Raw genomic sequence first — 56980 nt, 5'->3', positions numbered from 1 at the left:
GGTCACCGCGGCGGTGGCGACCGCGGCCTGCCTGCGTTCGGTATCCGAACCCTGGCGGTGAGCAGCCCCCGTCACCGCGTAGGGTAAGGACCACCATGTCCAAGAAGACGTTCGAGGAGCTCTTCACCGAGCTCCAGCACAAGGCAGCCCACGGCGATCCCGCCACCTCCCGCACCGCCGAGCTGGTCGACAAGGGCGTCCATGCCATCGGCAAGAAGGTCGTCGAGGAGGCCGCCGAAGTCTGGATGGCCGCCGAGTACGAGGGCAAGGAGGCGGCCGCCGAGGAGATCTCGCAGCTGCTGTACCACGTTCAGGTGATGATGGTCGCCCGCGGCATCTCCCTCGACGACGTCTACGCCCACCTGTGAACCCTCACGTTCGCGACACACCCCTCCACACGAAGGAAGCCGACCTCATGCTGCGCATCGCCGTCCCCAACAAGGGTTCCCTGTCCGGCCCTGCGGCGGAGATGCTGCATGAGGCCGGCTACCGGCAGCGCCGCGAGTCCAAGGAACTGCGGACCGTCGACCCGACGAACGAGGTCGAGTTCTTCTACCTCCGCCCCCGCGACATCGCCATCTACGTCGCCTCCGGGCAGCTCGACATCGGCATCACCGGCCGCGACCTGCTGATCGACTCCGGCGCCGACGCCGAGGAGATCCTCCCCCTCGGCTTCGCCCGCTCCACCTTCCACTACGCCGCCAAGCCGGGCACCGTCGGCGGCCTGGCGGACCTGAAGGGCAAGACGATCGCCACCTCCTACGAGGGCATCGTCGCGGGGCACCTCGCCGGCCACGGCATCGACGCCTCCGTCGTCCACCTCGACGGCGCCGTCGAGACCGCCATCCAGCTCGGTGTCGCCCAGGTCATCGCGGACGTCGTCGAGACGGGCACCTCACTGCGCAACGCCGGACTGGACGTCGTCGGCGAGCCGATCATGAACTCCGAGGCCGTCGTCATCCTCCCCCGGGCTCGAACGCACTCGCCCGGGGGGACCCCCACCACCGGCGCGGACGGCGAGGAGCCCAAGGTGCGGCAGTTCCTGCGTCGCCTCCAGGGCGTCCTGGTCGCCCGGACGTACGTGATGATGGACTACGATTGCCGCGTCGAACAGCTCGAGAAGGCCGTCGCCCTCACCCCGGGACTGGAGTCCCCCACCGTGTCCCCGCTGCACAACGAGGGCTGGGTCGCCGTCCGTGCGATGGTCCCGTCCAAGGAGGCACAGCGGATCATGGACGACCTGTACGACATCGGCGCCCGCGCCATCCTCACCACGGCCATCCACGCCTGCCGCCTCTGACCGGGGCCCGGAGCACCACCATGTCGGACGCAACCGCGGACCAGCTGCCCGAACTGCCCGTCACCTTCCGCCCGGGCCGCACCCGTGTGGTGCTGCTCACAGCCGGCGTCGCGCTCTTCGCGGTCATCACCCTGATCGCGCTGTTGCTGGACCAGCTCGGTCCGGGGGAGCGGCTCAGCTTCGTGTTCACCGCCGCGCTGCTGGCCGGCGTGCTGTTCCTGCTGGCCCGGCCGAAGGTCGTCGCCGACGAGGCGGGCGTCACCGTCGTCAACATCATGAGCCGGCGCCGCCTGGAATGGGCGGAGATCCTTCAGGTGAACCTCCGTCCCGGTGATCCCTGGGTCTTCCTCGGCCTCAGCGACGGCACCAGCCTGCCCGCGCTCGGCATCCAGCCGGGCATCGCCAGACAGCGGGCCGTCGCCGACGCACGGGCCCTTCGGGCGCTCACCGAGGCCCGTTCCACCGCCGGACCCGAGGCGCCCCGGAGCTGACCCGGGGCCGTCCCTCCGGAGGGGGCGGTTCGGGGCCCGGCTCCGGGAAGCGCCGGGGACGTCCACCTGCCGCAGCCGCCCGTGTCTTGATTAATCTGGGTGGCGGAGGCGCGGCGACCGCGCCTCCGCCCCTGCCGCCCCGCCCGGTGCACAGGGGCTCCAGCTACCCGAGGAGTGACCCTCTCCGGCGATGGACGGATCGTCCTGCAGTACCTGCGCCGCCCCCTGCCGACACAGCGCGGACCCGCTCCACGGAGCCCGCGCGCATGCGGAGGCGGCGGCATCATGACCACCTCCTTGCTGCTTCTCGCAGCCGCTTTCCTGCTGATCCTGGCCAACGGATTCTTCGTGGCCGCCGAGTTCGGGCTGGTCACCGTCGAGCGACCGGACGCCGAACGGGCCGCCGCGGGCGGCGACCGGCGCGCCCGCCGGGTCGTCGAGTCGCTCGGGGAGCTCTCCTTCCAGCTGTCCGGGACCCAGCTCGGCATCACCATCACCTCCCTCGTCGTCGGCATGCTGGCCGAACCGGCGCTCGCCGGGCTGCTGCGCGGCCCCCTCACCGGCATCGGCGTCCCCGAGGGCGCGGTCCCCGGTGTCTCCGTCGTCATCGGCATGCTGCTGGCCTCCGCGGTGCAGATGGTGATCGGCGAACTCGTCCCGAAGAACTGGGCGGTGTCCCGCCCCCTGCAGGTGGCACGCTTCGTGGCCGGCCCGCAGCACGCGTTCGCGCGGCTCCTCCGCCCGGTCATCGCCGGGCTGAACGCCGTGGCCAACCGCCTGGTGCGGGCCCTGGGCATCGAGCCCGCCGAGGAGCTGGCCTCCGCCCGTACCCCCGGCGAACTCGTCTTCCTGGCCCGGCACTCCGCCCGGGCGGGCACACTGGAACAGGACACGGCGGACCTCTTCGTCCGCACCCTGTCCCTGGGCGGACTGACCGCACAGCACGTCATGACGCCGCGCGTGAGGGTCAACGCCCTGCAGTCCTCGGCGACCGCCGAGGACGTGGTCAACCTGACCCGGGCCACCGGCCTGTCCCGCTTCCCCGTCTACCGGGAGCGGATCGACGAGATCGTCGGCATGGTGCACCTCAAGGACGCCCTCGCGGTGTCCGTGCACGACCGGCTGCGCGCCCCCGTGGGCCGCATCGCCCGCCCGGCGCTGCTCGTCCCCGAGACCCTGCCCGTACGGCCGCTGCTCACGCGGCTGCGCAGTGAGCAGCCCATCGCGGTCGTCGTCGACGAGTACGGCGGCACGGCCGGCGTCGTCACGCTGGAGGACATCGTCGAGGAGATCGTCGGCGAGGTGCGCGACGAGCACGACGGACAGGACGTCCCCGAACTCGCCCCCGCCCCGCCCCAGGACGGCAACCCCGCCTGGGACGTCGACGGCGGCGTCCGGATCGACATCCTGCTGCGCATAGGCCTGGAGGCGCCCGAGGGGCCGTACGAGACGGTGGCCGGCCTGATCGCCGATCTGCTCGGCCGGATCCCGGCCGTCGGCGACCACGCGGAACTGCCCGGCTGGCGGCTGTCGGTGCGCCGGGTCGGCCACTACCGCGCCGAACGCGTCCGCCTGGTCAGAACGGCCCCGCTGCCCCTGGTGGAGGTGGCCGGATGAGCGTGCTGCAACTCCTCTTCGCCGCGCTGCTCGTGCTCGCCAACGGCTTCTTCGTCGGCGCCGAGTTCGCCCTGGTCTCGGTCCGCCGCAGCCAGGTCGAACCGCTCGGCACGGCCCGCGCCCGCCAGGTGCTGTACGGCCTGGAGCATCTGCCGCAGATGATGGCGGCGGCCCAGTTCGGCATCACCGTCTGCTCGCTGACCCTGGGCGCGGTCGCCGAACCGACGGTCGCCCGTCTGCTGGAGCCGGTCTTCGAGTGGATGCACCTGCCGCACGGCGTGATCCACCCGCTCGGCTACGTCATCGCGCTCGCCGCGGTGGTCTTCTTCCACCTCGTCATCGGCGAGATGGTCCCGAAGAACCTGGCCATGGCGGCCCCCGAGAGGGCCGCACTGTGGCTGAGCCCCGGCCTGGTCTGGTTCGCCCGTCTGTGCAAGCCGGTCACGATCGCGCTCGGCGCCTGCGCCCGGGCCGTCCTGAGGCTGTTCCGCGTCGAACCGAAGGACGAGGTGGAGGCCGTCTTCACCAGCGAACAGCTCAACCGGCTGGTGGAGGACTCCGGCCAGGCGGGTCTTCTCGATCCCGAGGAGGCCGAGCGCCTGGAGGACGCGCTGGAACTGGGCTCCCGCCCGGTGACGGACGTCCTGCTGGACCGCGATTCGCTGGTGACGGTCGTGCCCGCGGTCACCCCGGGACAGATCGTGGAACTCACCGCCCGCACCGGGTACTCCCGGTTCCCGGTGGCCGTGGACGACGGTGCCTTCATGGGCTACCTGCACGTCAAGGACGTACTGGACCTGGAGGACTCCGACCGGACCGTCCCGCAGCACCTCTGGCGCCCGATGACGACCCTCCGTCCCGAACTCCCCCTGGACGACGCCCTCACGGTGATGCGCCGTGCCGCGACCCACCTGGCCCAGGTCTCCGACGCCTCCGGCAGGGTACTGGGTCTGGTCGCCCTGGAGGACGTACTGGAACTCCTGGTGGGCGAGGTCCGGGACCCGGCCCACCGAGAGGTGACGGTCACACCCCGGCGGGCGAGCGGAACCCCAAAGGAGGCACTGGCGACGTAGCCGCCGCAGCTGCGGGCGATCCGCCTCCCCCAGTGCCTTCAAGGGCGTGGGAGGTGCCCCAGGACGGCACGGGCGGGCGAGGGGGTCCCGATCGGGCGAAGCCGGAAGTGGGGGAGGCACCCCGCAAGCGCGGGCGATCCGACCGGCCCCCGAGCCGCCCCGTCGCCGGCGCTCACATCGGCGACGGGTCCGTCGGCCTCCGCCCCGACAGCACCTCCCCGTACGCCTGCATCAGATCCGGCAGCCGCAGAGTGGCCAGGTCGTCCCGGGTCAACGCCCCGGGATACACGGACAACCGCAGATCCCGATACGCACAGCTCTTCTCGTACAGCGTCCGCAGGAACCGCCCGTTCCCCAGCTCGTCGATCCACCCCTGGTCCACCACGTGCCCGGCGATCGACCGCAGCTCCTCCAACGCCTCCTCGTCCCACACGTCACCGTTCTCACCGGCCAGCACCTCACCGATCGCGGTCAGCTCCAGCGGCCGGTACGAGGGAAAGTCCACCCGCGTGGTGAACCGCGACGACAGTCCCGGATTCGCGGCCAGCAGCCGGTCCATCCCCTCCGGATACCCGGCGAGGATCACCACCAGGTGATCCCGATTGTCCTCCGCCCGCTTCAGCAGCACCTGAAGCGCCTCGTCCCCGTACGCGTCCCCCTTGCCGTACCCGGAGTTGGACAGCGCGTACGCCTCGTCCACGAACAGCACCCCGCCCAGCGCGGAATCGATCAGCTCGTTGGCCTTCACCGCGGTCTGCCCCAGGTACTCACCGACCAGATCCGCCCGCTGGGCCTCCACCAGATGGTCGCCACCGAGCAGTCCGAGGGCGTAGAACACACGGCCGAGGATGCGGGCCACCGTGGTCTTGCCGGTTCCGGAGGGGCCGGAGAAGACGAAGTGGCGTTTCGGCGGCTGTACCGGAAGACCCTGCCCGGCCCGCAGCCGCGCCATGTTCAGCTGCGCCGACAACGCCTTGACCTGCCGTTTCACCGGCTCCAGGCCCACCATGCGCTCCAGTTCGGCCAGCGCCTCCTCCAGTAACGCGGGGTCCGTGGGCCCGGCGGGCGGCGCTGGCGTCCTGGCGCCCGCCCGCTCCCGCACACCCGGAGCGGTGACCGGAGGCATGGGCCCCGGTACGGGCTCGGGCGCGGACAGCCGCAGGTCGCGCCCCTCGGTGCCGAACAGGGGATCGAGTGTGTCGGGGCCGTCCACGCCGTCCTGCCCGGCCCCGGTGAGCGTGATCGCGGCGAGATCGGCGGAGTCCTCGTACCCGTCGCCCTCGGAGATCGCGGTGAGCCGGGCGGAGGTGTCCATGAAGGCCGGATCGACCCGGTGCACGGCCCGGTACAGGGGGAGCGCTGCGGCGCTGCGGCCGGTCCCCTCGTGGGCGCGGGCCAGCCAGTAGCGCAGCTCCTTGCGCTGCGGCTGTTCGCTGCGGCATCGCATCAGCGCCGTCGACAGCAGGGGTTCGGCCTGCCCGTACATCTCCAGACGCACCCGCGCCATGCCGCCGAACAGGCCGGCCTCGATGCCCAGGATCGGGTCCTCGACGAGGGAGTCGGTGTGCCGGACCAACTGCTCCCAGTCCTTGACCAGGTAGGCGCGGCAGGCGTGCAGGAAACGGACCTGCGGATCGGTGTCCACCGGGGGCAGTCCGGCGAGCGCCCGGTCCAGCTCGGGGACGTGACGCCCGTCCAGCCAGTGGGAGGCGTGCGCCAGCAGCAGGTCGCGGGGGCTCTCCAGCACCGGCTGTACCCACCAGCCCAACCAGTACCAGGAGTTCAGGGGGCGGTGGTGCCGGGCGCGCTGTTCGCCGAAACGCTCCCGGTGCCGGAACATCCTGAGCAGCGCGGTCGTCGTGTCGACGCGCAGTGCGTGCAGCCCCAGCCAGCCGTCGGCCATCCCCGGGTCGATCCGCACCGCGGCCCGGAACTCCTCCTCCGCCTGCGGATAGGCGCCCATCGTGTAGGCGTCCACGCCTCGCAGCCAGGCGAGGTCGGCCGGGGCCTGCGGGCCTTGCGGGCCCTGCGTGCCGAAGTCCATCACGTCCCCCACAGGCCGTGCCCCCGTCGGTGTGCCGGCCGGCCCTCGCCCGTCGGCTCCCGTTGGTCGAACCGCTGTGCCGCGGACCGGAGTTGCAAGGTGCGCGAAGCAGCTTCCGTAGGTCGCACCGAAAGCATCGTACCTGCGACGGCGTCACGTCCGCAGGGTGCCGTACGCGCCGAGGGGCGGGGCGGGAGGGGGAGCACGGACCGCCTGTGGTGACCCAGGGTGATCGTCATATGCCGCTGGGCGTCCGAAAGCGTGAAGAGGGCAGAACGAAGCCCCCGGTCACGGGGGAACAACCGGGGGCTTCGCGTCTGCCGACGGCTCCGAAGGGCCGCACATTGAGAACGTAAGACCTGTACGGGACCCCGGTCAAGCCGAGTTGGGGCACTCCGGCGACTTGTCCGGGACCACTCTTCACAGGTTCACCACGATGCAGGCGGATCGTCACCGTGCGTGAGCGGAGAGGGTGGTCCAGCCGTCGGGGAAGGCCCGGGAAGCAGTTCGTACCCCTTCGGGCGCTGGCGCACCAGAAGTCCGGCGAAGGGGCGTGAGGGGTCGTCGGCGAAGTGCTCGCGCTCCGCGCGCACCCAGCCGTCCCAGAACTCCCGCTGCTCCGCCCCGTCGCGGGCCCGTCCGCGCGACCAGGACTCCTCCCGGGGGAGGTCCATCCACAGCAGCAGCGCCAGGTACGGGCGCAGGGCGCGGCGTCCCGCGCCGACGCCCTCCACGACGATCACGGGGGCGGGTGGCAGTGGGCGGGGCGGCCCGAAGCGGCGGGACCGCCAGTCGTAGGGGGAGTAGTGCGCGGTCTCGCCGCGGCCGAGCGGCTCGATCACCTGGCTCAGCAGCCGTCCGGTCCAGTCGAACAGTTCGGTGTGGTCGGCGATGTCGTCAAGCCGCAGCACCGGAGCGCCGTCCAGCGCCGAGGCCAGCCGTGCGGCGAACGTCGACTTCCCCGAGCCGGCGTGCCCGTCGACGCCGACGAGTCGGACCGGGCCGCACGAGGGGGCGAGCCGGCGGATGCGGGAGGCGAGATCGTGAATGGCTGGTTCCCGGGGGAGGAGGGCTTACCGGAGCACTCTAGGCCCTTCGACGGGCGAGCCCCGGACGGAGGGGCCTCGACGGGCGGCGAGCCCCGGACGACTGATGAGCAAGCCCCCGGACCCCGGGTCGTACGGACCCGCCCGGGCCCCGCCGCTGGTCGGATGTCGGCCGGGCGCGGCACGGCCGGGGTGCTGGCGGGATCCGCCCGGCTGCGTTCATAGTTGGCGCACACCCGCTCCGTCCGGCGGACGCCCACCGCCCGGCCGACCGTGCTTTGGTCCTGTCCCGACTCCGACACCCGGGGGTCCTCCACCCATGAGCAGAGCCGAACTTCCCTCCCGCCGATCTCTCCTGGCCGCGGCGGTCGTCGCCGCCGTCGCCGGGAGCGCGGGCCCGGCGTCCGCCGGCGCCCCGACGGCCGGCATCCCGGCCGGGCGCGCCACCGACCCCCACCGGGCTGCCGTCCGCCCCGTCGACAACCGGGCCTGGGTCTCGTACACCGACTGGCTCGGCGGCGCCGGCGACGGGACCCGCCCCGTCGCCGGCGCCCGCCCCGGCATCGTGATCGCGGGGCCCGCCGGTGTCACGGAGTACACCGATCCGCACACCGGCCGCACGGCCGCCTGGGAGTACGCGACCTGGACCTCGCCCGTGCACCGTCCCAGGGTCCCGGCGACGGAGGCGATCGCCTCCTGGAACGCGCACACCCCCGAGGGCACCTGGCTCAGGATCGAGCTGAAGGGCACGTACTCCGACGGTACGGACACCCCCTGGTACGTCATGGGGTGCTGGGCCGCCGGGGACCAGGACATCCGGCGCACCTCGGTGGACGACCAGAGCGACGGGAGGAGCACCGTCTGGACGGACACCCTCTCCGTGGACGACGTGGCCTCGGGCCTGCGCGTCGCCTCGTACCGGCTGCGACTGACCCTCTGCCGGCGCCCCGGCACCCGGCTCACCCCGACCGTGTGGCGGCTCGGGGTGATGGGATCCGACGTCCCCGACCGGTTCACCGTTCCCGCCTCGAAGCCCCGCCTCGCCAAGGAGCTGATCGTCCCGCGTTACTCGCAGGAGATCCACAGGGGCCGGTACCCGGAGTACGACAACGGCGGCGAGGCCTGGTGCAGCCCCACCTCCTCGCAGATGATCATCGAGTACTGGGGCGGACGGCTCACCGAGGAACAGCTGTCCTGGGTCGACCCGTCCTACGCCGACCCGCAGGTCTGCCACGCGGCCCGTCACACGTTCGACCACCAGTACGAGGGCTGCGGCAACTGGCCCTTCAACGCCGCCTACGCGGCCACCTTCGAGGGCCTCCAGGGCGTGGTCACCCGCCTCGGCTCCCTCGCCGACCTGGAGACGCTGGTCGCCGCGGGCATCCCGGCCGTCACCTCGCAGTCGTTCCTGGAGGAGGAGCTGACCGGGGCGGGGTACGGCACCTCCGGACATCTGATGGCGGTGACCGGCTTCACCGCCGACGGCGACGTGATCGCCAACGACCCCGCCTCGGACGACAACGACGCCGTGCGCCGTGTCTACCGGCGGCGCGAGTGGGAGAACATCTGGCTGCGGACCAAGCGGTACAACGCCTCCGGGAAGGTGGCGTCCGGCACCGGAGGGGTCTGCTACCTCTACTTCCCGGCCCGGCCGACCCCGCGGCAGCGCGAGGCGCTCGCGGCGGTGGGCGTGCGCTGAGCCGGCCCGGCCGGGGGCCCGGACGCCCGGGGCCCTCCGGCCGTGTGTGACCGACCTCTCGGCCGCGAGAACCGTTCACGGTGGCAAAGTGGACGTCAGTCGCAGAGGGATTCACCGCACCGCAGAGAAACCAGTGAGAAGCCATGACCGCGCACGCAGCCACCGTCATCCGCGCCCGCACCGGCGGACCCCGGGAGGACGGCCCGAAGATCGTCGAACACGCCATGGGGTGGTCCCTCGTCGTGGTCCTCGCGATGCTCGTGACCCAACTGGGACTGCTGTGACCCGAGGTCGCGAGGGCCTCGTTCCGAACCTTCCGGACGGCCTGACATGCGGCGGCGGGACCTCCCACCGCCCGCGGGAGGGCCTGGGCCGGAGAAGATCCGGGTCGAAATCGGGTATCGGCCGGCGGTCCGCCGTGCGCCCCGCGGTACCGAGCGTTCATCCGCGCGCCGCGCCGAACCCATCGCCGTCGGGCGGAGGTTCTTCGCGGACACGTCGTACGACGCGTTCTCGATGGACGCCCTCGCACGCCAGGCGCAGGTCGCCAGGGGGCTGATCTACCACTGCTTCCGCTCCGTGCGCGGCTGCTACCCGGCGACCACCGAGGACCCGGTGGCCGGCCCGGTCATCTTCGCCGCCGACGGGGCCGGACCGCCGCCCGTGGAGCGGGTGCACCGCGCCGTCGACAGCTACCTGCGGTACGCCGGGCACGGCCAGGCCGCCCACCGCGCGATCGTCAGCGGCGGTGACGGCTTCGACACCGAGGTGCACGCGATCCGGGACGGGGGCGCGAGGCCGTCGTCGCGACCGTCGCCGAGGGCGCCCACGGCCGTACGGGCATCGCGCCGGTGGCGCGGATGGGGCTGCCGGCCCGGGGTGCAACGTGGAGGGCGCCGTGCTCGCCTGGACCGACCGCGGTGAACTGTCCCGCGAGACCACGGGCGAGCTGCTGGTGAAGACGCTCGGCGGGGCCGTGCGCGCCGTCGAGGAGCTGGACCCCGCCTACCCGGCCCCGGCGCCCGTCCGCCGCGACGCCTGACGTCCACGTCCCGTCGCGCGCCTCCCCGCCCCGGGCGGCGGCATCCGGGGCGGGGCCGCACGGGCGGGCGCCGCCCATCACCCTGCGTTCGGATTCGCGTGCGGTGAGTGCGCGAGAACTTCCTTGGGTAAGCGATCGTTAACTAGTGACTTGCTGCGGCCGATCGGGCATACTCGCAGCGCACAGCCGCTGGTCAGCACCTTCCGAGACCCGGGAGTGCGAGCATCGGCCAGGCATCGATACGACCCGGCGGAGCCGCCCCCCACCCAAGGCGCGCGCCGATGTGCCCGAACAGGGAGGAGAGCGTCGCCATGCCCGACCGCGCCCCGCAGCCGGTGGACCGGCAACTGCCCACGGACGAGGCCCGTGACCTGATCTCGCTCGTCCGCGACATCGCGCAGCGCGAGGTCGCCCCGCGGGCGGCCGAGGAGGAGGATGCGGGACGCTTCCCGCGCGAACTGTTCACCCTGCTCTCCGAGTCCGGTTTGCTCGGCCTGCCCTACGACTCCGAGTACGGCGGCGGCGACCAGCCGTACGAGGTCTACCTCCAGGTCCTCGAAGAGCTCGCCGCGGCCCGCCTCACCGTCGGCCTCGGTGTCAGCGTGCACACTCTGGCCTCCTACGCGCTCGCGGCCTACGGCGCCAAGGAGCAGCAGGCCGAGCACCTGCCCGCGATGCTCGGCGGCGGCCTGCTCGGCGCCTACTGTCTCTCCGAACCCGCCTCGGGCTCCGACGCGGCCTCCCTGCGCGCCAAGGCGGTGCGCGACGGGGACGACTGGGTGATCGACGGCACCAAGGCGTGGATCACCCACGGCGGCATCGCCGACTTCTACACGGTCATGGCCCGTACCGGCGAGGAGGGCCCGCGCGGCGTCACCGCGTTCCTGGTGCCCGGCGACGCCGAGGGACTGAGCGCCGCGGTGCCGGAGAAGAAGATGGGGATGAAGGGCTCGCCGACCGCCCAGGTCCACCTCGACGGCGTCCGGGTCCCCGACGCGCGGCGGGTCGGCGAGGAGGGGCAGGGCTTCGCGATCGCCCTGTCGGCGCTGGACGGCGGACGGCTCGGCATCGCCGCCTGCGCGGTCGGCCTGGCCCAGGCGGCGCTGGACGAGGCGCTCGGCTACGCGGCCGAGCGGCGCCAGTTCGGCAAGCCGATCGCCGACTTCCAGGGACTGCGCTTCATGCTCGCCGACATGGCCACGCAGATCGAGGCGGGGCGCGCGCTGTACCTGGCGGCGGCCCGGCTGCGCGACGCGGGGCGGCCGTTCGCCAAGCAGGCCGCCATGGCCAAACTGCACTGCACCGACACGGCGATGCGGGTCACCACCGACGCCGTGCAGATCCTCGGCGGCTACGGCTACACCGCGGACTTCCCCGCCGAGCGCTACATGCGCGAGGCCAAGGTCCTGCAGATCGTCGAGGGCACCAATCAGATCCAGCGCATGGTCATCGCCCGCCACCTCGCGGGCCCGGAGACCCGCTGAGCCGGCCGGACCCTCGCCAGGGTGCGGCGAGCCGGGTCCACTCCGGGCCCTGCCACCGGGGCGGAGCGCGGCCCCGGTCGGCCCGGACCCGCATGGGATCGCGGTGGATCGGCGGATCCGGGGGCCGCGGCGGCGCGGGTACGACCGCCTCGGCGGGCGGCGGCGCGGAGACGCGGCGTTCCCCACGGTCGTCGAGTACGTGGGGGGCCGTCATGCCCGGGCGACGCGGGAGCGGCCGGACGGGGCGCCGGCCCCGGGAACAGGACGTGCGTCCACGGCCGTCCCCCGTGGGGAGGGCGGCGGGCCGCGCCGCCCCCGTACCGGCGTGCGCTCAGGCGGCGTGCCGCCGCATCGCCGGGACCCGGATCGGACGCGAGCCCGGTCCGCCGACGTGCGAGAAGGGCTGGGTGCGCCAGTCGAGTCCCTGCGGGAGCCTCAACAGCAGGGCGGTGTCCTGTTCCTGGGGAGTGACGGTTTCGTCGGCAGGCCGTGCCTCGGCGGCCCGGCGGCCGGTGCCGGCGCAGACCGTGAGCCCGAACGGGTTCCACGGCGAGGCGCACAGCGCGTGCTCCGGCAGGACGTCCTCCTCCGCGAGCAGGGCGATGGGCTGCGCGCAGTCCGGGCAGACGACCCGGTACATCTCGAAGGTGTCGTAGGCGTCGAGTTCCTCGTCCGGTGCGTCGGGTTCGACATACTCCGGGTCGAGCTCGACGACCGGCTGCTGCCGCTTGGACGTGGTACGACCAGGGCGCTTAAGACTCTGCATTGGGTTCTCCCCCTCGGGCTGGGCCGTGAAGGCACTGCGGCCTCGACCACAGCAAGCACTTCCCGTCCCCCCTCCGGGGTAATCACGGGAACATCACGGAGGCCGCTCGAAAGGTGTGGCGTTCGTCACACGTCGCGTGCGGATGCCCCGTGCGGGGCCTTTGTCCCCCCGGACCGCGCGCCGCGGCCCCCGGCGCGTCACGAACCGGGCATGACCCGGACGGCTCAGGTGTCCGAGGAGGTCAAGCGCACTGTAGGTTCTTGCGCCATGGAGGAGCTGGACCGACAGATCGTGCAGCTGCTCGTCGAGGACGGGCGGATGAGCTACACAGACCTGGGCAAGGCCACGGGTCTGTCCACGTCGGCCGTGCACCAGCGGGTGCGCCGGCTCGAACAGCGTGGCGTCATCCGCGGCTATACCGCGGTGGTCGACCCGGCGGCCGTCGGCCTGCCCATGACCGCCTTCATCTCGGTCAAACCCTTCGACCCCAGCGCCCCCGACGACATCGCGGACCGTCTCGCCGACGTCCCCGAGATCGAGGCCTGCCACAGTGTCGCGGGCGACGAGAACTACATCCTCAAGGTACGCGTGTCCACACCGCACGAACTGGAGGAACTGCTCGCCCGCGTACGCTCGCTGGCGGGCGTCTCCACCCGTACGACGGTGGTCCTCTCCACCCCGTACGAAGCCCGCCCGCCGCGCGTCTGAACGCCGCGCTCGTTCCGGCCCGTCCGGCGGAAGCAGGCCCGCCCGGCGTTCGAGGGGCGCAGTGCCGGGGCGGAGCCCCGGGAGCGGGAAGGGGCGACGGAACCGGGGACGGCCACGCGGGGACGCGTCGCCCCCGGAGGCGGACCGTCGGGGTGTCCCGGCCGCGGTGAGACGGCCCTGCGTGCGGAGCGGCCCGCGCGACGCGGGAGACTGTGGGACATGAGTGAACGCCCCGCCTCGCACCGCACCGTCCTGCTCCGCCGTGGAGAGGTCCACAGCCCCGCCGACCCCTTCGCGACCGCGATGGTCGTCGAGCGCGGCCAGGTCGCCTGGGTCGGCTCCGAGGGCGCCGCCGACGCCTTCGCGGACGGGGTCGACGAGGTGGTCGACCTCGACGGAGCGCTGGTCACCCCCGCGTTCACCGACGCGCACGTCCACACCACGGCCACCGGTCTCGCCCTCACCGGCCTCGACCTGTCCACCGCCCCCTCGCTCGAGGCCGCGCTGGCCCGCGTGCGGGAGTTCGCCGCCGCCCGCCCGGACGACCGGGTCCTCCTCGGGCACGGCTGGGACGCCGCCCGCTGGCGCGGCGGCCGTCCCCCGACCCGCGCCGAGCTCGACGAGGCCACCGGTGGCCGTCCCCTCTACCTCAGCAGAATCGACGTCCACTCCGCGGTCGTCACCACGGCGCTCCTTAACCTCGTCCCGGACGTGGTCACCCGTGAGGACCGTCCGCTCACCGGGGACGCCCATCACGCCGTCCGCGCCGCCGCCCTGGCCGCCGTCACCCCGGCCCAGCGCACCGAGGCCCAGCGCGCCGCCCTCGCCCACGCAGCCTCCCTCGGCATCGGCACGGTCCACGAGTGCGGGGGCCCGGAGATCTCCTCCGAGGCCGACTTCACCGGACTGCTGCGGCTCGCCGCCGAGAGGAGCGGACCGCGCGTCGTCGGCTACTGGGCCGAACAGGACGTCGCCAAGGCGAAGGAGCTGGGCGCGATCGGCGCCGCGGGCGACCTGTTCGTCGACGGTGCCCTCGGCTCGCACACCGCGTGCCTGCACGAGCCGTACGCCGACGCGGGCCACACCGGCACCGCGCACCTGGACGCGGTCGCCGTCGCGGCCCACGTCGTCGCCTGCACCGAGGCCGGCCTCCAGGCCGGCTTCCACGCCATCGGTGACGCCGCCGTGCGCACCGTCGTCGACGGCGTGCGGGCCGCCGCCGACAGACTCGGCCTCGCCCGCGTCCGCGCCGCCCGGCACCGCGTCGAGCACGCCGAGATGCTCACCCCCGAGACCGTCGCCGCCTTCGCCGAACTCGCTCTGACCGCCTCCGTCCAGCCGGCCTTCGACGCCCTGTGGGGCGGCGGGGACGGCATGTACGCGCGACGCCTGGGGCCGGAGCGGGCCCGCTCCCTGAACCCCTTCGCGGTGCTGCTGCGCGCCGGCGTCCCGCTCGCCTTCGGCTCCGACAGCCCGGTGACCCCCCTCGACCCCTGGGGAACGGTCCGGGCCGCCGCCTTCCACCGCACACCGGAGCACCGCATCTCCGTGCGCGCCGCGTTCACCGCGCACACGCGGGGCGGCTGGCGGGCGGTCGGACGCGACGACGCGGGCGTCCTGGTGCCCGGCGCGCCCGCCGACTACGCCCTCTGGCGCACCGGTGAACTCGTCGTCCAGGCTCCCGACGACCGGGTGGCACGCTGGTCCACCGATCCCCGTTCCGGCACCCCCGGCCTGCCCGACCTCGGTCCCGGCCGTGACCTGCCGGTCTGTCTGCGGACCGTGGTCGGCGGGCGCACGGTGTTCGTACGGCCGGGCGAGTGATCTACGAGGGCGGCAGGGTGACGATCATGCGTCGGGCCCTCGTCCCGCGACCTGCGCGTCCTCGCCGCTGACCTGGGATGCGAACCGCCCCGTGCAGGTCGAGCGACTGTTGACAGGCGGCCGCGGGGGGCCGGTAGGTTCGGCCGGGTCCACCACCGGACGCCCGACCGGGGAACGTCCGGCCACTCGGGTCGGTGTCGCTGGGTCAGGGACGGTGTGCCGCACCGGGGCACCGTCACTGGGAGCCAGGCTCAGCGGCGGCGCGGTACCGAGGGACGTTCCAGCCGGCCGGGGGTGCGACCCCCGGGTGGGGCCCGGGCGCTCAGTAGACAACGGCTTCAGGTCGATCCGCAGCCGGCGGGTCCCGGGCCGGCCCGAAGGGTGCCGGGCCCCATCCGCTGCCTCCTTTTCACACGTTCAAAACGTGTGTTCCTACCCGATCTTCGGTAAACGACACCACCGTATGAACGTCCTGCCACGTCGGTGCAGGCTGTGCCCACTATGGTGGGATCCTGCGCACAGGACATGAAGGGGCAGCAGTGAACGACGGCGACGGGACCCTCGCGGCAGGATCCCAGGGGAGGAACTTCGGCCCGCTCGGCACGGCTCTGGTGATCATTCCGACCTACAACGAGGCGGAGAACATCAAGGCGATCGTCGGCCGGGTGCGCGAGGCCGTTCCCGAGGCGCACGTTCTCGTGGCCGACGACAACAGTCCCGACGGCACGGGCAGGCTCGCCGACGAACTGGCCGCCGGGGACGACCACGTCCAGGTGCTGCACCGCAAGGGCAAGGAGGGCTTGGGCGCGGCCTATCTCGCGGGTTTCCGCTGGGGCATGGAGCACGGTTACGGCGTACTGGTCGAGATGGACGCGGACGGCTCCCACCAGCCCGAGGAACTGCCCCGTCTGCTGACCGCGCTCAAGGGCGCCGACCTGGTGCTCGGTTCGCGCTGGGTGCCCGGCGGCCGGGTGGTGAACTGGCCGAAGTCACGTGAGTTCATCTCGCGCGGAGGCAGCCTCTACTCGCGCATGGCGCTCGATCTGCCGCTGCGCGACATCACCGGCGGCTTCCGAGCCTTCCGCCGGGAGACGCTGGAGGGCCTCGGCCTCGAGGAAGTGGCCTCCCAGGGGTACTGCTTCCAGGTCGACCTGGCCCGCCGGGCGGTGCGGGCCGGCTACCACGTCGTCGAGGTTCCCATCACCTTCGTCGAGCGTGAACTCGGCGACTCCAAGATGAGCCGCGACATCCTCGTCGAGGCGCTGTGGCGGGTCACGGCGTGGGGCGTGGGGGAGCGGGTCGGCAAGGTCCTCGGGCGCGGCGACGACAAGCAGCAGGCCGAGCCGGACACCAAGCAGCTCGAGCCGGACGTCGAGCGGTCCGCGCCGTAGGCGTACGGTCACCCGATCACCACGGTGATCCCGCTTATCCCGTGCTGAGCCGGTCCCAGGCACACTAGGGGCATGACGACTGGCGCTCAGACCCCGTATCCCGCCCGACCCCGGCGCTCCCGGCTGCGCACCTTCCTGCCGCTGGGCGTCGTCGCATGGCTCGTGCTGGAGATCTGGCTGCTCGCCATGGTCGCCGGGGCGTCGAACGGGCTGGTGGTCCTCCTGGTCCTGGTGACCGGCGTCGTCCTCGGTTCGGTCGTCATCAAGCGGGCCGGCCGGCGGGCCTTCAAGAACCTGACCGAGACGCTGCAACAGCAGCAGGCCGGGGTGCTGTCCGAAACCCGGCCGAACAGCGAGGGCAACGGCCTGACGATGCTGGGTGGCCTGCTGCTGATCGTCCCCGGTGTGATCTCGGACGCGGTGGGACTGCTCCTGCTGGTGCCGCCGGTGCAGAAGGCCGTGAGCCGTTACGCCGAGCGCACCTTCGACCGCAAGCTCCGCGAAGCCACGGGGGGCTCCCTCGGGGACGCCTTCCAGCAGGCCCGTATCCACCGGCCCGACGGCAAGGTCGTCCAGGGAGAGGTCATCCGGGACGAGCCCGGGAGCGCTCCGGGGAACACCTCACAGGAGCCGCGCCCACCGCTGTCCCGCTGAGGGCGGCCGGGGCCGCCACCAGCAGACGGGACCGCGGGCGCCGTACATCATGTACGGCGCCCGCGGTCCCGTCTGCTGTGCGTGTGGCTTCGCCCAGGCCCCCGGAGGGATCAAGCCGACTTTCGGCTGTCCCTGGGGTGGACCGCGATATTCATCGCACCGGAACGCAGAACGGCGAGACGCTCCTCGAGGACCTCTTCGAGTTCCTCTCGGGTGCGCCGCTCCATCAGCATGTCCCAGTGCGTACGTGCGGGCTTGGCCTTCTTCTCCTCAGGGCCGTTGCCGTCCACCAGGAGTGCCTGGGCACCGCAGACCTTGCACTCCCACTCCGGCGGGATCTCCGCCTCGACCGAGAAGGGCATCTCGAAGCGGTGCCCCTTCTCGCATGCGTACTCCACGGCCTGGCGTGGGGCCAGGTCGATGCCGCGGTCCGTCTCGTAGCTGGTCACCACGAGGCGCGTGCCGCGAAGAGCTCGCTCACTCATGAATCGTGCCTCCCGGGCTTGTCGCCCACAGGACAGGTGTCGCTGTCGTCGTCATCCGGTCAACGTCCGGGCGGCGGTGAAGATTCCCGTCCGGAGCCCCGATCCGGGTCATACGTCGCCGTCGTAGCCGCAGCCTTGTCAACCAGTGCAGTACCCCCCGGCGTCCGGTTTGTCACACCCGCAAAGGGATATGACTCAGCGTTCGGCATCTTTGACGCGCAGTAACGGTACGCCTGGCAGGCCAAACGCGTACACTACAGCCCTTTCGCGGCCGCCGCTAAATCCGTTCGGGAACCGGGTTGCCCGCTTCGGCGATCGCCCGCCGCACCGGAACCCGAGCGAGCAGCGCGAAGCCCAGGACGAAGAAGCCCACCAGGGAGATGATCGCGTCCCGGTAGCTGCCCGTCAGCTGGTAGGTGAGGCCGAACAGCAGCGGCCCGAGCCAACTCGTCCCGCGGTCGCTCATCTCGTACGCCGAGAAGTACTCGGCCTCCTTGTTGGGCGGTACGAGATGGGAGAAGAGCGAGCGGGACAGCGCCTGACTGCCGCCGAGGACCAGGCCGATGCCGGCCGCCAGGACGAAGAACCACACGGGGGCGCCGGCGGGCAGGAAGTACCCGGCGGCCAGGGTCAGGGTCCAGGCGACCAGGGAGCCGAGGATCGCGCGCTTCGCGCCGTACCGCCGGGCCAGCCTGCCCAGCGCCAGTGCGCCCGCCACCGCCAGCACCTGGACCAGCAGCACGGCCACGATGAGCGTCGACTGCCCGAGCCCCAGTTCCTTCGAGCCGTACACCGAGGCCTGGGTGATCACCGTCTGGATGCCGTCGTTGTAGACGAGGTACGCCAGCAGGAACGCCAGCGTCAGCGGGTGCCGGCGCATGTCGCGGACGGTCGCCGCCAGCCGCCGGAAGCCCGGCGGGGCCGCCTCCCGCGCGGGAGCACGGCGGTCGCGCAGCCGGCGCAGCGGCACCAGCGCGAAGGCGCCCCACCACAGACCGGCCGACGCCAGGCAGATGCGCACCGCCATGCCCTCGGAGACGCCGAAACCGTCGTGGCCCGTATAGAGGACGAGGTTCGCGACGAGGACCAGGGAGCCGGCCGCGTATCCGAAGGCCCACCCGCGCGAGGAGACCGCGTCGCGTTCCTCGGGCGGGGCGATCTGGGGGAGGTAGGAGTTGTAGAGCATCATCGCGACCGACTGTGCCGCGTTCGCCACCACCAGCAGCGCGCCGCCGAGCAGGTAGCGCTCGCCGCCCAGGAAGAACATGCCCGCAGTGGCCGCGGCACCGGTGTAGGCGGCGGCCGCGAGCAGCGGCTTCTTGCGTCCGGTGCGGTCGGCGGCGGCGCCCACCAGTGGCATCACCAGCACGGCCAGGACCACCGACAGGGAGACCGAGTAGGCGAAGAAGGACCCCGCGCGCACCGGTACGCCCAGCGGGTGGACGAACCCGTCCGCGTCCGCCGCGGCCTCGGCGACCGACGTCAGATAGGGGCCGAGGAACACGGTGAGCACGCTCGTGGAGTACACGGAGCACGCCCAGTCGTAGAAGTACCAGCCGCGCTGTTCGCGCCGTCGGCCGGCCGCCTCGTCCGGCGCCGGTGACCGCACGGTGTCGGTGCCCACCCGTGCCCTCGCTTCCCCGTGAACGCGCGGAGGCGGCCGGGGGGCGGGGTCTCAGACCCAGAGGCCCCGGTCCTCCATGACCTTGCGCAGTGTGTCGATGCGATCGGTCATGATGCCATCCACTCCGAGGTCCAGGAGCCGGTGCATCCGCTCGGCCTCGTTGACCGTCCACACGTGCACCTGCAGGCCGTGCGCGTGGGCGGCCCGTACGAACCGGTGGTCGACCACCGGGATGCCCGACTGCTGCTCGGGGACCTGGGCGGCGACTGCCGACCGGCGCACCGCGGCCGGCAGTCCCCAGGAGCGCAGCCGCAGGTTCAGCACGCCCCGGGTGCCGTAGGAGGTGGCCAGTCGCGGGCCGGCCAGCCGCTGGGCGCGCACCACACGGGCCTCGGAGAACGAGCCGAGGCAGACCCGGTCCCAGGAGCCGGTGCGCCCGACCAGGTTCAGGAACGGCAGGAGGGCCGGTTCGGCCTTCACGTCGACGTTCCAGAGCACCTCGGGGAAGGTCTCCAGGAGTTCCTCGAACAGCGGGATCGGTTCCCCGCCCGCCACGCGCGCGTGCGCCACGTCCCGCCACAGCAGGTCGGCGATCCGGCCCGCGCCGTCCGTCACCCGGTCGAGCGTCGCGTCGTGGAAGGCGACGAGCCGGCCGTCGCGCGTGGCGTGGACGTCGGTCTCGATGTACCGGTAGCCCGCCTCGACGGCGCGCCGGAACTGCCGGACGGTGTTCTCCAGACCGTCCGCCGCCCCGCCCCGGTGGGCGAAGGCGATCGGGGCGGGATGGTCGAGGTAGGGGTGGCGTATCCGCGGGGTCACGGACGCAGTATCGCGTGCCGTGGTTGACCGGCGGCAACGACCGTGCTGCCGTCGGATGCCGGGGGGACGGCGAAGACGCGGAGGAACAGCTGGGCGAGCGGACCGATCGTCACCGCGTACAACAGGGTGCCCACGCCCACCGTGCCGCCGAGGGCGAAGCCGGTGACGACGACCGTGATCTCCATGGCCGTGCGGACCAGGCGGACCGACACCCCGGTGCGCCGGTGCAGACCCGTCATCAGCCCGTCGCGCGGGCCCGGGCCGAAGCGCGCCGCGATGTACAGCCCGGTCGCCGCGCCGTTGAGCACGATGCCCGCCGCCATCAGTGGTACGCGTGCGGCCACGGCGTGCGCGTCGGGCAGCACGGCCAGGGTCGCGTCCATCGCCACGCCGATCACCAGCACGTTGGAGACCGTGCCCGCTCCCGGCCGCTGGCGCAGCGGGATCCACAGCAGCAGCACCGCCGCGCCCACCAGGGTCAGCACCACGCCCATCGACAGCCCCGTCCGCTCGGACAGGCCCTGGTGCAGCACGTTCCACGGTTCGAGACCGAGCCCCGAGCGCACCAGCAGCGCCGAGCTCGCGCCGTACAGCGCCAGCCCCGCGTACAGCTGGACCAGTCGCCGTGCGAGATGCCCGTGCCGGGACGAGTACCTGGCCAAAACGTGCCCCCTGTGGTGGAAGTGGACCGACGCATGACACCCTGTGGCTCGGTGGGTGATGTCATCCATGGCCAATCCGGGAAAGGTGGACTGATTACTGTGGCACAGTGGACCTCGGCAGTGGGGGCGGCACAGCTCGCCCGGCTGCTCGGCTCCCAGCAGGACCGTCCGGCCGGTCCCGGGACCCGCCGCCCGCCCGCCTACCGTGCGCTCGCCGACGGCATCCGTCTGCTGGTGCTGGAGGGGCGCGTACCGGTGGCCGCGCGGCTGCCCGCCGAGCGGGAGCTGGCCCTCGCCCTCTCCGTCAGCCGCACCACCGTCGCCGCCGCCTATGAGGCGCTGCGCACCGAGGGGTTCCTGGAGTCACGGCGCGGCGCGGGCAGCTGGACCGCGGTCCCGGCGGGCAACCCGGTGCCCGCGCGGGGACTGGAACCGTTGCCGCCCGAGGCCCTCGGCTCGATGATCGACCTCGGCTGCGCCGCGCTGCCCGCACCCGAGCCCTGGCTCACCCGGGCCGTCCAGGGCGCGCTGGGGGAGCTTCCGCCGTACGCGCACACCCACGGCGACTATCCCGCCGGGCTGCCCGTGCTCCGCTCGACGATCGCGGACCGCTACACCGCGCGGGGCATCCCGACCATGCCCGAGCAGATCATGGTGACGACCGGTGCGATGGGCGCCATCGACGCCATCTGTCATCTCTTCGGGGGACGCGGCGAGCGTATCGCCGTCGAGTCGCCGTCCTACGCCAACATCCTCCAGCTGATGCGGGAGGCCGGCGCCCGGCTCGTCCCCGTCGCCATGGCCGAAGGGCTGGCCGGCTGGGACCTGGACCGCTGGCGCCAGGTGCTGCGCGAGGCGGCGCCCCGTATCGCGTACGTCGTCGCCGACTTCCACAACCCGACCGGCGCGCTCGCCGACGAGGACCAGCGACGCCGGCTGGTGGACGCGGCGCGTTCCGCGGGCACGGTGCTGGTCGCCGACGAGACGATGAGCGAGCTGTGGCTCGACGCCGACGTGGAGATGCCGCGCCCGGTGTGCGCCTTCGACCCGGCCGGGTCCACCGTGATCACGGTCGGCTCGGCGAGCAAGGCCTTCTGGGCCGGGATGCGCATCGGCTGGGTGCGCGCGGCACCCGACGTCGTCCGCAGCCTCGTCGCCGCACGCGCGTACGCCGATCTGGGCACACCCGTGCTGGAACAGCTGGCCGTGAACTGGCTGTTCGGCGCCGGCGGCTGGGAACAGGCGGTGGAGGTGCGGCGTGCCCAGGCCCGGCGGAACCGGGACGAACTGGTGGCCGCGGTGCGGCGGGAGCTGCCCGACTGGGAGTTCGAGGTGCCGCGCGGCGGGCTCACGCTGTGGGTGCGCACCGGTGGCCTCTCCGGCTCCCGGCTCGCCGAGGCGGGCGAACGGGTCGGCGTACGCGTGCCGTCCGGCCCCCGCTTCGGAGTCGACGGAGCGTTCGAGGGCTACGTACGGCTGCCTTTCACGGTGGGCGGCGCCGTCGCAGAGGAGGCGGCGGTACGCCTCTCGGCGGCGGCCCGCATCGTCGAAACGGGCGGCACGTCCGGCACGGAGACCCCCCGCACGTTCGTGGCCTAGTCAGGGGTACGAGTGCGACTGGGCAGGACCGATGCGGCCGGATGCGCGTCCAGGCCGCACCGGCCCGGCCGGGGCTGGCGCGCCTCCCCGGCGCGCCGGGGGTCCGGGAGGCGCCCCGGGGCGATGGCGGAGGGCGGGCGCGGCGGCACGTGCCACGGCGCACCGCTCCAGCGGCAGGGACTTTGGGCACCGGCGGTCGGCTACGCGGTGGGCTTCGCCACCGCCGCCTCGGCGGTGACGGCGTCGGAGGGTGCCTCCGCCGGCGCCTCGGGCCCGGCGTCGGCCACCGCCTTCCCCACCGTCACCTTGTCGAGGCGCGCGGCCTCCACCACGCCGGTCTCCAGCCGCTCCGGCTCCTCGTCCGCAGGCGTCGTCCGGGGCGGCAACAGGTCGAGGACCGCCTCCCGCTCCGCCTCGCTGGTCGCGTCGTCGTACGGGTCCGGCGTCGCCGGAACCTGGAGACGGTGGACCGGTCCCGAGCCCAGCCGGGCGTAGCCGCGCCCCGGCGGGACCTGGGCGAGCGGTGTGGTGTGCGGCGGCGCCCCCAGCACGGTCCTCAGCTGTTCCGTCGTCGCGGGCCCGAGGACCACACGCGCGCGCGTGTGCTGCCGTACCGGATCGCTGAGGCCCTCCAGGCTGTCGAGCTGCTCGGCGACCACCACGGTGACGTTCGCCGGGCGGCCGTGCCGCAGCGGAACCTGGAGCAGCGACTGAGGATCCTCGCGGCCGTCCGCGGCGGCCAGGTGCGTGAACGTGCTCGGCCGGTCCAGCAGCAGCCACAGGGGACGCCTGGCGTCCTCGGGCGGCGGGTCGCCCGCCTGGTGCGCGCGGTTGGCCGCGATCACCCGGCGTTCCGTCTCGTGCGCGGCCCACTCCAGGCTCGTCAGCGCCCCCGTCAGCCCGCACTCCACGGCGAGCACGCCGTCCCGGCCGGCCAGGCAGGCGTACTCGCCGGTGCCGCCCCCGTCGACGATCACCACGTCGCCGTGGTGGAGGGCCTGCAGGGCGATGGAGCGAAGCAGCGTCGAGGTGCCGCTGCCCGGCTGGCCGACCGCGAGCAGATGGGGCTCGGTGGAGCGGATGCCGGTGCGCCAGACGACGGGCGGGACGTCGCGCCGCTCCCCGCCGTGGACGCCACGGGTGAGCGGCAGTGTCCGCTGCACCCCGGTGGGGTCGGTGAAGCCGAGGACCGTCTCGCCGGGGGCCGTGACGAAGGGCTGGGCGGCGATGTCGGTGGGCAGGGGCGCGAGGACGCGGACCGTGAGCCGGTTGGCCTCCTCGTCCCACGCGAAGTGGTACTCGCGGCCGCGCCCCGACTTCGCGCCGAGCAGGTGCTCGATCCGCGCCCTCGACTCCGGCTCACCGTCGGTGAAGTAGGCGGGGTAGCCGATCTCCAGGTGCGTGATCCGGCCGGTGGGGTCGAACTCGTACTCGGAGAAGACCTTCTCCCAGTCGCCGCCGTGGGCGTAGAGCGGTTCGGGGTCCTCGGCGGCGGAGAAGTACGGCACCAGGGCCTCGTAGAGCGACTTCAGGCGCTGGACCTGCGAGGTGTCGGGCCCGGCGGGCGCCGACGGGGCGCGGTCCCGGCCCTGCCAGGCCGCCGCCGCCATCAGGGTGACGACGGCGAGCAGCGGGCCGTACGGCGCGAGCGCCACGGCCAGCAGGACCGAGGCCACCAGGAAGAGCAGCGCGCCGCGCCGGTCCTTGGGCGTGTCGGCCCATCTGCGCCGCCCGGCCGAAGCCAGCCGGCGCAGACCGCGCACGATGGTGATCAGCGGATGGAGGATGTCCGTGGCGCTGTCGGCCGCCGTTCTGGCCAGCTCCCGGCTTCGGGCGAGCTGTGCGCCGCCGTTGCTCAGGATGCGGGGGAGGGGGCGCCGGGCCACTGCTGTCTCCAGAGGGTGTGTACGGACGGGCGGTGCGTGGTGTCGGGCGGATCAGAATTTGAATCCGCCCAGAAGGCCGGCCAGGCTTTCGCCGCCCGCCTTGATGCTGGGTGCGATGGCGGTGCTGGCCAGATAGAAGCCGAAGAGCATCGCCACCAGGGCGTGCGACGCCTTCAGTCCGTCCTTGCGGAAGAAGACGAAGACGACGATGCCGAGCAGCACCACGCATGAGATCGAGATGATCATGTGAGTTCTCCTGGTTCGCGAGGGACAGTCACCATGAGTGCGTCCAGGTTCACAGAATGTGTCTATACGATAAAAGGTGCAACTGGGTCGTTTCTCGGCGTTTCGTCCGGACGGGTCTGCCGTGATCATTACCTCGGGCGCAACGGCTCATGTGCCCGGCGAGCCAGTACCCTGGCGATTCACCCGTACGGCTCTGCACCGCTCGCAGGCGTACGTCCTGTCCCCGATGCGTGAAGCGCATGAGATGAGAGGCGGTCCGGCGATGACCGAAGCCCCCGACCCCGAGGTCGTGGAGCTGGCGACCAAGATCTTCGATCTGGCCCGGCGCGGCCGGACGGAGGAGCTCGTGGCCTACGTCGACGCGGGCGTGCCGGCCGACCTCACCAACGACCGGGGCGACTCCCTCGTGATGCTCGCCGCGTACCACGGTCACGCCGAGGCGGTGCGCGCGCTGCTGGAGCGCGGCGCCGACGCCGACCGCGTCAACGACCGGGGCCAGACACCACTCGCGGGGGCGGTCTTCAAGGGGGAGGCCGAGGTGATCCGGGCCCTTCTCGAGGGAGGCGCGGACCCGTCCGCGGGCACCCCCTCGGCCGTCGACACGGCTCGGATGTTCGCCCGCACGGAACTGATCGAGCTGTTCGGCGAACACTGAGCGACACGCTCTGACCAGCGATGACACGGAAAACGGGGGAGGCGGTACAGGGTCGCCGAAATTTCGGTCGCGGTGGATGTGACCGCCGGGTCATCATGACGACGTGATTCACGGACGCGATGGCTGGGCAGGTGTTGCCGCACCGCGCGGGCCGTGATGCGGCCCGCACGGGCCACCGACGAGAGGCAGAGAGAAATGGTCTACAGCAAGCAGGAAACGGCGGGCGCCCCGACGTGTTGTCACGCGGCCAGGTAATGCAGGTCCCCGGTTGCGCCGACGCTTGATGTGAGGCTGTTTCCCATGTTCGATCCGGTCATAGCGCCCAGCGGTACGCTGCTCGGCCTGCTCCAGCGGGGTCGCGGCGACGGCACGCTGCACGCGCTCACCGCCCCGCGCTCCGAAGCGCTCGCGGCGCTGAACCACTGTGTGCTGCACGACCCGCGCCACGACTGGCAAGTGGAGAACCGCTCCCTCTACTACGCCCGCCTCTACCTCGATCTGCACGGCGAACTGGACGCGGTCGAGGCCCACCTCTTCGACCCCGAGGACGTCCTCGACACCGACGAGTCCCGTACCGGACTCGCCCTCGCGGTCCTCGGGCACCTCGCTTCCTACGGCAGGCGGGACGCCCTCGACCTGTTGCGCAGGTACGCCGCCCACGGCGCCAACTGGGCCTGGGCCCTGGACGAGCTGGCCCTCCGGGACGACGACGCGGGCCTGCGTGCCCTGGCGGCCCCGGTCCTCGCGCGGTTCGCCACCGACACCGAGGGCGAGGCGGAGCTCGCCGCCACCGTCCGCGACGCCTTCGAGCCACGGCCCTGGCGACTGTGGGCCGACGACCCCCGCGAGTCCGTCGCCGCGCGCGTGCGCGCCGCCCAGGAGGCCGGTTCCTTCGACCGCTGGCAGCGGCAGATGCGCCCCGCCGGGCCCCGTCCCGGCTGGAGCGTGCGGGCGGTGTTCGAGTGGGCGCAGCAAGGCGTCGAGCGCGGTGCCGCACTCCACGTCCCGGCCGCCCGCTGCCTCGCCGCCGTGGCGGGCCCCGAGGACCGGCCCGAGATCGTCCGGGCCGCCCGGGACGGCGCAGAGGGAGCCCGGTGCGCCGCCCTGCGCTACCTCGCCGACAGCGACGATCCCGACGCCCTCGTCCTGATCGAGGGCGCCGTGGCCACCGGCTCGACGGCCGTCGTGGAGGCCGCCGTCGACGCCTTCGAACGCATGCGCAGTTCCGCCGCCGTCGACCGGGCGCGCGGCTGGGCCCGCCGGCCCGACCCGCTCGGCGCCGCCGCCGCCCGTGTCCTCGCCTGCCGGGGCGGCGTCCGGGACCGTGAACCGGTCCTCACGGCGCTGCGGGAGGCGGTACGGGGCGAGGGCCCCGACGCGCCCACTCTGTGGACCCTCGTCGACGGCGCCGGACGCCTCGGCATCGCCTGCGCCGCCCCCGTGCTCCGCCACGTCTACCGTGAGACCGCCTCGTCCCACCTGCGGGGCCGCGCCGCCCGCGCCCTCGCCGCGACCGACCCCTCGTACGGCACCGGGTTCGCCGTCGAGTGCCTGTGGGACTGCGAGGAGTCCACCCGCGAGATCGCCGCCCGGCACGCCGAGACCGGGGACGCACGGGTCGTCGAGCGCCTGCGCCGGCTCGCCGCCGACCCGGCCGAGGAGGCCGAGGTGCAGACCGCCGTACGCAGTCGGATCGGTCCCGAGGAGTCCGCTGTGTGACCCCTCCCACGCGGGTGGTGTGAACGGCGGACGACCCGTGGGCCAGATGTGCGTGGACATCGTCCGACCCGCGCGGGTGAGGGAGGCAACGCTCACGGCGCGTTCCCCGCCAGGAAAGATCCACGTTGACGTGACCACGTCCGACGCGGCGACAACACCGGTATGCGTGTCGTCATCGTGACCGAGTCCTTCCCCCCCGATGTGAACGGCGTGGCCCACTGCGCGCTCCAGACCGCCCGATACCTCGTCGACCGCGGCCACGCCCCCCTCGTCGTCGCCCCCGTCGTCGCGGGCGACGATCCCGACGGCGGGGCGCCCTGCCCCGTCGTCCGCGTCCCCTCCCTTCCGCTGCCCGGCTACCCCCAGGTCCGCGTCGCCCTCCCCAGCAGGCGCCTGGCCGCCGCGATCGCCGAACACCGGGCCGACGTCGTCCATCTGGCCAGCCCCTTCGTCCTCGGCGTGCGCGGCATGGCGGCCGCCGCCCGTCTGGGCCTGCCCGCCGTCGCCGTCTACCAGACCGACCTCGCCGGATACGCCCGTACGTACATGGGCGCCGGTGAGGCGGTGGCCTGGCGGCGCATCCGCTCCGTGCACAAGGCCGCCGACCTCACCCTGGCCCCGTCCGGCGCCGCCCTGCGGGACCTGGAGGCGCACGGCGTGCCCCGGGTCCGGCTGTGGCCGCGCGGTGTGGACACCGTCCGCTTCCGGCCCGGCCTCCGCGACGAGGCACTGCGCCGCGCCCTCGCCCCGAACGGCGAGCTCGTCGTCGGCTACGTCGGGCGGCTCGCCCCGGAGAAGCGGGTCGAACTGCTGTCGGGGGTCTGCACGTTGCCCGGCGTGCGGGTCGTGGTCGCCGGTGACGGGCCCAGCCGGCCGGCGCTGGAGCAGGCGCTGCCCGGCGCGGCCTTCCTCGGCCGCCGCACGGGCGAGGACCTCGCGCGGATCTTCGCCTCGCTGGACGTCTTCGTGCACACCGGACCGTTCGAGACGTTCTGCCAGACCGTGCAGGAGGCGATGGCGAGCGGGGTGCCCGTGGTCGCGCCCGCGGTGGGAGGCCCGCTGGACCTGGTCGCGCACGGCCGCACCGGGCTGCTCGTCCCGCCGCGCGACGCCGCCGCCGTACGCGACGCGGTGTGCTCCATGGCCGCCGACCCCGCCCTGCGGGCCGCGTACGGCGCGGCCGGGCGCGCGGCGGTCGAGGGACGCACCTGGGCGGCCGTCGGCGACCGGCTCATCGGGTACTACGCCGATGTGCTCGCCGGACCCAGGACGGCGGTGGCGGCATGAACGGATCACTGCGGATCGTGCGGCTGGCGAACTTCGTGGCGCCCGCGTCCGGAGGACTGCGCACCGCGCTGCGGGAACTCGGCAGGGGCTACCTGAGGGCGGGGCACCGGCCCGTGCTCGTCGTCCCCGGTGAGCGGGAGAGCGACCACGAGACCGAGCAGGGGAGGGTGATCACCCTCCCCGGCCCGCTGCTGCCCGGTACCGGCGGCTACCGCGTCCTCGCCGACAGGCGCCGGATCGCCGACCTGCTCCAGGACCTGGCCCCCGACCGGCTCGAGGTGTCCGACCGCACGACCCTGCGCTGGACCGGCCGATGGGCCCGGCGGGCCCGCGTCCCGGCGGTCATGGTCTCCCACGAGACCGCAGACGGGGTGCTGCGTGCCTGGGGACTGCCGGAGCGGGCCGCCCGGCGCACCGCGGACGCCCTCAACATCCGTACCGCGCACACGTACGCGCGCGTGGTGTGCACCACCGAGTTCGCCGAGCGGGAGTTCGTGCGCATCGGGGCCCGCAACGTCGTACGGGCCCCGCTGGGCGTCGATCTGGCGGAACGACACCCCGCACTGCGCGACCCGGTACTGCGCGCCCGGTACGCGCGTCTGCCGGAGACGCTGCTGGTGATGTGCTCCAGGCTGTCCCCGGAGAAACGGCCGGGGACCGCGCTGGACGCGCTGGAGGCGATGCTGCGGCGCGGGCGGCGGACGGTGCTGGTCGTCGCCGGGGACGGCCCGCTGCGGGGACGGCTGGAACAGAGCGCGCGGCAGCGCGGGCTGCCGGTCGCCTTCCTGGGACACGTCCGCGACCGGAGGAGGCTGGGCGCGCTCCAGGCGTCCGCCGACGTGTGTCTGGCACCGGGGCCCGCCGAGACCTTCGGGCTCGCCGCGCTGGAGGCGTTGGCGTGCGGCACACCGGTGGTGGTGAGCGCGTCCTCGGCGCTTCCGGAGGTGATCGGCACGGCGGGCGCGGTCGCCGAGAACCGCGGGGACGCCTTCGCGGACGCCGTCGAGCTGCTGCTGGAGCGTGCGGAGCCTGACCGGCGCGAGGCGGCACGCGCACGTGCGGAGCGTTTCGGATGGGGGACGGCGGTGAGGGCGTTCCTCGCGGCGCACGACGCGCCGGTGACGGTGCCGGAGGCGGCGGGCGGGGCTGTTCCTCCGGTACGGTCGGCCGGGTCCCGGGGACTCTCGTGAGACCGCTGCGGTTCGTGGCCCTCGGGGACTCACTGACCGAGGGGGTCGGGGACCGGACCGGCGGCGGATGGCGCGGCTGGGCCGCACTGCTCGCGCCGTCGCTGGACGCCGGGCCCGTGCGGTTCACCAACCTCGCGGTGAGCGGGGCACAGACGCGCGACGTGCTCGAGCGGCAGTTGCCCGCCGCACTGGAGCTGCGGCCCGACCTCGTCTCCGTCCTCGTCGGCGTCAACGACACCCTGCGCCGCACCTTCGACATCCGTGACGTGGTGGCACGGCTGGACCGGGTCTACGCCGCCTGCACCGGCCAGGGCGCCGTGCTGCTGACCGCGTGCCTGCCCGACCCCGGCGGAATGCTGGGACTGCCGGGGGCGCTGGCCCGCCCGCTCGCCCGGCGGCAACGGGCGGTGAACACCGTGGTCCACGCCCTGTCCGACCGGTACGGCGCGGTGCACCTGCACGCCTGTGAGGGCGACTGGACCACCGACCGCGCGATGTGGAGCGCGGACCGGCTGCACCCCGGTGAGCCGGGGCACCGCCAGCTGGCCCTGCGCTTCCACGCGCTGCTGGCGGGACACGGTCTCGCGACCGGGCCCGCTCCGTCGTCCGAGCCGGACTCCCCGGCGCCCACCAGGTGGGCGAGCCTGTGGTGGCTGGCCACGGCCGGCACCGGCTGGGTGGCCCGCCGGTGCACCGACCTGCTGCCGCAACTGCTCTCCCTGGCCGTCGACGACATGCGCCACCACGCTCGGGGCACCGGCCTCCGTCTGGACCTGCGCACCTCCGCCGCCGTCTCGGCGGCCCTGGCCGCATGCTCGGCGGGGGAACAACGCCCCGACGCCGCCTAGGAGCGCCGACGGCGTACGGCGACGAAGCGGACCGGCGTGCCGGGGCGTGCCTGCGCGGCGGCCGGGAGGTCGACGGGGTGGACGACCGCGATCACCGGGTAGCCCCCGGTGGTCGGGTGGTCGGCCAGGAAGACCACCGGCGTGCCGTCGGGCGGCACCTGGACCGCGCCCAGCACCATGCCCTCGCTGGGGAGTTCGTCCCGTCGGACCCGCTCCAGGGCCGGCCCGGCCGTGCGCAGTCCGATGCGGTTGCTCGCCGGCGACACGTGGTACGCGCGGGACGTGAGGAGCCGTACGGCGCCCGGGACGAACCAGTCGTCGCGCGGGCCCGGCGTCACCCGCAGCACGAGCTCGTCCGGGGGCGCCGGCTGCGGGACGACGTCCACGCGTGCGTGGCCCTCCCGCGCAGGCCCGAGGGGGAGCACGGTGCGGTCCGTGAGGGGGGCCGGGCCGAGACCGGAGAGCAGGTCCGTGGAACGGCTGCCGAGCACCGGTTCGACGGCGATCCCCCCGGAGACGGCCACGTAGGAGCGTACGCCGCGGACCGCCGCGCCGACGTCCAGCACGGACCCGGCACGCACGCGTACCGGCGCCCCCCAGGCGGCCGGCCGGCCGTCCACGGCGACCGGGCAGGGCGCCCCGGTGACCGCCGCGGTGACCGTCGAACGGGGCCGCAGGGAGCAGCCGTCGAGAGTCGTCTCCAGGACGGCCGCCTCCGGCGGGTTGCCGGCCAGTCGGTTGGCGAGCGCCGCCGCGGGCCCGTCCAGCGCCCCGGAGCGGGGCACTCCGAGGTGGGCGTGCCCCGGGCGGCCCCGGTCCTGCACGGTGGTGAGGGCTCCCGCGCGTACGACGGTGAGCGTACGGTCCGTCATGCCGCCGGTCCCGTCACGGTCACCGGGACGAAGCGCACCCGCGTGCCGGGGGAGAGCAACGCCGCGGGCACGCGCGTGTGGTCCCACAGCACGAGGTCGGTCGTACCGATCAGCTGCCAGCCGCCCGGCGAGGACCGCGGGTACACGCCGGTGTAGGGCCCCGCCAGCGCCACCGAGCCGGCCGGGACGGCGGTGCGCGGAGTGGACCGGCGGGGCACGTCGTAGCGCGCGGGCAGACCGGTGAGGTAGCCGAAGCCGGGCGCGAATCCGCAGAAGGCGACGCGGAACTCGGTGCCCGCGTGGACACGGACCGCCTCCCGCGCGCAGACGCCCCAGTGCGCGGCGACGTCCGCGAGGTCCGGACCGTCGTAGCGCACCGGGATCTCGACCGTCTCCCGCGTGCGCGGGGGTACGGGCGGCAGCTCGAGGGAGGTCAGCTCGGCGGCCAGCCGGGACGGATCGGACAGGCCGTCGAGCAGCACCGTGCGCGCCGCCGGGACGATCTCGCCGACCGGCAGCGAGCCCTCCGCGCGGCGCCGCAGCAGCTCCGCGTGGAGGGCCTGGGCCTCGTCGCCCGAGGAGACCTCGACGAGCAGGGCGTCCACGCCGACGGGCAGCACTCTCATACGAAGGCCTCCACCCGGATCCCGGACGCCTCCAGCGCGTCACGCACCCGTCGCGCCAGGCCCACCGCGTCGGGCGTGTCACCGTGCAGGCACAGGGAACGCGCCCGTACCTCGATGCGCCGTCCCGAGTGGGCTTCGACCTCCCCGTGGCGGGCCAGGTCCACCGAGCGGGCCACCACCGACTCCGGGTCGGTGACCACGGCGCCCTCCTGACGGCGTGGCACCAGCGCGCCCCCGTCGGTGTACGCCCGGTCGGCGAACGCCTCCGTGACCACCGGCAGGCCCGCCCTTCCGGCCAGTTCCAGCAGCCGGGAGCCGGGCAGGCCCAGCACGGGCAGCGTGGCGTCCGCCAGGAGCACCCCGTCGACGACCGCGCCGGCCTGCTCCTCGTCGCGCACCACCCGGTTGTACAGCGCCCCGTGCGGTTTGACGTACGCCACGCGGGAGCCCGCCGCGCGGGCGAACACCTCCAGGGCGCCGATCTGGTAGGCGACCTCGGCCGCCAGTTCGGCGGGTGGCACGTCCATCGCGCGCCGCCCGAACCCGGCCAGGTCCCGGTAGGAGACCTGGGCGCCGATCCGCACCCCGCGCCCGGCCGCGAGCTCGCACACCCGGCGCATGGTGGACGCGTCCCCGGCGTGGAAACCGCACGCCACGTTGGCGCTGGTCACCACGGACAGCAGCCGCTCGTCGTCGGTGAGCTGCCAGCGGCCGAACCCCTCGCCGAGGTCGGCGTTCAGATCGATCGAGGTCATGGGTCCTTCGTCTCTCCTGTCTCGTGTCGCACAGGGCGGTCAGGCCACGCGGAACTGCTCGTCTCGGGCGTCGCCGAGGAACATCTGCCCCGGTGCGTGCGTGGGGGCGAACTGCGGACGGGAGGCCGTGACCGCGGCCTGCGGGGTCACCCCGCAGGCCCGGAACACCGGGATGTCGCCCGGCTCTAGGTCCACCGGGTCGTCGAAGTCCGGGCGGCCGAGGTCGTCGACGCCCAGCCCGGAGGGGGCGCCGCGGTGCACGGGTCCGCCGTGCACCGCCGGCAGCAGGCTGCTCTTCCGGATCGCCGCGGAGAGGTGCTTTGGCGGCACCGGCCGCATGGACACCACCATCGGCCCGCGCAGCCGCCCCGCCGGACGGCACTGCCGGCTCGTCACGTACATGGGAACGTTGCGGACCTGCTCGACGTGCCGGACCGGAACGTCCGCCGCCGTCAGCGCCCACTCGAACGTGAAGCTGCGGCCGATCAGGAACGACACCGGATCACCGCGCCGGTGCGCCCGCACGTCCGTCGGCTCGTCCACCGGCTCGCCGTGCTCCCGCACGCGGTAGCGCGGCAGATCGGTGCGCAGGTCCGCGTCCGCGGCGAGGACGGTGGTCGTGGATCCGGCGTCGGTGACGTCCAGGACCGGACAGGGCCTGGGGCCGCGTCGGCAGAACAGCAGCATGTCGTACGCCCAGTCGGCGGGCACCGAGATCAGATCGGCCTGTGTGTGCCCCGCGGCCACACCGGCCGTGGGACCCGTCAGGCCCTCCCGGAAGCGGGAGCGCGCCGCACGGGGGCTCCACGCACGCGCGTGCTCGTCGGCCGGTGCCACGGGGCGGTCGTCCGCGACGGTCGGCACAGGGCCGTCGGTGTGGGGCATCACTCCAGTTCCTTCCCGCGCGTCTTCGGCAGCCCCGGCAGAGCCGGCGCCGCGATGCCGTAGCCGATCGCGCCGAGGACCAGCGCCCCGCCCACGCCCCAGCCGTCGGCGAGGAAGCCGACCGCGGTGGGGAAGAAGGGCTGCTTCCCGCCCGGCACGCGGCTGTCGGAGGACAGTACCGGCGGCGCGCTCGGCGTCTTCCGCAACACGCTGCGCGGGGCGTTCCGACTGCTCGCGCACGAACGGCTGCTCGTCCACGAACTGAACCGGGGCGTGTTCGTCCGGGTGCTGACCGTCGAGGACGTCTACCGCATCCGCCGGCTCGTCGAGTGCGCCGTCGCGCGCGGGCCCGGTGACCCGCCCTACGTGCTCGACGCGCTCGCCGAGGCGGTGGAGCAGGGGCGCACGGCGGCGCGCGAAGGCGACTGGAAAGGCGTGGGTACGGCCAATACCCGCTTCCACCGGGAACTGGTGGCGCTCGCCGCCGGCGAGCGCACGGACGAGCTGATGCGCGGTGTCTTCGCCGAACTGCGGCCCGCCTTCCACGTCGTGGACGAGCCGCAGCGGCTGCACGAACCGTACATCGCCCGCAATCCCGGGATTCTCCAGGCCTTGCGGGACGGGAACCGGGACAAGGCCGAGGTGCTGCTGGCGGCCTGCCTCGAGGGCTCGCTGGAACGGGTCGCCGAGGTGTACCGGCGGCGCGTCGGCGAGGACGGCCAGGACGGTCGGCCGACGGTGTGACGACCGTCGCGCCGGGACACAACCCGGTCGTTTGGGCTGTTGTCAGACCGAGGACCTAGTCTGTGCACCGTGACTTCGCCTGCATCGACGGACAGCGTTCCGCCCCAGCTCGGCGCGGGACCGCGGCCGGCACCGGGCCCGGCCGCCGACGAAGGGCTGGCGCGGCGGCTGCGCGCGCTCGCGTGCACCGCGCCGCTGCACGACCTCGACGCACGCAAGGCCAACCTCGCCGGCGAGTACTCGGTGTACGGCATGGCGGAGATCGCCCTCGCGGGCATCGACCTCGTCACCCTGAACATGGACTTCGACACGGGCGCGGACCACGACCAGATAGTCGCCCGGCTCCTCCCGCGCATCGCCGCCCAGGCCCCGGGCCGCCCCGCCGCCGAGCACGAGCGGGTGGCCCGCTGGGTCCTGGAGAACCTGATCAACGTCGGCAGCGTCGACCGGGGCTTCCGCGCGGTGTACGGCGTGTTCGGGGCGGACGGCACCTACGTGCGCCGTGACTACGACTTCAAGCTGATCGAGGAGGTCCCCGGCCCCGGTGGCACGGTGTACCTGCGGACCACCGACGAGGCGGTCAACGTCCTGGTCGGCGCCCTGGACACCGACGTCACCAGCGCGCAGATCGCCGCCGAGGTCAAGCTGGAGGTGCTGATCAGCCGCGGCAGGCTCGCCGACGCACAGCTCGCCGCCGAGCAGGCCCGCTACCGGACCGTGCAGTACTCCGAGACCCTGCGCCGGGCCCTGGACGCCACCCGCCGCAACGTCCGCGCGGTGGACTGGCTGAGCGCCGTGCCCGACATGATCGCCGAGGCCCTCGACCACGTGGCGGACCGCTACCGCCACGAGAACGCGATCCTCACCAACATCCGCAAGGCCCGTGACGAGTCCGAGGACCCCGAGCACAAGCGCCGGGCGGCCGAGCTGGTGGACATCGTCAAGGACTGCATCCGGCGCCACACCCAGCTGCAGTCCCGGCTGCTGGAGGCCGGCCCGCTGTTCCGCGCCGAACAGGACCGGCAGGCCTTCGCCACCCCCGCGTCGGCCTCGGGCACCGATCTCTACGGTCACCTCCTCGCGCCCCTGCTGCCGCTGCCCGTGGAGCGGGCGGCCCGGGTCACCGACGCCTTCTTCGCCCACGGCACCGGACTGCGCACCACGGTCTCCGTCCGGGTCGCCGACCTCGTCGGGATCCTGCTGACACCACCCGTGGAGCGGGAACACCTCGGCGCCGAGATGCCCGAGCCCGACCTGATCGCCACGCCCGACGACAGCCGTTTCAGCGAGGAGCAGCTGGCGGCCGCCACGGAGCTGCTGGACCTGCCGGCCGACGCACCGCGCCGGCTGTCCGGACTGCTCGCCGACGCCCGCCGACGGGACCCCGAACTGCCCTATCTGGTCGCCCTGCTGGCCATCCACGCCGCGAGTCCTCCGGTCGGCACCGCCTACCGCCAGGGCGAAAGGAAGCTGCTGTTCGCCGTGGACGACGGAACGGACCTCGACGATCCCGAGTTCGGCGGTGCCGACCTCATCGTCGGCACCGCCCTGCTGGACGCGGCGGGGATGGCCGCCGACCGGTCGGAGGCGGCATGACGGGGGAAGCAGTCCGCACCGAGGTGTCCCAGAGCAAGGAGTCCCGACCGTGACCGAGCACGTCGAGTGGAGCGAGCCGGAGGCCGTGGCCGCACCGGCGAGCGCCGCCGTCACCCCCGCCGACGCCGCCGACGCCGCGCGGCTCGTCGCCTTCGGCCTCCAGCCCAAGCTCCAGCCCGCCCGGGACCAGGAGTACGCCGACCTGCTGCGCCGCTACCGCGAGGACCCGCCGTTCGCACGGCTCGCCGACGCCGTGGCCACCGGCCTCGGACTGATCGTGCTGGAGGTGTCCCCGCGCGCCGGCATGGCGGTCACTGCCGCCGAGGACTCCGTCTTCGCCGTCCGCATGGGCGACTACGCGCGTCGCACCTCCGCCGACGGCGGCGACCGGTTCCTGCACGGGCTCGCCCACCTCGCCGTCGCCACCATGGCCTTCCCGCGCCCCGAGGACCTCGCCGACGACGGCTACATCGGGCGCGTCACGGTCAACGGCGTCGACGCCTTCGTCCGCCAGGCCTGCCACCGGCTGGAGGAGCGGGCCGCGCAGCAGGGCGAGAACACCGACCCGGCCAGTGACGCCCCCGGTCTGGAGGCCGCCTGGCGGATCTGGGCCAGACGCAGCTCGACCGGCGCCACCAAGGACGCACGCCGGCTCCCGGGATCGACCACCGGCATCGTCGCCAAGGCCGTCGGCTTCCTCACCGACTCCGGCTTCCTGCAGCGCACCGGCGACGACAACGGCGGCACGTACCGCACCACCGCCCGCTACCAGCTCCAGGTCCGTGACATGGCGGGCGGCGCCGCCATGGCCGAACTCCTGGAACTGGGCGTCGTCCCGGTCACCGACGGCACGCCCACCCTGCTGCCGCCCGAGGACGGCGACGACCTGGAACCGGTCGCCGACGCCGGCCTGCCGTTCCACTCCGCCTGAACCCCGCCTCACGAAGCCTCACGAGAGTCCGCCATGTACGAGCTGTCCCGGGTCCGCCTCTACTCCATCGGACCGGCCGGTGCACGCTACGCCGACACCGTGCTCGACCTGCGCGGTGTCGGCGGGGTCGTGCCGGACCCCGCGCCGACGCAGGCGGAGTTCTTCGAGGAGGAGCCCGTCGGCCCGCCGCGCCGGCCCGCCCCCGCCGGGGTGCTCTTCCTGGAGAACGGCGGCGGCAAGTCGGTCCTGCTGAAGCTGATCTTTTCCGTGATGCTCCCGGGCCACCGCAACACCCTCGGCGGCGCCAGCTCCGGTGTGCTGCGCAAGTTCCTGCTCGCCGACGACTGCGGCCACGTGGCGCTGGAGTGGCAGCACGTGCAGACCGGCGAGTGCGTGGTCGTCGGCAAGGTCAGCGAGTGGCGGGGCCGTCAGGTGTCCAACGACCCGAGGAAGTTCGCCGAGGCCTGGTACTCCTTCCGGCCCGGCCCCGGTCTCGGTCTGGACAGCCTCCCCGTCGCCGAGTCCACGGCCGTACGGCCGCCCGCCGAGGGCCAGTCGGGCGCGCGGGGACGGCGTCGCACCATGAAGGGCTTCCGGGACGCCTTCATGGAGGCCGGCAAGAACTACCCGCACCTGGAAGCACACTGGGAGGAGACCCACGAGCGCTGGACCGAACACCTCGGCGATCTGGGGCTCGATCCCGAACTCTTCCGCTACCAGCGGGAGATGAACGCCGACGAGGGCGAGGCCGCCGGCCTCTTCGCGGTCAAGAAGGACTCCGACTTCACCGACCTGCTGCTGCGCGCCGTCACCGACACCCGGGACACCGACGGACTCGCCGACCTGGTCAGCGGGTTCGGCAACAAGCTGGGCCGGCGCGCCGAGCTGATCGCCGAACGGGACTTCACCGCCGGGTCCGTCGACCTGCTGGGCCGGATCGTCGAGGCCGCCGAGGCCCGCACCCGCGCGCGGGAGGTCCACACCGCCGCCGAGCGCCGCACCCGCACTCTGGCCCGCAGGCTCTCCGCGCGCGGCGCCCGGGAACGGGTCCGCGCGGCCGACCTGGCCGGGCGGGTCACCGCCGCCGCGTACGCCGTCACCCACGCCGAGTCGGCACGCGAGCACAGTGCACTGATCTCCGCCGAACTCGCCTACCGGCACGCCTCCCTGGCGCTCGCCGCCGCCGAGAAGGCCGCCGCCGCCCAGAAACGGGAACTCGCCGACGCGCGCACCCTGTACTCGGCCTGGCAGGCCGCCGAGGCCGTGCTGCGGCACCGCGCCGCCGCCGACCGCGTCGTCCGTGTCTCCGCCGCGATCCAGGAGGCCGAGCGGGATGCGGCCCCCGCGCTGGCCGCGCGCGCCGAGGCAGCCGTCGACCTGGTGCGCGCCCTGCACGCGGCCGCGCAGAACGCCGAGGACCTCGCCAACGAGGAGGAGGAGCGGTCCGCCGCCCTCCAGGAGGTCAGCGACGGCGCCTACCGCGACTCCACCGTCGCAGCCACCGAGGCGCAGCGGGCCCGCAGCGAGGTCGGGCACCTGCGGCAGCGGCTCACCGAGGTGGAGCAGGAGACCGCCGAGGCCGTGCGGGCCGGCTGGCTCGACGACAGCGCCCCGGACGCCGATCCCGCCAGGGCCGCCCTCGCGGCCAGTGACGCCGAGAAGACGGCGGTCGCCGCCTGGGAAACCGCCCGAGAGGCGGCCCGCCGGGCCACCGACCACGCGCGGGAGGCGGCCGCCGCCGAGAGTCGCGCGGAACTCACCGCGGCCCGCGCGGCGGACGCGGCCACGGCGGCCGAGCGCGCCCATGAGGGCGAGCGCCGCACGGCCGAGGCCCTCGCCGCCGAACAGCGGCTGACGGAACTGCTGAGCCTTCCGGGAGCCCCCGGCGGGCGGCGGACCGGTGTGCCGGACCGGCGCGCGGACGCCGACCGGGCGACGGGGCGTTCCGACGCCGGTCCTCCCCTCGACGAGGGTGCCCTGACCGCCGAGGAGCTCGACCGCTTCGCCGACGAACTGCGGGAACTGCTCGACGACGCCGTCTCCTTCGCCGAGCGGCAGCTGTTCGACCTGCGGACCGCCGCCGCGGACGACGCCCGCATCCTCGGCGCCCTCGGCGACGGCGGGCTGCTGCCGCCCGGCCCGGACGTGCTGGCGACGGTCGAATTCCTCGGCGAGCACGGCATCCCGGCGCTCCCGGGGTGGCGCTACCTCGCCCAGGCCGTCGACCCGGCGGACCACGCGCGCGTGCTGGCCGCCCGCCCCGAGCTGGTCGACGGCGTCGTCATCACCGACCCGGACTCCCACCTCCGCGCCCGCGAGGCACTGAGCGACGCCGCCCTGCTGCCCCGGTCCGCCGTCGCCGTCGGCACCGCCGCCGCCCTGCTCGCCCCCACCCCCGCGCCGGACGCGGACACCGGGGAAGTCTTCCTCGTACCGCCGAACCCGGCCATGCACGACGAGCACGCCGCCGACGAGGAACGGCAGGCGCTGCGCGCCCGGGCGACCGAGCGGGACGAGGAGATCCGCGCCCTCGCCGCCCGGCTCGCCAAGGACCGCGAACTGCTCGCGCGGCTCGCCTCCTGGCGCACCGGCTGTCCCGCCGGGCGGCTCACCGAACTGGCCGGTGCGGCCCACCAGGCGCGGGCGTTCGCCGAGGAGTCCGAGGCGGAGCTGGCCGAGGCGCGCACCGTGAGGGCGGAGGCCGAGGAGGCCGCCGCCGAGGCCGTCGGCGTCCGTGACGAACGGCAGGAGGCCGCACAGAAGGCCCGGCGCGCGGCCGACGCCCTCGCCGGACTCGCCTTCCGGTTGCGCGAACGGGCCGGCTGGCAGGCCAGACTGCGTGAACTCGCCGACGACGCGGCCGAGGCGGAGGCCCGTGCCCAGGCCTGCCTGGAACGGGCGCGCGCCGCCGACGAGGACCGGCGCGGCGCCCAGCGAGCAGCCGACGACGCCCGGCGCACCGCACGTGCGCTGCGCGCCGAGCGTTCCGAGATCGCGGGCGCCCCCGACGACGTCCCCGAGGACGGCACCGGAGCACCGCAGTCGTCCCTGCCCGCCCTGCGCGAGGCCTACCGCGCCGCGTCCCAGGTGTATGAGAAAGTCGGTGTCGACGCCGATCTGCGCGCCGAACAGGCCCGCGCGGAGAGCGACGAGAGCGCCGCCCGAGCCGAACTGGACCGGCTCAGCAACAAGGTCCGCACCCGCGCCGAGCAGCTGCTCCAGTCGCCCGACGGCTCCGACGGGCCCAGTCGGCAGGCCGCCTCCGCCCGGGCCGAGGAACTGGTACAGCTCCTGGAGACCCGCATGTCCGGCGCGAGCGAGCAGCTCGGACGGCTGCGCGGCGAGGCCGAACGACTCGCGCCCGAGGACGGCGAGGCCCACACCGAACTCCCCGAGGAACTGGTGCCGCGCGACGCCGAGCACGCACAGGCCCTCCTGCGCACCGCCGCCACCGAACTCGCCTCCCGCAGCGAGGCCTTGAGCCAGGCCCGGGAGGCCCACGCCGAGCTCCTCGACGCGCATCGCGCGGCCGAGGACGCGGCCGGCGGATTCGACGAGATCGCCGCCATGCTCCGCGACCTGCTGCGCGAGCACGCACCCGAGGAGGAGCAGGAGCAGCCCGATGCCTACCCGGGCGGTCTGGACGAGGCCCGGCAGTCCGCCGCCGAGTCCCGACGCTCGCTGCGGGGCTGCGCCGCCGACCTGTCCGCCGCCGAGTCCGCCGTGCGCGAGGCGAGCGACATACTCGTCAGGCACGCCAACTCCACGCGCTACGAACAGGTCCGCACCCCCGCGCGCCAGCAGATCCGCGAACTGCCCGCCTCCGCGCTGCCCGAGCACGCCCGGAAGTGGGCGGACGCCTTCGCACCCCGGCTGCGGGTCCTCACCGACGAGCTGGAGCAGCTGGAGCGCAACCGCGACTCGATCGTGGACCGGCTGCGGGGTCTGGTCGAGTCCTCCCTCGCCACCCTCCGCTCCGCCCAGCGGCTGTCCCGGCTGCCGGAAGGCCTCGGCGAGTGGTCGGGACAGGAGTTCCTGCGCATCCGCTTCGAGGAGCCCGACCAGGCCACCCTCACCGAGAGGCTCGGCGAGGTCGTCGACGAGGCGACCCGGGCGGCCGTCAGGAAGAACTCCGACATGCGACGCGACGGCATGTCCCTGCTGCTGCGCGGGGTCGCCGCCGCCCTCCAGCCGAAGGGCGTCGCCGTCGAGATCCTCAAGCCCGACGCGGTACTGCGGGCCGAACGCGTACCGGTCGGTCAGATGGGGGACGTGTTCTCCGGCGGTCAGCTGCTCACCGCGGCCATCGCCCTGTACTGCACGATGGCCGCGCTGCGCTCCAACGACCGCGGTCGGGACAAGCACCGCCACGCCGGCACGTTGTTCCTGGACAACCCCATCGGCCGCGCCAACGCCACCTACCTCCTGGAGCTCCAGCGCGCGGTCGCCGACGCGCTCGGCGTCCAGCTCCTGTACACCACCGGTCTGTTCGATACGACGGCTCTCGCGGAGTTCCCGCTGGTCATCCGGCTGCGGAACGACGCCGACCTGCGGGCCGGCCTGAAGTACATCAGCGTGGAGGAACACCTCCGGCCGGGACTTCCCCAGCAGGATCCGGCCGAGGAGGCGCACAGCGAGATCACGGCGACCCGCATGTTCAAGCGGCCCGCGACAGCGATCGGCTGATCGGGCGTCCCTCCCGGGCGCGGCTCAGAAGCCGTAGCCCATGCGCCGGGACAGCTCGGCCGCCGCCGTCGCCGTCCGGCTGCCCAACTCGGGCAGCCGGTCCGCACGCAGCCGGTACACCGGCCCCGAGACGCTGATCGCCGCGATCACGGTGCCGTCGTGCGAGCGGACCGGCGCGGCGACGGCCGCGAGCCCCAGCTCCAGTTCCTCGAGCGTGGCGGCGTATCCGTGCTCGACCGCCGTCTCCAGCTCATCACGCAGCTCCTGCGCCGTGGTGATCGTCCGCTCCGTGAACCGGCGCAGCGGACGCGCGAGGTGACCTTCACGAACGGCGGGCGGCAGGTGGGCCAGGAACACCTTGCCTCCGGCGGTGGCGTGCAGCGGGGTACGTCTGCCGAGCCAGTTCTGCGCGGTGACCGACGCCGTGCCCCGGGCCTGCATGATGTTGACGGCGGCGTCGTCGTCCAGCACCGCTATGTTCACCGTCTCGCCGAGCTCGTCGGCGAGCTCCCGGCACACCGGGACGCTCTCCTGCGAGATGTCCAGCCGCACGGCGGCCGCCCCCGCGAGGCGCAGCACACCGGCGCCCAGGTGGTACTTGCCGCGGTCCTTCGTCCGGGACACCAGCCCGCGGTTCTCCAGGACACCGAGCAGCCGGGAGGCCGTGGACTTGTGCACGCCCAGTTCGCCGGCGATCTCCGTGACACCCGCCTCGCCGTGCCGCGCCAGAGTCTCCAGCACGCTCACCGCACGGTCCACCGACCGCACGGCATGCGTCGTGCCCCTCCCGTGCTCCCCGGGCTGTTTCCGCTCGCCGGTCATGGCTAGGCTCTCATCATCTGTCGGCCCGGTGCGGGCCGGCAGATGGCAGCCCTCGCCATGACGGTCACCCACCCGGGAAACTGTTGCGCGCAGCGCCTGCGGGCGCGACATACGCAACCCCAGCCTACCGAGAGCCTGTGTGTGCCGCTGGAAGCGCCGTCAGGGGTGCGACAGCTGCCCGGCTCCGCCCCGGCGGCGTATTCGAGCCTGCGCCCGCTGGGCGGACCGCTGCTGACGGCGGGCGCGCCGCCGCTCACGCCGCAGGGCCCGCGCGGTGCTGCTGGGCGCGGACACCACGCCGTTGCGCTGATTCCAGACCTGGCGGGTCACCCAGACGTCCAGGACTCCCCAGGTCGCCAGGATCGTACTGACGACACTGCTGATGACCATGGGGAAAGCCAGCCAGGACCCGGCCAGCGTGCACAGGAAGGCCACCATGGCCTGAATCAGCGTCACCGCGATGATGAGCACCGCCCGCACGGCCGCCGTCCGTACCGGGTCCGGCAACCGGCGCCGTCGAGCCGGCTCCTCGATCCACAGCGGCCGGTAGGAGGCCTTCCCGGCGAGCCCGTCGGGTTCGCCGGTGCTCCCTCCGGTCCTTCGCGCCGCAGCGCCGTCGCGATCCCCGCGTGCGGTCGCCGCGGCGTCACCTCCGCCGGCCGTCCCGTGCCGGGACGCGGCCGCACCGGACCCGGGCGCCCCGGCACCCGACCGCGTCCTCACCTGCGCCGCCGCGCCCTCCTCGGGCGCCTCGCGCCGCTCCGCCGTGCCCATCAACGTGTCACTCCCCACCGCCAGCAGACCGCTCACTCGTGTCCGAAGACCCGGTTCTCCAGTGGCTGCCCGGCCTGCGCTGTTCTACGCCGCCCGGGTGCGGGACACGGCTCCTGTGGCCGATTCCGCCCCCATTTCCCACAGAGAAGGACGAACGGCGCGTCACGAAGATTCCCGTCCGGAAAAGAAATCGGCCAAAGATCCTCGTACGTCCGGGAGATCGGTCCGAGGAACGCACCTCTGATTTCGGGACGTGATCTCCCGCAATGCCCCGGCAACTCGTCGCCTCCCGCCCTCGGCGCTGAACTGCAGCTTCCGGACGGCTCTTAGAGTTCATACCGGCGCGGTAGTAGGCTCGCGCCGTTTGTTGACGCACATGCGCACCCCCGGCCGTTCGGGGGCCGAGCTGGGGGAGGCCATGCGCTTTCGCGGGAAGTCCATCCGCCGGAAGATCGTGGCGCTGCTTCTCGTGCCGCTGTTGTCCCTGACGACGATCTGGGCCTTCACCACGGTGCTCACGGGCCGTGAGGCAAGCCATCTGTTCGACGTGTCGTCGGTGATGGAGGAGGTCGGCTACCCCGTCGAGGACGCCGTCCGCGTCCTCCAGCAGGAGCGTCGGCAGACCCTCGTCTATCTCGCCGACCCCCGCGCCTCCGACGGCCTCGCCGCACTGAGGCGCAGTCGCTCCGCCACCGACGCCGCCGTCGCCGACGTCCGCAGGAGGGCGGCGAACGTCGACGTGCGCGAGGCCATGCACGGGGACTCCGGCGAACTGGGGGCCGTACTGGACTCCTTCGAGGGCATCGAGTCCCTGCGCCGCAGCGTCGAGGACGGTGCCGTCGACCGCTCCCAGGCCCTCGACCTCTACAACAGGCTGGTCGACCCGTGTTACACCCTGCTGGCCAATCTGCACGTGGTCGACGACGTCGAGCTCGACAAGCAGTACCGCGCACTTGTGGGTCTCGCCCGCGCCCGTGAACTGCTCTCCCGCGAGGACGCCCTGCTCGGCTCCGCGCTGATCGTCGGCAAGCTGTCCCGTGCCGAAGCGCGGGAGATCTCGGACCTCATGGCCCAGCGCACCCTGATGTACGACGTCGGCCTGCCGCAGCTGCCCGCGTCCGAGCGCGACCGTTACGAGGCCTTCTGGAAGAACGCCGTGTCCGCCCCACTGCGCGTGGGCGAGGAAGCAGCCGTCTCCTCCGGTCCCGGGGCCCCCCGCGGGATCACGGCCAAGAGCTGGGACGTCGCCGCCGGCGAGGTGCTCTCCGAACTCGGCGCCCTCAACGACCGGGCCGCCGACCGCTACCAGGACCGCGTCCGCCCCGTCGCCATGGGCGTCATCACCCAGGCCGTCGTCGCCGGTGTCCTCGGACTGGTCGCCCTCCTGGTGTCCCTCGTCCTCTCCGTACGCGTGGGCCGCGGACTCGTGCGGGACCTCCGGCAGCTGCGCCTGGAGGCCCACGAGGCGTCCGGCGTGCGGCTGCCCGGCGTGATGCGCCGCCTCTCGGCGGGCGAACAGATCGACGTCGAGACCGAGGTTCCGCGCCTGGAGTACGACAAGAACGAGATGGGGGAGGTCGGCCAGGCCCTCAACACCCTCCAGCGCGCCGCCGTGGAGGCCGCCGTCAAACAGGCCGAACTGCGCGCCGGTGTCTCCGAGGTGTTCGTCAACCTCGCTCGTCGCAGCCAGGTCCTGCTGCACAAGCAGCTCACCCTGCTGGACACCATGGAACGCAGGACCGAGGACGCCGAGGAACTCGCCGACCTGTTCCGGCTGGACCACCTCACCACCCGCATGCGCCGGCACGCCGAGGGCCTGGTGATCCTCTCCGGCGCCGCGCCCTCCCGGCAGTGGCGCAAGCCCGTCCAGCTCATGGACGTCGTACGAGCCTCCGTCGCCGAGGTCGAGGACTACGAACGCATCGAGGTCCGGCGGCTGCCGCGGGTCGCCGTCACCGGCCCGGCCGTCGCCGACCTCACCCACCTCGTGGCCGAACTGCTGGAGAACGCCACGGTGTTCTCCCCGCCGCACACCGCCGTTCAGGTCCACGGCGAACGTGTGGCCAACGGTTTCATCCTGGAAATCCACGACCGCGGGCTCGGCATGGCGGCCGACGCCCTTCTGGACGCCAACCTCAGGCTCGCCGAGACCCCCGAGTTCGCGCTCTCCGACACCGACCGGCTCGGACTCTTCGTGGTCAGCCGTCTCGCCCGGCGCCAGAACGTCCGGGTCTCCCTGCAGCCCTCCCCGTACGGCGGCACCACAGCGGTCGTCCTCATCCCCGACGCACTGCTGACGGACGACGTTCCGGACACCAACGGCGTCGGCTTCCGCCTCGACCGCCCCCAGCGCACCAAGGACCGCGAACCGGAGGAGAGCCGCCGCGCCGCACTCTCCCAGGTGCCCGTGCAGCTGTCCCGGCTCCCCGCCTCGCCGCTGGACGGACCGGTCGAACTGGAAGCCCCCGTCGACCTGGACGCGCTCGACGACCTCCCCGGCGTCCTGGACGACGAGGACAGCCGACGCGGCGGCCTCCTCAGCTCCCGCACCGGTACCCAGGAGGAGCGGTCCGGCCGCGGGCACCATCAGCAGGCCCCCCACACGCAGGAGGGCACGGACCCGGCCGGGGAGGACCGAAGCACACCGGCCCCGCCGGCCCCCAGGGGAGCACCCAAGCTGGTCAGCTCCCATGGACGCCCGGTCCGCGAGGCGCGTGCCCGTGCGGAGCGCGCGGACGGGGAGGGCACCCCCGCCGCGTCGACCCGGCCCGAGCCGGAGGAGGCCTCCTCGCTGCCTGCCCGCCGCCGTGGTGAGGACTCCGCAGGACGCCGGGGTCCCGGCCGTCCGGGTTCGGGGGCCCCGTCCCCGCTGCCCGCACGCCGCCGCACCGAACGGTTCCCCTCCGACGCCGAGCGTGAACGACCGGGCGCGGACTCGCTGCCTCCGCTGCCCGCCCGCCGACGGGGCTCCGGCCCCTTGCGGCCCAGGACCGGAACCGGGGACCGGAACGACACCCCGGCGCCCTCCGGCCCCGTGCGCGATGACCGGCCGGAGCCCCCTGTCGGCCTTCCCCGGCGCACCGGCCCCGCCGTCGCGGCGAACGGCTTCGACGACTCCTCGCCGGCCGGGGGCGGCACGGACACCGGCACCGCGCACCCCGGCGGCGGACCGCTGCCCCGGCGCGTACGGCAGGCCAGCCTCGCCCCACAGCTCAAGCACAGTGCCGAACGGAGGAACGAGGACAGGGCTCGGCCCGTTGAACGGGATGCCGACGAAGTCCGCAGCCGCATGACCTCGCTCCAGCGCGGCTGGCAGCGCGGTCGCGAGGAGAACGCCGCCGACGACGACGAAACCGGCAGCGGCACGGCACCACGACGAACGACAGAGGGGGACGGTCGATGACCGCACCGAGGGCCACCGGCCACACCACGACAGACAAGGCGGAGCTGAACTGGCTCCTCGACGACCTGGTGGACCGCGTCGCCAGCGTCCGCAAGGCGATCGTGCTCTCCGGCGACGGCCTGCCCACGGGGGCGTCGAAGGACCTCACCCGGGAGGACAGCGAGCATCTGGCCGCCGTCGCCTCCGGCTTCCACAGCCTCGCCAAGGGCGTGGGACGCCACTTCGAGGCCGGCGACGTCCGCCAGACCGTCGTCGAGCTCGACGAGGCGTTCCTCTTCGTCACCGCCGCCGGCGACGGGAGCTGCCTCGCCGTCCTCGCGGACGCCGACTCGGACGTCGGACAGGTCGCCTACGAGATGACGCTCCTCGTGAAGCGGGTGGGTGTGCATCTGGGCGCCGCTCCGCGCACCGATCTGCCCTCGGGCGGGTAGTGGAATGACATGAGCGCTGACGGTCAGGGTGGAAGCCACTGGTTCGACGACGAGGCCGGGCCGGTCGTCCGTCCGTACGCCGTGACGCGGGGCCGCACCACCAGTGCGGCCCAGCACCGCCTCGACCTGATCGCGGTGGTCGTCACGGAGCCGCACGCGGACGATCCGGAGGCCGACCCCACGCTCTCCCCGGAGCACGTGGACATCGTCGAGCTGTGCCGCGACACCTCGCAGACGGTCGCCGAGCTCTCCGCCGAACTCGATCTGCCGATCGGAGTGGTCCGGGTCCTCGTCGGAGACCTCGTGGAATCGGAATACGTCCATGTGAACCGGCCGGTGCCCCCGGCCGAGCTGCCGGACGAGAGTATTCTGCGCGACGTGATCAACGGCCTCCGGGCGCTGTGACCGGCGCGGAAGCGGGATACTGACATGACAGGCCGGCAGTTCTGGGTCGACCGCGGCGGCGCCCTCACCGGCATCGTCGCGAGATGCCCCGACGGCAAGCTGCTGACGCACAAGGTGCTGTCCGACAACCCGGCTCCGGAACACACCCGGCATCCCGGGAGCCCAGGGACACGCGGTACCGAAGCGGCGGTCGTGGGCCTCCGCGAGCCGCTGGCCGGATCCGACGCCCCCGTCGACGCGGTGTGCATGGGGACCACCGCCGCCACCGACGCCCTTCCCGAGCGCAGGGGCGAACGGACCCTGCTGGTCCTCACCCGCGGTTTCCGCGACGCGCTGCGCATCGCCTACCAGAACCGCCCGCACCTCTGCGCCCGGCTTCCCGGAGCCCATGACGGTCTCCACGCTGTCCCAGCACCGCAGGGGCCCTCCGTACGGCATGGCCGGAGGTGAGCCGGACGTGCCGGGCACCCACCGGATCGAACGGGCGGACGGTACGGTCACCCGGCTCGCCGGAAGCGACTCGGCGGACGTCGAACCCGGCGACGTGCTCGTCGTCGAAACCCCCCGGCGGCGGGGGACACGGCCCGCCGCCCGACCCCCATCAAGCAGGAGAAGAGATCGATGATCTTCGGGCGTTCTGAGCGCGGCAAGCCCCCGGTCGAGCCGGTCACGCTCAAGATCCTGGTGGCCGGCGGCTTCGGCGTGGGCAAGACCACGCTCGTCGGCGCGGTGAGCGAGATCAGGCCACTGCGCACCGAGGAACTCCTCACCGAGGCCGGGCGCCCGGTCGACGACACCTCCGGTGTGGAGGCCAAGAACACCACCACCGTGGCCATGGACTTCGGCCGCATCACGCTCCGCGAGGACCTGGTGCTGTACCTCTTCGGCACGCCCGGTCAGGAGCGGTTCTGGTTCATGTGGGACGAACTGTCCGAGGGCGCCCTCGGAGCCGTCGTCCTCGCCGACACCCGGCGCCTGGAGGACTGTTTCGCGGCCATCGACTACTTCGAGCGGCGCGCCATCCCGTTCCTCGTCGGCGTCAACTGCTTCGACGGAGCGGCGCGCTATCCGGCCGACGACGTCCGCCGCGCCCTCGACCTCGACGGTCACGTACCGCTGCTGATGTGTGACGCGCGGGACCGCGAGTCGGTCAAGGAGGTCCTCGTCGGCGTCGTCCAGCACGCCGTGGCCCAGGCCGCGCAGCGACGCCAGGCGGTCGGCACCTGAGAACGGCGGCAGGTCCACGGCCCGTACTCCCACCGGCCGGAGTCCGGGCCGCGGATACGGAAGACGGCACACCGCGTGCGTGCTCAGCCGTCACCCTCCTCAGTCCAGCCGAAGCCCTTCTCCACCGCCTTGCGCCGGTTCCGCTACTTCCGGTCCTGCACCGGCGCCTCCACGGCAGGCGTCCACCCGGCGTCCCTCCGCCAGTGCGACTTCAGCCCGTCCAGGCCGTTCCACACGCCTGTGGCGAGCCCCGCCGCGTGCGCGGCGCCCAGGCCGGATCGTCTCGACGGCCTCGGGCCGGACCACCGGCACCCCGAGCACCACCGCCTGGTGCTGCGTCAGCAGGTTGCTCCTCGTCATGCCTCCGTCGGCCCCCAGGGTGGTGACCCGCACCCCGGAGTCCTGGTACAAGGCGTCCACCACCTGCTGCGCCACCCGGAGGAACTCGCCTTCCCCCTGCACACCCTGGCCGCATGGGCCTGGTTCGAGGGCCGTTACGTCTGGCTCCCGCCGGTGCCCGCCCCGCGGACGCGTACCGGGCGGGACGGCTCCACGCCGCCGTCCTCGCCCTCCCGCACGACGACGACCCGCGGGCCCGACCACCGCACCGTGTAACGCTCGCTCTCCGGCTCCCCCCACCCCTCGCCGGCATCCGGCACGACCAGCCCGCCCCCGGTCCGCCCCCGGGCCGGTGCCCACACCTCCAGCTCCGGACCGCCGTCCTCCCCCAGCACCGGAAGGACGGCGCCCCCGCGTGCGAACACCGGAATCCGCTCCAGTGGCGCGTCGACCCACACCCGGGCCGGTCCGTCGTACGCCCGTTCCGTCGCCGTGTCGTACCACCGCCCGCGCGGCAGCTGGACGGCCCGCCGGTCCACGCCCGGCGCGAGCACCGGTGCCACCAGCAGGCAGTCGCCCAGCAGGAAGGCGTCCTCGCAGTCGCGCAGCGCGCGGTCCTCGGGCGCCGACCACCACAACGGCCGCACATACGGCGCTCCGGTACGCCGGGCCAGATGCGCCAGTGTCATGAAGTACGGCAGCAGTCGCCGGCGTTCGACGAACGCCGTGCGCGCGTGCCCGAGAACCTTCGCGCCGGACTCCCACGGCTCACCCCGCCCCGCACCGGCGCGGGTGCGGAAGAACGGAAGAAGGGATCCCAACTGGAGCCCGCGCAGATACAGTTCGGGCGACGCCTCCCCGTCGGGGCCGTCGACGTCCGGGCCCGCGTAGGGAACACCGCACAGCCCCAGCCCCAGCACCAGCGACAACGCCGTCCGCAACCCGGACCACCCCGTCATCGCCTCGCCCGACCACGCCCCGCCGTGACGCTGCATACCGGCCCATCCGGAACGCGAGAACACGAACGGCCGCTCCCGGGGAGCCCGCTCCCGCAGTCCCTCGTACGCCGCCCGGGCCATGCACAGCCCGTACACGTTGTGCGCCTCGCGATGGTCACCTCCGCGCCCGTCCAGTGCGTGGCGCGCCGACCGTGGCAGCGTCGGTTCGCCGAAGGCCGTGAAGGAGGTCGGCTCGTCCATGCTGTGCCAGAAGCCCGTGAACCCCTGTGCCAGCCGCTCCGTGTACAAGCCGCCCCACCACGCACGCACGCGCGCGTGCGTGAAGTCCGGGAAGACCGCCTCTCCGGACCACCCGACTCCTTCCACGACCTCCCCGGAGGCGTCCCGGACGAACGCGTCCCGCTCCACTCCCTCGTCGTACACGGTGGTACCGGGGGCCGCACCCACCGCCGGACCGACGACCGACACCAGTCTGATCCCCTCACGTCGCAGCTCGTCCGCGAGAACCGGCAGCTTGGGGAACCGCTCCTGGTCCACGGTGAACACCTGACGGGCATCGAGGTGATCGACGCCGAGGTGCACGGCGTCGAGCGGCACCCCGTGCTCCCGGTGACCCTCGACGATCCGCCGCACCTCCTCCTCGTCGCCGAGGGCCCCTCGCACATGCTGGTGACCGAGCGCCCACGCGGGCGGCAGCGCCGGCGCGCCGGTGAGCGAGGCCCAGACGAGCAGCACCCGCGCGGGAGCCCCCACCATCACCCAGCAGCGCAGCGGACCACCGTCCATACGCAGCTCGCTCGTCCCGGTCCTGTCGTGTCCGGAACCGGCGCCCTCCTCGCCCTCCCGCAGCGTCACGGTGCCGTCCCACGAGTTGTCGTAGAACACCAGATGCGTGCCCGCGTCGGCCACCACCATCTGCACCGGCATCGTCAAGGACAGCGGATCGTCCCCGAGGCCGGCGGCACGACCGGGCGCGGCGTTCCACAACCGGTACGCGCCGCCCCGCAGCCGGGGACCCGGGGCACGCCCCCCGAGCCCGAAGAAACGCGCGTCGGCCGGCACCTCGGACCGCTGCCGCCAGCGTGCGGCACCACCACCCACCGGCTCCCACCACCGCGGCGGCAGATCGCGCCGAAGCATCACACCCCCCGGGGTGAGCACCTCCACCGCGCCGTGCCGCGAGACCACCACCGTCACCCGCTCGGCCACGACCCGCCAGCCACCGTCCTTGTCCGGCTCCAGCGAGGCCCGCGGATCCGGATCGGGACAACGGCCGGCCAGTGCGTACGACGGCTCCGGGACAGCCCCGTCCCAGCCCCGGAAGACCGCACCGTTCACCGCCACGAGAATCCGCAGCTCCGAGCGGTCGAACCTGATCAGCCCGCCGCCGAGCCCCGGCTCCACCTCCCGTACGGTCCCGGGAACCCGTGCCCGCACCGGCTCCCGCGGCGGCAGCCCGGTGGCGTCGGCACGCCTCCTGCGCCACGCTGCTCGTACGGTACGCACCCTCTGAGCCGCCCCCACCGAACCGACCGATCTCACCGAACGCACCAGGTCACGACCGTCCATGCTGCTCACCCTGCCATTGCCCGCGCCCACCGTGCGGGTCGTTCAGCCGCCGTTCACCTGTGATCGGAGCACATCCTCACGACACGGACTACGTGGGGAATGCCCTGGTGCGGAAGTCGACCGCATGGCATCGTCCCTGTCAGCCGCGTCACGCGCACACCCCAGCCCGTGCGCGGAGGACGCACACGACGCTCACAGTCCGGGAGCCGCCCCATGTCGACCGTGAACCCCCAGCCGCTCTGGCAGCCGAGCCGGGAACAGATCGCCCAGGCACGGATCACCACGTTCCAGACGTGGGCCGCCGAACACCACGGCGCCCCTGCCGAGGGCGGCTACACGGCGCTCCACCGCTGGTCCGTGGAGGAGCTGGACACCTTCTGGAAAGCGGTCACGGAGTGGTTCGACGTCCGCTTCTCGACCCCCTGCGCGCGCGTGCTGGGCGACCGCACGATGCCCGGTGCCCAGTGGTTCCCCGGAGCCACGCTGAACTACGCCGAGCACGCGCTGCGCGCCGCCGCCTCCCGCGCGGACGAAGCGGCCCTGCTGTACGTCGACGAAACCCATGACCCGCGACCCGTCACCTGGGCCGAACTGCGCCGCCAGGTCGGCTCCCTGGCGGCCGAACTGCGCTCCCTCGGCGTACGCCCCGGAGACCGGGTCAGCGGGTACCTGCCGAACATCCCGCAGGCCGTCGTCGCCCTCCTCGCCACGGCGGCCGTGGGCGGCGTGTGGACCTCCTGCGCACCCGACTTCGGCGCCCGCAGCGTCCTCGACCGCTTCCGGCAGGTGGAGCCCGTCGTCCTGTTCACCGTCGACGGCTACCGCTACGGTGGGAAGGAACACGACCGCCGCGACGCCGTCGCCGAACTGCGCCGCGAACTGCCCACCCTGCGCGCCGTCGTCCACATCCCCCTGCTCGGCACCGAGGCCCCCGACGGCGCACTGGACTGGTCCGCGCTCACCGCAGCGGACACCGAACCGGCCTTCGAGCCGGTGCCCTTCGACCACCCGCTGTGGGTGCTGTACTCCTCCGGTACCACCGGACTGCCCAAGGCGATCGTCCAGTCCCAGGGCGGTATCCTCGTCGAGCACCTCAAGCAACTCGGGCTCCACTGCGACCTGGGCCCCGAGGACCGCTTCTTCTGGTACACCTCCACCGGCTGGATGATGTGGAACTTCCTCGTCTCCGGCCTCCTGACCGGAACGACGATCGTCCTGTACGACGGCAGCCCCGCGCACCCGGACACCGGCGCCCAGTGGCGCATCGCCGAACGCACCGGCGCCACCCTCTACGGCACTTCCGCCGCCTACGTCATGGCGTGCCGCAAGGCCGGCGTGCACCCCTCGCGCGACTTCGACCTCTCCGCGGTGAAGTGCGTCGCGACCACCGGCTCGCCCCTGCCCCCCGACGGCTTCCGCTGGCTGCACGACGAGTTCGCCGAGAACGGGGCCGACCTGTGGATCGCCTCCGTCAGCGGCGGCACGGACGTCTGCTCCTGCTTCGCCGGAGCCGTACCGACCCTCCCCGTCCACATCGGCGAGCTCCAGGCCCCCGGCCTGGGCACGGACCTGCAGTCCTGGGACCCCAGCGGCAAGCCCCTGACCGACGAGGTCGGCGAACTCGTGGTCACCAATCCGATGCCCTCCATGCCGATCCGCTTCTGGAACGACCCCGACGGCACCCGGTACCACGACAGCTACTTCGACACCTACCCCGGCGTCTGGCGGCACGGCGACTGGATCACCGTCACCTCCCGGGGCTCCGTCGTCATCCACGGCCGCTCCGACTCCACGCTCAACCGCCAGGGCGTCCGCATGGGATCGGCCGACATCTACGAAGCCGTGGAACGCCTCCCCGAGATCAGGGAATCCCTCGTCATCGGCGTCGAACGGCCCGACGGCGGCTACTGGATGCCCCTGTTCGTCCACCTGGCACCCGGATCCGCCCTCGACGAGGACCTGCGCGGCCGCATCAAGCGGACCATCCGCGAGCACCTGTCACCGCGTCACGTCCCCGACGAAATCATCGAGGTACCCGGCGTCCCGCACACCCTCACCGGCAAACGCATCGAGGTCCCGGTCAAGCGTCTCCTCCAGGGCACTCCGCTGGAGAAAGCGGTCAACCCGGGTTCCGTGGACAACCTCGACCTGCTCGCCTTCTACGAGGAACTCGCCCGCAAGCGTTCCTGACCCGCCACACGGCAAGGGCCGGCTCCCCTCGGGCCCGTCCGGCCGGGCACCGTTGTCAGTGCCGCCGGTTACTGTGAGTGAGCATTGATCGACTGTGCACAGGGGGAGACATGGCGTACACCGACCACCGCACCATGCGACGCGTCCTGCACCGCGAAGTCGCGGGCACCATCGGCCTGCTGGCCGACGAGCACGACTTCCGCGCCATGCGGCGCTACGACAGCTTCGTCTTCGACGACCACACCACCTACCTCAAACACGTGGAGGCCGTCCTCAGGACGCGCGCGCTGCAGGGCAGCCACACCACGGTGGCCCTCTTCGACCCCGAGGACTACGCCGAGTACTGCGCGGAAACGGGCCTCGACCCCGACAGCCACACCAGCCGCACCCAGTTCACGGCCGCACTCGCCTCCACCGGTCCCGCAGTCCCCTACGACGGACGCCCACTGGCCGACCTCCTGCCCAGTCTCGTCGACGAAGCCGTACGCCAGGCCACCTGGGAGTACGCGGCCACGCTCCTCGCTCGCCTCGGCACCTGCGCCACGTGCGGCGAGGACCTGGGCCGTGCCGCCTTCACCCGCGCCTCGCACCTCCTCGTCCGCATCCTCGACACGGCTCCACCCGGCGATCGGCACCTGGTGTGCAGCGTCTCCGGACCGCCCGAAGCGCTCGTCGCCGTCCTGCACGCCGACGACATCGCCGGTCGCACGGAACTCGACGAGTCCGAAGCCCTCGAGTTCACCACGGTCCTGGCCGTCGGTCTCGCCACCGAAAGCCCCGGCGGACTGGTCATGCGGATCAGCACACCCGGCAGCCCCGATCGTGTCCACGGCTGGCGACTGCGCGCCCGCGGCCTCGAACCCCTCACCGCCGGCGAGGTCTTCGACGCCTACTGCACCGACGCCGACTCCGGAGACCTCATCTCCCCGGAGTCCAACGTCGACTACTGCGAGCCGCCCGACCTCGGTGAGGGCCCGGGTCCGGCCCACCACCACTGAGCCGGAAACACCTGAGGGGCGCTCCACTTCCATGTGGAGCGCCCCTCAGGGACACCGACCGTCGGCCGGCCCGGCTACTCGCCCGACAGTACCGCCTGAGCGGCGTCACGGGCATCCGCCGCGCTGTCCGCCGCCCGGGCAGCCGCCGCGGCCCGCTCACACTGCGCCAGCGTGGACTTCGCCAGCGACGCCCGCACATACGGGATGGACGCCGCCCCCATGGAGAGGGAGGTGACCCCCAGACCGGTCAGCACACACGCGAGCAGCGGGTCGGAGGCGGCCTCGCCGCAGACGCCACAGCTCTTGCCCTCGGCCTTCGCGGCCTCGGCGGACAACGCCACCAGGTCGAGCAGCGCGGGCTGCCACGGGTCCTGCAGCCGGGAGACCGCACCCACCTGACGGTCCGCGGCGAACGTGTACTGCGCGAGGTCGTTCGTGCCCAGCGACAGGAACTCCACCTCCTGCAGCACCGAACGCGCCCGCAGCGCGGCCGACGGAATCTCGACCATCGCGCCGAACTTCGCCCGCAGCCCCGCCTCCCGGCAGGCATCCGCGAACGCCTTGGCATCGGCCCGGTCCGCCACCATCGGGGCCATGACCTCGAGGTGGACGGGCAGCCCTTCGGCGGCCTTGGCCAGAGCCGTCAGCTGCGTGCGCAGCACCTCGGGGTGGTCGAGCAGCGTCCGCAGACCGCGCACGCCCAGCGCCGGGTTCGGCTCGTCCGCCGGAGTGAGGAAGTCCAGCGGTTTGTCCGCGCCCGCGTCCAGCACCCGCACCACGACACGGCCCTCGGGGAACGCCTCGAGCACCTGACGGTAGGCCGCGACCTGCTTCTCCTCGGAAGGTGCCTTCTTGTCGTCGTCCAGGAACAGGAACTCGGTACGGAAGAGACCGACACCCTCCGCGCCCGCCTCGACGGCGGCCGCCACATCCGTCGGGCCGCCGATGTTGGCCAGCAGTGGCACCTTGTGACCGTCGGCGGTCGCACCGGGTCCGGTCGACGCGGCCAGCGCCGCCTTGCGCTCGGCCGCCGCCGCCTCGAGCCGAGCCCTCTTCTCGTCGCTCGGGTTCACGAAGATCTCGCCGGTGCTGCCGTCGACCGCTATCAGCGTGCCCTCGGCGAGTTCACCGGCACCCGGCAGGGCGACCACGGCCGGGACGCCGAGAGCGCGGGCCAGGATCGCGCTGTGGCTGGTGGGGCCGCCCTCCTCGGTCACGAAGCCGAGCACCAGCGTCGGGTCGAGCAGCGCCGTGTCCGCCGGTGCGAGGTCACGGGCGACGAGGACATACGGCTCATCGCTGTCCGGCACACCCGGCATCGGCACCCCGAGCAGCCGCGCGACGATACGGTTCCGCACGTCGTCGAGGTCGGCCACGCGGCCCGCCAGGTACTCACCGGCATTCGCGAGCAGCTCGCGGTACGCGGCGAACGCGTCGTACACCGCCCGCTCAGCGGTGCTGCCGACGGCGATGCGCCGCTCCACGTCGGCCATCAGCTCGGGGTCCTGAGCCATCATGGCCTGCGCCTCGAGAACCGCCTGGGCCTCGCCCCCGGCGAGGTTGCCGCGCGCCATCAGATCGGCCGCGACCGCCTCCACGGCCTGGCGGGCACGCCCTTGCTCGCGCCCCGCCTCTTCCGCCGGGGCCTGCTTGGCCGGCGGCTCGAGCACCGCCGTGCCCATGTGCCGTACCTCGCCGATCGCCACACCGTGGCTGACACCGACGCCTCGCAGCGTTGTCTCCATCTCACCCGTCTCCGGTAGGGCGGCGGGCTCCGCCGCCGCATTGGTTGTCCTGGTGGTCGGCGCGGGACGGCGCCACGTCACTTCCAGCGGAAGAGGGTGTCGCCGGCCTTCACGTCGTCGTCGTCACGGAGGTCGGAGAGGGCGTCCGCCGTGGCCTCCAGGGCAACGACCGGGCACACCGGGGACTTGCCGGCGGCTTCGACGGCGGCAGGGTTCCAGCGCACGATGCTCTGGCCGCGCGTCACGGTGTCACCCTTGTTGACGAGCAGCTCGAAGCCCTCGCCGTTGAGCTGCACGGTGTCGATGCCGAGGTGGGTGAGCACGCCGTGTCCGCTCTCGTCGACGACGACGAACGCGTGCGGATGCAGGGAGACGATCACACCGTCGACCGGGGAGACGGCCTCGGAGGGTTCCCGCGCGGGGTCGATCGCCGTACCCGGGCCGACCATGGCCCCTGAGAAGACCGGGTCGGGCACGGACGTCAGTCCGATGGCCCGTCCTGCAAGCGGGGACGTCACGGTGGTCATGGGAAGCCTCCCAGGCGTGGAGATCTGTACGTACGCCGCCGTCACTGCCTGCCTCCGGCGCGCTGTTCAGCAGCGTATGTCATATGACGTACCGGTTCCGGAGGACAGATCCGGATCGGTGGTCTAGACGAGAGGTCTAGACCATAGAGCCTAATCGATTTGCACGTGGTCCGCGACCCGGTGTAGTGTCTTACTCCTGCTCGGGGATGAGTGGCGCGAACAGATGCCCCTTACCCGACAGCAACCCAACTTGTCAGATCCTAATCTCTGGATCATCTTCTGCGTATCTGCAGAAGGGTGGTCAGAAGGCCGGAAGAACACTGATAGTGTTGGAAAC

48 protein-coding genes and 5 pseudogenes (1 of these 53 cut by a window edge) are annotated in these 56980 nt (G+C 73.3%); 33 read left to right on the top strand and 20 right to left on the bottom strand.

The features are described from left to right. From ribH to KYY02_RS21270, 6 genes are all read left to right on the top strand, one after another. Positions 1 to 61, top strand: the 3' end of a protein-coding gene (gene ribH / locus KYY02_RS21295; RefSeq protein WP_371240206.1) for a 6,7-dimethyl-8-ribityllumazine synthase. Its footprint begins 425 nt before the window's first position; only the last 61 of its 486 coding nucleotides appear in the window; its start codon lies off the left edge, out of view; the stop codon is at positions 59 to 61. 34 nt (positions 62 to 95) lie between these two features. Then, positions 96 to 368: a phosphoribosyl-ATP diphosphatase gene (locus tag KYY02_RS21290; RefSeq protein WP_004990764.1), complete on the top strand. Its 273-nt coding sequence runs from the start codon at positions 96 to 98 to the stop codon at positions 366 to 368. 47 nt (positions 369 to 415) lie between these two features. Then, the gene (hisG, locus tag KYY02_RS21285; RefSeq protein WP_371240204.1) at positions 416 to 1300 is read left to right on the top strand and encodes an ATP phosphoribosyltransferase; all 885 of its coding nucleotides are present in this window, start codon (positions 416 to 418) and stop codon (positions 1298 to 1300) included. A gap of 20 nt (positions 1301 to 1320) precedes the next feature. Continuing rightward, a complete protein-coding gene (locus KYY02_RS21280; protein WP_371240202.1) occupies positions 1321 to 1791 on the top strand; it encodes a PH domain-containing protein in 471 nt (156 codons plus the stop codon). Positions 1792 to 2076: 285 nt separating this feature from the next. Then, positions 2077 to 3408: a hemolysin family protein gene (locus KYY02_RS21275; protein WP_371240200.1), complete on the top strand. Its 1332-nt coding sequence runs from the start codon at positions 2077 to 2079 to the stop codon at positions 3406 to 3408. Continuing rightward, complete coding sequence (locus tag KYY02_RS21270) at positions 3405 to 4481, top strand: hemolysin family protein (protein ID WP_371240198.1); 1077 nt, start codon at positions 3405 to 3407, stop codon at positions 4479 to 4481. The genes KYY02_RS21275 and KYY02_RS21270 overlap by 4 nt, the downstream gene beginning before the upstream one ends. A 172-nt stretch (positions 4482 to 4653) precedes the next feature. On the opposite strand, the gene KYY02_RS21265 is transcribed toward KYY02_RS21270, so the two are convergent. After that, a complete protein-coding gene (locus tag KYY02_RS21265) occupies positions 4654 to 6525 on the bottom strand; it encodes an AAA family ATPase (protein ID WP_371240196.1) in 1872 nt (623 codons plus the stop codon). Between the two features lie 428 nt (positions 6526 to 6953). Further along, positions 6954 to 7574: a uridine kinase family protein gene (locus KYY02_RS21260; protein ID WP_371240266.1), complete on the bottom strand. Its 621-nt coding sequence runs from the start codon at positions 7572 to 7574 to the stop codon at positions 6954 to 6956. A gap of 316 nt (positions 7575 to 7890) precedes the next feature. Here KYY02_RS21260 and KYY02_RS21255 point away from each other — a divergent pair, with 316 nt between their 5' ends. The 4 genes and pseudogenes from KYY02_RS21255 (at position 7891) to KYY02_RS21240 (ending at position 11796) form a co-directional block, all read left to right on the top strand. After that, positions 7891 to 9270 carry a C39 family peptidase gene (locus KYY02_RS21255; protein ID WP_371240194.1) on the top strand — a complete coding sequence of 460 codons (1380 nt, stop codon included), beginning with the start codon at positions 7891 to 7893 and terminating at the stop codon, positions 9268 to 9270. A gap of 143 nt (positions 9271 to 9413) precedes the next feature. Further along, positions 9414 to 9554 (top strand): SCO1431 family membrane protein, encoded by a 141-nt coding sequence (locus tag KYY02_RS21250; protein WP_371240192.1) that lies wholly within the window; start codon positions 9414 to 9416, stop codon positions 9552 to 9554. 46 nt (positions 9555 to 9600) lie between these two features. Then, positions 9601 to 10312 (top strand): annotated as a pseudogene (locus KYY02_RS21245) (TetR/AcrR family transcriptional regulator). A 311-nt stretch (positions 10313 to 10623) separates the two neighbouring features. Continuing rightward, positions 10624 to 11796 (top strand): acyl-CoA dehydrogenase family protein, encoded by a 1173-nt coding sequence (locus KYY02_RS21240; RefSeq protein WP_371240190.1) that lies wholly within the window; start codon positions 10624 to 10626, stop codon positions 11794 to 11796. A 331-nt stretch (positions 11797 to 12127) separates the two neighbouring features. On the opposite strand, the gene KYY02_RS21235 is transcribed toward KYY02_RS21240, so the two are convergent. Further along, positions 12128 to 12562: a hypothetical protein gene (locus tag KYY02_RS21235; protein WP_371240188.1), complete on the bottom strand. Its 435-nt coding sequence runs from the start codon at positions 12560 to 12562 to the stop codon at positions 12128 to 12130. 267 nt (positions 12563 to 12829) lie between these two features. On the opposite strand from KYY02_RS21235, the gene KYY02_RS21230 reads away from it, so the two are divergent. The 4 genes from KYY02_RS21230 (at position 12830) to fxsA (ending at position 17139) form a co-directional block, all read left to right on the top strand. Further along, complete coding sequence (locus KYY02_RS21230) at positions 12830 to 13270, top strand: Lrp/AsnC family transcriptional regulator (protein WP_371240186.1); 441 nt, start codon at positions 12830 to 12832, stop codon at positions 13268 to 13270. Positions 13271 to 13489: 219 nt separating this feature from the next. Continuing rightward, positions 13490 to 15094 carry an amidohydrolase gene (locus KYY02_RS21225; protein ID WP_371240184.1) on the top strand — a complete coding sequence of 535 codons (1605 nt, stop codon included), beginning with the start codon at positions 13490 to 13492 and terminating at the stop codon, positions 15092 to 15094. A 539-nt stretch (positions 15095 to 15633) separates the two neighbouring features. Continuing rightward, a complete protein-coding gene (locus KYY02_RS21220; protein WP_371240182.1) occupies positions 15634 to 16485 on the top strand; it encodes a polyprenol monophosphomannose synthase in 852 nt (283 codons plus the stop codon). A gap of 72 nt (positions 16486 to 16557) precedes the next feature. Continuing rightward, entirely contained in the window at positions 16558 to 17139 is a 582-nt protein-coding gene (gene fxsA, locus KYY02_RS21215) for an FxsA family membrane protein (protein WP_371240180.1), read from the top strand. 110 nt (positions 17140 to 17249) lie between these two features. On the opposite strand, the gene KYY02_RS21210 is transcribed toward fxsA, so the two are convergent. The 4 genes from KYY02_RS21210 to yczE all read right to left on the bottom strand — a co-directional run bounded on the left by KYY02_RS21210 (position 17250) and on the right by yczE (position 20729). Continuing rightward, positions 17250 to 17624 carry an RNA polymerase-binding protein RbpA gene (locus tag KYY02_RS21210; RefSeq protein WP_042173984.1) on the bottom strand — a complete coding sequence of 125 codons (375 nt, stop codon included), beginning with the start codon at positions 17622 to 17624 and terminating at the stop codon, positions 17250 to 17252. Positions 17625 to 17901: 277 nt separating this feature from the next. Next, a complete protein-coding gene (locus tag KYY02_RS21205) occupies positions 17902 to 19248 on the bottom strand; it encodes an MFS transporter (protein ID WP_371240177.1) in 1347 nt (448 codons plus the stop codon). A gap of 51 nt (positions 19249 to 19299) precedes the next feature. After that, complete coding sequence (locus KYY02_RS21200; RefSeq protein ID WP_371240175.1) at positions 19300 to 20067, bottom strand: glycerophosphodiester phosphodiesterase family protein; 768 nt, start codon at positions 20065 to 20067, stop codon at positions 19300 to 19302. Beyond that, on the bottom strand, positions 20064 to 20729 hold the full coding sequence (yczE, locus tag KYY02_RS21195; RefSeq protein ID WP_442538159.1) for a membrane protein YczE: 666 nt from the start codon (positions 20727 to 20729) through the stop codon (positions 20064 to 20066). Before yczE ends, KYY02_RS21200 begins: the two co-directional genes overlap by 4 nt. A 99-nt stretch (positions 20730 to 20828) precedes the next feature. On the opposite strand from yczE, the gene KYY02_RS21190 reads away from it, so the two are divergent. Then, complete coding sequence (locus KYY02_RS21190) at positions 20829 to 22328, top strand: SCO1417 family PLP biosynthesis transcription factor (protein ID WP_371240171.1); 1500 nt, start codon at positions 20829 to 20831, stop codon at positions 22326 to 22328. A gap of 200 nt (positions 22329 to 22528) precedes the next feature. Here KYY02_RS21190 and KYY02_RS21185 read toward each other — a convergent pair whose 3' ends face one another. After that, positions 22529 to 24214 carry a P-loop NTPase family protein gene (locus KYY02_RS21185; protein ID WP_371240169.1) on the bottom strand — a complete coding sequence of 562 codons (1686 nt, stop codon included), beginning with the start codon at positions 24212 to 24214 and terminating at the stop codon, positions 22529 to 22531. A 51-nt stretch (positions 24215 to 24265) separates the two neighbouring features. Next, a complete protein-coding gene (locus KYY02_RS21180; protein ID WP_371240167.1) occupies positions 24266 to 24460 on the bottom strand; it encodes a hypothetical protein in 195 nt (64 codons plus the stop codon). 262 nt (positions 24461 to 24722) lie between these two features. Between KYY02_RS21180 and KYY02_RS21175 the strand changes: the two genes are divergently transcribed. From KYY02_RS21175 to KYY02_RS21155, 5 genes are all read left to right on the top strand, one after another. After that, positions 24723 to 25115: an ankyrin repeat domain-containing protein gene (locus KYY02_RS21175; protein WP_371240165.1), complete on the top strand. Its 393-nt coding sequence runs from the start codon at positions 24723 to 24725 to the stop codon at positions 25113 to 25115. A 300-nt stretch (positions 25116 to 25415) separates the two neighbouring features. Further along, positions 25416 to 26834 (top strand): HEAT repeat domain-containing protein, encoded by a 1419-nt coding sequence (locus KYY02_RS21170; protein ID WP_371240163.1) that lies wholly within the window; start codon positions 25416 to 25418, stop codon positions 26832 to 26834. A gap of 162 nt (positions 26835 to 26996) precedes the next feature. After that, the gene (locus tag KYY02_RS21165) at positions 26997 to 28121 is read left to right on the top strand and encodes a glycosyltransferase family 4 protein (RefSeq protein WP_371240161.1); all 1125 of its coding nucleotides are present in this window, start codon (positions 26997 to 26999) and stop codon (positions 28119 to 28121) included. Then, positions 28118 to 29311: a glycosyltransferase gene (locus tag KYY02_RS21160; RefSeq protein ID WP_371240159.1), complete on the top strand. Its 1194-nt coding sequence runs from the start codon at positions 28118 to 28120 to the stop codon at positions 29309 to 29311. The genes KYY02_RS21165 and KYY02_RS21160 overlap by 4 nt, the downstream gene beginning before the upstream one ends. Beyond that, on the top strand, positions 29308 to 30159 hold the full coding sequence (locus KYY02_RS21155; protein ID WP_371240157.1) for an SGNH/GDSL hydrolase family protein: 852 nt from the start codon (positions 29308 to 29310) through the stop codon (positions 30157 to 30159). Before KYY02_RS21160 ends, KYY02_RS21155 begins: the two co-directional genes overlap by 4 nt. Here KYY02_RS21155 and KYY02_RS21150 read toward each other — a convergent pair. The 5 genes and pseudogenes from KYY02_RS21150 to KYY02_RS21130 form a co-directional block, all read right to left on the bottom strand. Further along, the gene (locus KYY02_RS21150) at positions 30156 to 31031 is read right to left on the bottom strand and encodes a 5-oxoprolinase subunit C family protein (protein WP_371240155.1); all 876 of its coding nucleotides are present in this window, start codon (positions 31029 to 31031) and stop codon (positions 30156 to 30158) included. The two genes, KYY02_RS21155 and KYY02_RS21150, sit on opposite strands and share 4 nt — an antisense overlap. Continuing rightward, positions 31028 to 31657 carry a 5-oxoprolinase subunit B family protein gene (locus KYY02_RS21145; protein WP_371240153.1) on the bottom strand — a complete coding sequence of 210 codons (630 nt, stop codon included), beginning with the start codon at positions 31655 to 31657 and terminating at the stop codon, positions 31028 to 31030. The genes KYY02_RS21150 and KYY02_RS21145 overlap by 4 nt, the downstream gene beginning before the upstream one ends. Then, positions 31654 to 32412: a LamB/YcsF family protein gene (locus KYY02_RS21140; RefSeq protein WP_371240151.1), complete on the bottom strand. Its 759-nt coding sequence runs from the start codon at positions 32410 to 32412 to the stop codon at positions 31654 to 31656. Before KYY02_RS21140 ends, KYY02_RS21145 begins: the two co-directional genes overlap by 4 nt. Before the next feature lie 39 nt (positions 32413 to 32451). Beyond that, positions 32452 to 33297, bottom strand: coding sequence for a putative hydro-lyase (locus tag KYY02_RS21135; protein WP_371240149.1), 846 nt, complete (start codon positions 33295 to 33297; stop codon positions 32452 to 32454). Continuing rightward, positions 33297 to 33431 (bottom strand): annotated as a pseudogene (locus KYY02_RS21130) (MFS transporter); the annotation flags it as partial. The pseudogene KYY02_RS21130 and the gene KYY02_RS21135, both read right to left, overlap by 1 nt. Between KYY02_RS21130 and KYY02_RS21125 the strand changes: the two are divergent. From KYY02_RS21125 to KYY02_RS21110, 4 genes are all read left to right on the top strand, one after another. After that, on the top strand, positions 33424 to 34041 hold the full coding sequence (locus KYY02_RS21125) for a GntR family transcriptional regulator (RefSeq protein WP_371240147.1): 618 nt from the start codon (positions 33424 to 33426) through the stop codon (positions 34039 to 34041). The pseudogene KYY02_RS21130 and the gene KYY02_RS21125 sit on opposite strands and share 8 nt — an antisense overlap. A gap of 69 nt (positions 34042 to 34110) precedes the next feature. Continuing rightward, positions 34111 to 35637: a hypothetical protein gene (locus tag KYY02_RS21120; RefSeq protein ID WP_371240145.1), complete on the top strand. Its 1527-nt coding sequence runs from the start codon at positions 34111 to 34113 to the stop codon at positions 35635 to 35637. Positions 35638 to 35686: 49 nt separating this feature from the next. Then, positions 35687 to 36568 (top strand): hypothetical protein, encoded by an 882-nt coding sequence (locus KYY02_RS21115; protein WP_371240143.1) that lies wholly within the window; start codon positions 35687 to 35689, stop codon positions 36566 to 36568. 33 nt (positions 36569 to 36601) lie between these two features. Beyond that, on the top strand, positions 36602 to 41254 hold the full coding sequence (locus tag KYY02_RS21110; RefSeq protein ID WP_371240141.1) for a hypothetical protein: 4653 nt from the start codon (positions 36602 to 36604) through the stop codon (positions 41252 to 41254). Positions 41255 to 41278: 24 nt separating this feature from the next. Here the strand turns inward: KYY02_RS21110 and KYY02_RS21105 are convergent, their stop codons facing one another. Together KYY02_RS21105 and KYY02_RS21100 are read right to left on the bottom strand one after the other, a co-directional pair. After that, positions 41279 to 42076: an IclR family transcriptional regulator gene (locus tag KYY02_RS21105; protein WP_371240139.1), complete on the bottom strand. Its 798-nt coding sequence runs from the start codon at positions 42074 to 42076 to the stop codon at positions 41279 to 41281. Positions 42077 to 42235: 159 nt separating this feature from the next. Continuing rightward, positions 42236 to 42850 carry a hypothetical protein gene (locus tag KYY02_RS21100; protein WP_371240137.1) on the bottom strand — a complete coding sequence of 205 codons (615 nt, stop codon included), beginning with the start codon at positions 42848 to 42850 and terminating at the stop codon, positions 42236 to 42238. A gap of 418 nt (positions 42851 to 43268) precedes the next feature. On the opposite strand from KYY02_RS21100, the gene KYY02_RS21095 reads away from it, so the two are divergent. From KYY02_RS21095 to KYY02_RS21070, 6 genes and pseudogenes are all read left to right on the top strand, one after another. Next, a complete protein-coding gene (locus tag KYY02_RS21095) occupies positions 43269 to 46253 on the top strand; it encodes a sensor histidine kinase (protein ID WP_371240264.1) in 2985 nt (994 codons plus the stop codon). Further along, positions 46250 to 46684: a roadblock/LC7 domain-containing protein gene (locus KYY02_RS21090; RefSeq protein ID WP_371240135.1), complete on the top strand. Its 435-nt coding sequence runs from the start codon at positions 46250 to 46252 to the stop codon at positions 46682 to 46684. Before KYY02_RS21095 ends, KYY02_RS21090 begins: the two co-directional genes overlap by 4 nt. Positions 46685 to 46693: 9 nt before the next feature. Beyond that, positions 46694 to 47089, top strand: a complete 396-nt coding sequence (locus KYY02_RS21085; RefSeq protein WP_371240133.1) for a DUF742 domain-containing protein — start codon at positions 46694 to 46696, stop codon at positions 47087 to 47089. Between the two features lie 24 nt (positions 47090 to 47113). Further along, positions 47114 to 47539 carry a hydantoinase/oxoprolinase N-terminal domain-containing protein gene (locus KYY02_RS21080; protein WP_371240131.1) on the top strand — a complete coding sequence of 142 codons (426 nt, stop codon included), beginning with the start codon at positions 47114 to 47116 and terminating at the stop codon, positions 47537 to 47539. After that, positions 47466 to 47730, top strand: a pseudogene (locus tag KYY02_RS21075) (hydantoinase B/oxoprolinase family protein); the annotation flags it as partial. The gene KYY02_RS21080 and the pseudogene KYY02_RS21075, both read left to right, overlap by 74 nt. Next, positions 47711 to 48316, top strand: a complete 606-nt coding sequence (locus KYY02_RS21070; RefSeq protein ID WP_371240129.1) for a GTP-binding protein — start codon at positions 47711 to 47713, stop codon at positions 48314 to 48316. The pseudogene KYY02_RS21075 and the gene KYY02_RS21070, both read left to right, overlap by 20 nt. A 143-nt stretch (positions 48317 to 48459) precedes the next feature. Here KYY02_RS21070 and KYY02_RS21065 read toward each other — a convergent pair. Further along, positions 48460 to 48745, bottom strand: a pseudogene (locus KYY02_RS21065) (FGGY-family carbohydrate kinase); the annotation flags it as partial. Here KYY02_RS21065 and KYY02_RS21060 point away from each other — a divergent pair. After that, positions 48737 to 48817: pseudogene (locus KYY02_RS21060) on the top strand (NUDIX hydrolase); the annotation flags it as partial. The pseudogenes KYY02_RS21065 and KYY02_RS21060 overlap by 9 nt on opposite strands. On the opposite strand, the gene KYY02_RS21055 reads toward KYY02_RS21060, so the two are convergent. Next, a complete protein-coding gene (locus KYY02_RS21055) occupies positions 48811 to 51183 on the bottom strand; it encodes a glycoside hydrolase family 31 protein (RefSeq protein WP_371240127.1) in 2373 nt (790 codons plus the stop codon). The pseudogene KYY02_RS21060 and the gene KYY02_RS21055 sit on opposite strands and share 7 nt — an antisense overlap. A gap of 213 nt (positions 51184 to 51396) precedes the next feature. Here KYY02_RS21055 and KYY02_RS21050 point away from each other — a divergent pair, with 213 nt between their 5' ends. After that, a complete protein-coding gene (locus KYY02_RS21050) occupies positions 51397 to 53373 on the top strand; it encodes an acetoacetate--CoA ligase (RefSeq protein ID WP_371240125.1) in 1977 nt (658 codons plus the stop codon). Positions 53374 to 53483: 110 nt separating this feature from the next. Continuing rightward, positions 53484 to 54371, top strand: a complete 888-nt coding sequence (locus KYY02_RS21045; RefSeq protein ID WP_371240123.1) for a DUF8829 domain-containing protein — start codon at positions 53484 to 53486, stop codon at positions 54369 to 54371. A gap of 74 nt (positions 54372 to 54445) precedes the next feature. Here KYY02_RS21045 and ptsP read toward each other — a convergent pair whose 3' ends face one another. Together ptsP and KYY02_RS21035 are read right to left on the bottom strand one after the other, a co-directional pair. Further along, entirely contained in the window at positions 54446 to 56116 is a 1671-nt protein-coding gene (ptsP, locus tag KYY02_RS21040; RefSeq protein ID WP_371240121.1) for a phosphoenolpyruvate--protein phosphotransferase, read from the bottom strand. A gap of 77 nt (positions 56117 to 56193) precedes the next feature. Then, positions 56194 to 56643 (bottom strand): PTS sugar transporter subunit IIA, encoded by a 450-nt coding sequence (locus KYY02_RS21035; RefSeq protein WP_371240119.1) that lies wholly within the window; start codon positions 56641 to 56643, stop codon positions 56194 to 56196. Between the last annotated feature and the right edge of the window lie 337 nt (positions 56644 to 56980).

The sequence above is a fragment of the Streptomyces pimonensis genome (genome assembly GCF_041380215.1).
Lineage (GTDB): Bacteria > Actinomycetota > Actinomycetes > Streptomycetales > Streptomycetaceae > Streptomyces > Streptomyces pimonensis.
The sequence above is the reverse complement of the archived record's forward strand: the minus strand, read 5'-3'. Positions and strand labels throughout refer to the sequence as shown.

Bases quoted from the DNA above. Each gene is read 5' to 3' on its own strand.
- KYY02_RS21250 (WP_371240192.1), top strand. From the start codon at position 9,414: ATGACCGCGCACGCAGCCACCGTCATCCGCGCCCGCACCGGCGGACCC.
- KYY02_RS21230 (WP_371240186.1), top strand. From the start codon at position 12,830: ATGGAGGAGCTGGACCGACAGATCGTGCAGCTGCTCGTCGAGGACGGG.
- KYY02_RS21180 (WP_371240167.1), bottom strand. From the start codon at position 24,460: ATGATCATCTCGATCTCATGCGTGGTGCTGCTCGGCATCGTCGTCTTC.
- KYY02_RS21140 (WP_371240151.1), bottom strand. From the start codon at position 32,412: ATGACCTCGATCGATCTGAACGCCGACCTCGGCGAGGGGTTCGGCCGC.
- KYY02_RS21135 (WP_371240149.1), bottom strand. From the start codon at position 33,297: ATGCCCCACACCGACGGCCCTGTGCCGACCGTCGCGGACGACCGCCCC.
- KYY02_RS21110 (WP_371240141.1), top strand. From the start codon at position 36,602: ATGTACGAGCTGTCCCGGGTCCGCCTCTACTCCATCGGACCGGCCGGT.
- KYY02_RS21225 (WP_371240184.1), top strand. From the start codon at position 13,490: ATGAGTGAACGCCCCGCCTCGCACCGCACCGTCCTGCTCCGCCGTGGA.
- KYY02_RS21150 (WP_371240155.1), bottom strand. From the start codon at position 31,031: ATGACGGACCGTACGCTCACCGTCGTACGCGCGGGAGCCCTCACCACC.
- KYY02_RS21170 (WP_371240163.1), top strand. From the start codon at position 25,416: ATGTTCGATCCGGTCATAGCGCCCAGCGGTACGCTGCTCGGCCTGCTC.
- KYY02_RS21175 (WP_371240165.1), top strand. From the start codon at position 24,723: ATGACCGAAGCCCCCGACCCCGAGGTCGTGGAGCTGGCGACCAAGATC.
- KYY02_RS21035 (WP_371240119.1), bottom strand. From the start codon at position 56,643: ATGACCACCGTGACGTCCCCGCTTGCAGGACGGGCCATCGGACTGACG.
- fxsA (WP_371240180.1), top strand. From the start codon at position 16,558: ATGACGACTGGCGCTCAGACCCCGTATCCCGCCCGACCCCGGCGCTCC.
- KYY02_RS21270 (WP_371240198.1), top strand. From the start codon at position 3,405: ATGAGCGTGCTGCAACTCCTCTTCGCCGCGCTGCTCGTGCTCGCCAAC.
- KYY02_RS21050 (WP_371240125.1), top strand. From the start codon at position 51,397: ATGTCGACCGTGAACCCCCAGCCGCTCTGGCAGCCGAGCCGGGAACAG.
- KYY02_RS21275 (WP_371240200.1), top strand. From the start codon at position 2,077: ATGACCACCTCCTTGCTGCTTCTCGCAGCCGCTTTCCTGCTGATCCTG.
- KYY02_RS21160 (WP_371240159.1), top strand. From the start codon at position 28,118: ATGAACGGATCACTGCGGATCGTGCGGCTGGCGAACTTCGTGGCGCCC.
- KYY02_RS21165 (WP_371240161.1), top strand. From the start codon at position 26,997: ATGCGTGTCGTCATCGTGACCGAGTCCTTCCCCCCCGATGTGAACGGC.
- KYY02_RS21085 (WP_371240133.1), top strand. From the start codon at position 46,694: ATGAGCGCTGACGGTCAGGGTGGAAGCCACTGGTTCGACGACGAGGCC.
- KYY02_RS21105 (WP_371240139.1), bottom strand. From the start codon at position 42,076: ATGACCGGCGAGCGGAAACAGCCCGGGGAGCACGGGAGGGGCACGACG.
- KYY02_RS21070 (WP_371240129.1), top strand. From the start codon at position 47,711: ATGATCTTCGGGCGTTCTGAGCGCGGCAAGCCCCCGGTCGAGCCGGTC.
- KYY02_RS21240 (WP_371240190.1), top strand. From the start codon at position 10,624: ATGCCCGACCGCGCCCCGCAGCCGGTGGACCGGCAACTGCCCACGGAC.
- hisG (WP_371240204.1), top strand. From the start codon at position 416: ATGCTGCGCATCGCCGTCCCCAACAAGGGTTCCCTGTCCGGCCCTGCG.
- KYY02_RS21100 (WP_371240137.1), bottom strand. From the start codon at position 42,850: ATGGGCACGGCGGAGCGGCGCGAGGCGCCCGAGGAGGGCGCGGCGGCG.
- KYY02_RS21090 (WP_371240135.1), top strand. From the start codon at position 46,250: ATGACCGCACCGAGGGCCACCGGCCACACCACGACAGACAAGGCGGAG.
- KYY02_RS21055 (WP_371240127.1), bottom strand. From the start codon at position 51,183: ATGGACGGTCGTGACCTGGTGCGTTCGGTGAGATCGGTCGGTTCGGTG.
- KYY02_RS21145 (WP_371240153.1), bottom strand. From the start codon at position 31,657: ATGAGAGTGCTGCCCGTCGGCGTGGACGCCCTGCTCGTCGAGGTCTCC.
- KYY02_RS21290 (WP_004990764.1), top strand. From the start codon at position 96: ATGTCCAAGAAGACGTTCGAGGAGCTCTTCACCGAGCTCCAGCACAAG.
- ptsP (WP_371240121.1), bottom strand. From the start codon at position 56,116: ATGGAGACAACGCTGCGAGGCGTCGGTGTCAGCCACGGTGTGGCGATC.
- KYY02_RS21235 (WP_371240188.1), bottom strand. From the start codon at position 12,562: ATGCAGAGTCTTAAGCGCCCTGGTCGTACCACGTCCAAGCGGCAGCAG.
- KYY02_RS21255 (WP_371240194.1), top strand. From the start codon at position 7,891: ATGAGCAGAGCCGAACTTCCCTCCCGCCGATCTCTCCTGGCCGCGGCG.
- KYY02_RS21080 (WP_371240131.1), top strand. From the start codon at position 47,114: ATGACAGGCCGGCAGTTCTGGGTCGACCGCGGCGGCGCCCTCACCGGC.
- KYY02_RS21210 (WP_042173984.1), bottom strand. From the start codon at position 17,624: ATGAGTGAGCGAGCTCTTCGCGGCACGCGCCTCGTGGTGACCAGCTAC.
- KYY02_RS21095 (WP_371240264.1), top strand. From the start codon at position 43,269: ATGCGCTTTCGCGGGAAGTCCATCCGCCGGAAGATCGTGGCGCTGCTT.
- KYY02_RS21045 (WP_371240123.1), top strand. From the start codon at position 53,484: ATGGCGTACACCGACCACCGCACCATGCGACGCGTCCTGCACCGCGAA.
- KYY02_RS21280 (WP_371240202.1), top strand. From the start codon at position 1,321: ATGTCGGACGCAACCGCGGACCAGCTGCCCGAACTGCCCGTCACCTTC.
- KYY02_RS21265 (WP_371240196.1), bottom strand. From the start codon at position 6,525: ATGGACTTCGGCACGCAGGGCCCGCAAGGCCCGCAGGCCCCGGCCGAC.